Genomic DNA, 55291 nt, shown 5'->3' with positions numbered 1-55291 from the left:
CAGGCTTCGTCTCCGACCAGCTCAAGCTGACCCTCGACATCGAAGGGCTTGAGGGATTGCCCAGCCTGGGTGGGAGGATCGGCCTGCGGGTCGGTTACCTGGAGACCGGCCTGGAGGACAAGGGGCTCTTCAAGATTACCCAGCGCACCCCGTACCTGTTCCCCCTGCGCCTGGTGCTGGTGGCCACGGCGGCGCCGTTCGACCAGGACGAATTCAAACAGCGCCGCACAGCCAGCCATGGGCCGACCACCCTGGGCGCACTGTTCCGCCAACTGACCATACGTTATGGATTTTCACCCAGGGTCGCGCCTGATCTGGACGCTGAGAAGATCGCTCACATCGACCAGACCAACGAAAGCGACATGAGCTTCCTGACCCGGCTTGCCAAGCGTTTTGATGCGGTGGCCAAGCCTGTCGACGAGCTGTATGTGCTGGGCCGTAAAGGCCAGATCACCTCGCTGTCGGGCAAGCCGCTGCAAGAAGTGCGGCTGTCGGTCACCCGTGATAACCGTCCGGGCGACCGCGCGTTTATCAGCGCCAGTTTTACCGAGACCAGCCGGGCCAAATTCGAAGGGGCCAAGGCGTCCTGGTGGGATGCCGCTACCTGCAAGAAACGTGAGGTGGAGGTGGGCGGTGCGCCGTTCAAAGTCCTTGCCCAGCGCTACCAGAGCGAAGACGAAGCCAGGACGGCGGCCGAAGGCGAGATGCGCCGGGTTAGCCGTGAAGGCCTGCAGATCAATGTGATATGCCCCGGCAACCCGGCGTTCCAGGCCGAAGGGCTGCTGGTGCTGGATGAAACCTGGCCCGGCTTCATGCAGGGGCGCTGGTCCATCGACACGCTGACGGCCGTCGGCAAACGCAAGGAAAGCTACCGATGCACGATCAAGGCGAACGGATTGTCGTCACCGCAATGACGTGCTCGATCGGTTCCTTCTACCCACCCGCTTCGGCGGGTTTTTTATTGCCTGGTGAGATGCCATGAAGATAACCCCTCTGGTCAGTCATCTTCGGGATCACTGTCCATCGTTCAACCAACACATCCGCGCCGGCCTCGACCTCGACGCGCTGCAAAACCTGCCAGTGCTCGACTCACCCCAGGCGGTCGTGACGCCGATCAATGACAAGGCCAGCCCTAACGCTGCGCAAAACAGCAGTCGCCAACCCCTGCGCGAACATTTTGGCGTGGTGCTGGTGCTGGATTTGCCGGAGGGCCAGCAAGCCCAGGCGATGGACCAGCTGCATGCCTTGCGCGCCGAGGTCTGGCGGGCGCTGGTGGGCTACAGGCCCGAGGGGTTCTACGAGCCCATCCAGTACGACGCTGGCGAATGGCTGTTGCTCAGCAAGGTTCGCGGGTTGTACCGGCTGCGGTTTTTTCTCGAGAGCCAGTTGGGACGCAACCTCAGCACGCAGCCGGCGGAAACCTGGCTCGAGCTTGAACTGGACGCTTTGCCGTCCTTCAACGGGGTGACGGTGCGGGTCGATGCCATCGACCCAGCCGACCCCAACCTGCAACGCCCAGGCCCCGACGGGCGCCTGGAAATGACGTTTTCTGCCGAGGTAAAACCATGAGCAAACGCATCACCGTACTGCCGGTTTCCGGCCGTGCCGTACCTGACCCGGAGGCGGGCGATCTGTTGCCCGCCGAAGGCCGCGAAGTCCCGGACAACGCCTGGTGGCGTCGACGTCTGGCCGATGGCGACATCACAACCAAAGCCGTCAAGGCGGCAAAAACACAGGGAGCCAAGTAATGGCGATCGGATTCAGTCATATTCCGGCGGACATTCGTGTGCCGCTGTTCTACGCCGAGATGGATAATTCGGCAGCCAATAGTGCGTCGTCGGCCCTGCGCCGATTGATCGTGGCCCAGGTCAACGACAACGTCACCAGCCCGGAAATCGGCAGCCTGGTGCTAGTATCGAGCGAGGCCATGGCCAAGCGTATCGGTGGCCAGGGTTCGATGCTGGCGTCGATGTACGAGACGTTCCGCAAGAGTGACCCGGTGGGCGAAATCTGGTGCCTGCCGCTGCACAGCACCGAAGGCAGCGCGGCCAAGGCCGAGCTCAAGCTGACCGGCGCCGCGACCCAAGGTGGCATTCTCAGCCTGTACGTCGGCGGCACCCGGGTTCAAGCGACCGTGATCAATGGTGCGACGGCTGCCGTGGCTGCCACCGCCCTGGCGCTGAAAATCAACGCCAGTGCCGACCTGCCGGTCAGTGCGGTAGCCGCCGATGGCACCGTCACCCTGACCGCCAAGTGGACCGGTGAGAGTGGCAACGACATCAGCCTGCAGCTCAACCGCCTGGGCCAGAGCAACGGCGAACAAACCCCCGACGGCCTGACCGCCGTGCTCGGCAAAATGGCGGCGGGCGCCGGTGTGCCGGACCAGCTCGCGGCATTGGCTGCGCTGGGCGACGAGCCGTTCGAGTTCATCTGCATGCCCTGGGCCGACACCACCAGCCTCAACGCCTGGCAAGCGGTGATGGATGACAACAGCGGTCGTTGGTCGTGGGCCAAGCAACTGTTCGGCCACGTCTACACCGCCAAGCGCGGCACTATCGGCACCCTGGTGGCGGCCGGGCAAGGGCGAAATGACCAGCACGTGACCATCCAGGCCATGGAGCCGGGCGTGCCGCAACCGTTCTGGGTCCAGGCCGCAGCATTGGCTGCACGCACGGCGGTGTTCATCTCTGCCGATGCCAGTCGTCCGACCCAAAGCGGCAGCTTGCCGGGCCTCGATCCGGCCGACGCGAGCGAGCGCTTCACTCTGACCGAGCGCCAATCGCTGCTCAACTACGGCATCGCCACCGCTTACTACGAAGGCGGTTACGTGCGCATTCAGCGGGCCATCACCACTTACCAGAAGAACGCGTTCGGCCAGGCGGACAATTCCTATCTGGACAGCGAAACCCTGCACCAGTCGGCCTTTATCGTGCGCCGCCTGCAGAGCGTGATCACCAGCAAGTACGGGCGCCATAAACTCGCTGCTGACGGCACGCGCTTTGGCGCCGGCCAGCCGATCGTCACCCCGAGCACCATCCGCGGTGAGCTGATTGCCCAGTACGCCAAGCTCGAACTGGAAGGCCATGTGGAGAACGCCGAGCTGTTCGCCGAGCACCTGATCGTCGAGCGCGACAGCCAGGACCCGAGCCGGGTCAACGTGCTGTTCCCGCCGGATTACGTCAACGGGCTGCGGGTGTTCGCGCTGCTCAACCAGTTCCGTTTGCAGTACGACGCGGCGGTGTAGGCCCCGCGCTTTTCGCAACTGATTCCAGCCCGCCGAGTGCGGGCTTATTTTTGGGAGAAACATCATGGGTCAACTGATTGCGGGCACCTGCTACGTCAAAGTGGACGGCGCTCAACTGACCATCAACGGCGGCTGCGAAGCACCGTTGATGGCCGTCAAGCGGGAAACCGTGGTGCCGGGTTTCTATAAGGAAACCGACATCACCCCGTCTTTCAAAGTTACCGCGCTGCACACGCCGGACTTTCCATTGAAGCAACTGATCGCCGGCACCGACATGACCGTCACCTGCGAATTCAACAACGGCAAGGTCTACGTGCTGGCCGGTGCCTACCTGGTGGAAGAGCCGGTGGCCAAGGGCGACGATGCCGTGATCGAGCTGAAATTCGAAGGCATCAAGGGGACCTGGCAATGACCGATACGGTGAAGCTGCAAGCGGCCATCGAGGCCCACGGCGAGTCATTGACCGAACTCACCCTGCGCCGCCCGACGGTGCAGGAGGTGCGGGCAATCAAGGCGCTGCCGTACAAGATCGACAAGGGCGAAGACGTGAGTCTGGACCTTGACGTCGCCGCCAAGTACATCGCCGTGTGCGCGGGTATCCCGCCGTCGTCGGTCAACCAGCTCGACCTGATGGACTTCAACGCGCTGAGCTGGGCCGTCGCCGGTTTTTTCATGAGTGCGGCGCAGGCTCCGTCGCCGAGCTGATTGCGGTGGCCTATGACCTGGCCTGGTTCTGGAAGGTTGATCCCGAACAGATGCTGGCCAGGCCTTTGGATACGCTCCGGGAATCCCTGGAGCATGCGCAACGGATCAATGCGATGCAGCAGGTGCAGTGATGGCAGAAGCTCAGAAAGTAGAAAGTACCGCCGTGCGCCTGACCGGCATCGACCAGCTGTCGCCCAAGCTCGCTGCGCTGCAGGCCATGGTCGGGCGCTTCAGGCAGAACCTGGAACAGACCGGTCTCGGCAAGCTGGATATCGCCGGTTTGGTAAAGGGCGGTGGGCTGGCGGCACCGTTTATCAGCGGTATCAAATCGGCGCTGGCGTTCAAGGCTGAGGTCGGCGAGGTCAATGCCGCCGTGGGGCAGGGCGTTACCGAAACGGCGGCGCAAGGGCTGAAGGATTTCAACGCGTCGCTGGACAAGGTGTCGGTGGCGTTTGGTACTGCGCTGTTGCCGGCCGTCACGGCGGTGGTGGTCGGGTTGGAGCCGTTGCTGACGACGTTGGCCCAGGTGCTCACCGAAAATCCGCAACTGGTGCAGGGCCTGGCTGCCGGCGCAGTAGCGTTTACCGCTATGCAGGCGGCCGTCACCGGCGTGTCTCAGGCACTGGGCTTGATGCAGCTGGTGCTCAGCGCCAATCCGATAGTTTTGGTGGCTGTAGGCATTGCCGTGGCGGCAGGCTTGATCGTTGCCAACTGGAAGCCGATTTCGGCATTTTTTGTCGGGCTCGGCGAACGGGTGATGGCGGCGATTGGAACCTTGGGCGAGTTTTTCCAGACGGTCTTTGCGTTTCGTCCGCTGGAACAGGTGATGCGCTTGTGGGGGCCGATCACAGGCTTTTTTTCCGGGTTGTGGACGTCGCTGAAGGTAATGGCGCAGCCCTTGGTCGGCTTTTTCACCACACTGTTTTCCTGGTCGCCAATGGGTTTGATCGTCAACAACTGGACGCCGTTGAGCGGCTTTTTTGCGGCCCTCTGGGACTTGCTCAAGGCACTGAGTGTGCCGGTGGTCGAGTTCATGAAAAGCCTGTTCAGTTGGTCACCCCAAGGGCAAATCATTGCCAACTGGGGAGTGATCAGTGAGATGTTTGCGGCGATCTGGAGTGACTTCAAACTCTCCGCGCTGGCGGCTTTTACCATCGTCAGCAGTTACTTCGATTGGTCGCCCCTGGACAAGGTTGCTGCCGTCTGGGGTAGCGTCAGCGGTGCATTCGCCTCGATCTGGCGCGATATCAAGTTGCAGGCCCAGGACGCCTTTGTAGTGTTGAGTGGCCTGTTCGACGACTGGCATCCGATGGAGCAACTTGAAGCCATGTGGGCACCGGTGCTGAGTTGGTTCACGGCGCTATCGGAGAAGCTGGCGGTGATCACCGCACCGATTCGCAAGCTGTTCAACGGTGGGCTGGGTGAGGTGATCAACCAGGCGACCGGCAGTGTGCTGGAGTTGACCACCGAGCAACAGGAACGTAATGCCGAAAGCGCGCGTAACCCATCCTGGTTCCGCAAGGGTCCTGGCTTGGTATCACCGCTGGCGTCCAGCTCCAGTTCGCTGCTGCAACAAACCGCTGCCAACAACCGCACGCAGCTCAACGGCGATTTGCGGGTGAGCTTCGACAATGCACCGGCGGGCCTGCGGGTGGACCAGCCCAGAACCAACCAGCCCGGCCTGAGCGTCACCCCACGTGTCGGCTACCGTTCCCTGTCCCTTGGAGGCTCCAATGAGCTGGCGTGATCGTTTGTTGCCGGCGTCGTTTCGTGGCGTCGGGTTTTGGGTTGACCAGGCGAAAGTCCCGGTCGGCAAGAAGGGCCAGTTGCACGAATACCCTCAGCGCGACCTGCCTTTTTTTGAAGGGCTGGGCCAACAGTCCAGGGTGCATGAGCTGACGGCATTTGTAGTGGGCGAGGATTGCCTGGAGCAACGCGACAAGTTGCTCAAGGCCCTGGAGGAGGGCGCCGGCGAGCTGGTGCACCCGTGGCTCGGACGGTTGCAGGTCAAGGTCGGCGAATGCGAGATGACCCAAACCCGCCAGGACGGCGGGCTGGTGACCTTTGCCCTGAAGTTCTATCCCGACGAACCTTTGAAGTTTCCCACTACGGCGGTCAATACCCGCCAGCTGTTGCTGGTGTCGGCCGACAGTTTGCTGGGTTCGGCGGTGCTGCGCTTTGAGCAGGCCGTCGCACTGGTGAAGCAGGCGCGGGTGGGCATCCAGGCGTTGCGCAATGGCCTGGCAGAGGTTTACCAGGTAATTGAGCAGCAATTTGCCCCACTGATTCAGTTGTATGGCGACCTGAATGCCTTGGTCAAAGCCATCAAGGAAGTGCCCAAGGAATTGAGCGCCGAGTTCAAGGGCTTGCTCGGCGATTTGAAAGAGTTGAAGGCATTTGCCCGCAACGGCTATCGCGGCATGCTGGCCAACCTCTCGCAGCAGGTGGAAGCGGCTCGCACTATCGACGTGCCGAAGCTGACCACCGGCAAGGACAGCGTGGCGGCGGTGCAAGCCACTGCCAACCTGGTACAGGATGCGTTGTGGGTGAAGATCGCCCATTGGCTGGCGGACGTACCGGTGGCGACAAAAGCGGTGACCCTCAGTACCACGCCATCCGTGGCGCAACAGGCGGCACAGCCGGTGCAGCGCCGCGAAGTGCCGGTGGCCGACGATGTGCTGGTGCTGCGTGACCTTCTGAACGAAGCCATGTGGCAAGCCGCATTGAAGGCCGACGCCGGGCACTATGTTGCGCTGAACGACCTGCGCCAACAGATGTTCGCGCATCTGACGGCGGTGGCTTCGTCCGGTGTCCGGCTGGTCAATCTGACGCCGATGCGCAGCATGCCCGCCTTGCTGTTGGCCTATCAGCGCTTCGGTGACGCGACGCGAGTGGGCGAGGTGGTGCAGCGCAATCGGGTGGCCCATCCGGGCTTCCTGCCACCGGCGGACCTGCAAGTGGTCAGGGAGTAACCCATGAACGAGTTGGACAATGCCGTCACCCTAACCGTGGACGGCCTGGATTATGGCGGCTGGAAAAGCGTGGAAATCAGCGCCGACCTGGAGCGTCAATTTCGCACCTTCACCCTCAACATCACCTGGCAATGGCCCGGGCAAACCCTGGCGGCGCCGATCAAGCCCGGCGCCCGTTGCCAGGTACGCATCGGTTGCGACCTGGTGCTCACCGGCTTTGTGTTCAAGGCGCCCATCAGTTACGACGGCCGACAGATCAGCCTGAGTATTCAGGGCGGTTCAGTGACCCAGGACCTTGTGGACTGCGCAGCGATAAACCAGCCCGGCCAGTGGCGCGGGCAAAGTGTGCTGAGCATCGTCCGGGCGCTGACGGCCACCTATGGCGTGGAGGTGCACAGCGAGATTGCCGAAACTGCGCGCCTGCATACCCACAGCATCGTGCCCGGGGAGACGGTATTTCAATCCATCGACCGCTTGCTGACGTTGTATCGGGTGTTCTCCACCGACGATGCGGATGGGCGCCTGGTATTGGCATCGCCCGGTAGTGCAGGGCGTGCGAATGACAGCCTGGAGCTGGGACAGAACATCCTTTCGGCTAACGCACCGATGGACTTCAGCTCGGTATTTTCCGAGTACCGCGTCATCGGCCAGCACAAGGGCGATGATCAGAAAAGTGCAGCGGCGGTCAGTGAGGTTTCAGGGATTTCCCGGGATGAAAAAGCCACGCGAAAACGCGTCACGGTGATCAGCGAACCGACGCAGTTGACCCCCGAGCTGGCCCAGCAACGCGCCGACTGGGAACGCGCCACCCGTACCGGAAAAGCCCTGACCACCACCTACACCGTGCAAGGCTGGCGGCAGTCCAACGGCGATTTGTGGCGCCACAACCTGTTGGTGCGGGTGATCGATCCGGTGCTGGGCTTTGACCAGGACATGCTGATCTCCAAGGTCACCTGGTCGCTCTCCGACCAAGGTTCGATCACCACGCTACAGGTGGCGCCGCCGTCCACCTTTGATGCCAATCCGTTGCCATCCGCTTAACCACCAAGGAATTTCCATGAGCTTACTGACTCGCCTGCTGGCGCGCGGCACTGTCGTGCTCGCCCACTCGGCCACCAAGCTGCAATCGCTGCAAATGCGCCTGACGGCAGGCGAAGTGAACGACGACATGGAGCACTTCGAACCCTACGGTTTTACCAGCAACCCTCTGGCGGGTGCTGAAGGCATCGCCACCTTCCTGGGCGGTGACCGCTCCCATGCCATCGTGCTGGTGGTGGCCGACCGTCGCTATCGCTTGCAGTCCCTGGCGCCGGGTGAAGTGGCGATCTATACCGACGAAGGCGACAAAGTTCATTTCAAGCGCGGGCGGGTAATCGACATTGAAACCGGCACCTTGAATATCCGCGCCAGCCAGGCGGTGAACATTGATACGCCGACCCTGACCCAGAGCGGCAAGATCATCTCCCAGGGCGATCAGATTGCCGGCGGCATCAGCCAGATCCAGCACGTGCATGTGGGCGTCCAGCCCGGCAGCGGTCAGACCGGTGCGCCGGCGGGAGGCCAGTGATGTTTGTCTCCGACAACCTGAAAAAGGCCCTGACCCGCTCGGTGCTGATCAGCCTGTTCACCTGGCGCCGTGCCGCGCCGGATGACCCTGTTGACGATGACGAGCGCTTCGGCTGGTGGGGCGACAGTTTTCCCTGCGTGGCCGACGACCGTATCGGCTCAAGGTTGTGGTTGCTGCGCCGGGTCAAGCTGACCCGCCAGACGCAACTGGACGCCGAATTCTATGCCCGCGAAGCCTTGCAGTGGCTGATCGACGACGGGCATTGCAGCGCCATCGAAGTCCTCAGTGAGCGCCTCGACGCCCAGCGGCTCAACCTGCGCACGCAGCTGACCCTGGCCGATGGCGAGCGCCTGGACATCAACCCTGATAACAGTTGGCAGGTGATTTATGCCGTTTGAAACCCCTTCGCTGCCGGTGCTGATCAAACGCACCCAAAGCGACCTGGCCAGCGATTCGCTGCGCCAGTCCGATGCCCAGGTCCTGGCGCGCACACTGAGTGGCGCTGCGTTCGGCCTGTACGGTTATCTCGATTGGATCGCTGAGCAGATCCTGCCGGATACCGCCGATGAATCCACCCTGGAACGCATCGCTGCGCTGCGTTTGAACCAGGCACGCAAGGCGGCGGTAGCCGCCAGTGGCACCGTGAGTTTTAACGCAGCGGCGGGCGCGGTGCTGGATGTGGACACGGTGCTGCAAGCCAGTGATGGTCGCAGCTTCAAAGTCACCGCTGCCGGTACCACCCATGCAGGCCTCAACACCGCCACGGTGCAGGCGATTGATGCCGGCACGCTGGGCAACGCTGATGCCGGGCTGAGCCTGATCGCGGTCCAGCCGCTGCAAGGTATTGGTTCGACCTTTACCGTGCTGGCGCCGGGGCTGACCGGCGGTGTGGCACGAGAAACCCTGGAGTCGCTGCGGGCGCGGGTGATTCGTTCCTATCGCGTTATTCCCCAGGGCGGTTCGGCACAGGATTACGAGACCTGGTCCCTCGAAGTGCCCGGCATTACCCGCGCATGGTGTCGCGGCAATTACCTGGGGCCGGGGACGGTGGGGGTGTTCGTGATGCGTGACGACGACCCGCAGCCGATCCCCAATGCAGCGCAGTTGGCGCAGGTTCAAGCCCATATCGAACCGCTGCGGCCAGTGACCGCTGATGTGTATGTGTTGGCGCCGGTGATGAAGCCAGTGGTTTATCAACTGCGCCTGACCCCCGACACCAGCGCCGTGCGCGCGGCCGTCGAGGCCCAACTGCGAGACTTGCACAATCGCGAGGCGGGGCTGGGCGACAGCTTGTTGCTGACCCACATCGCCGAAGCCATCAGCACCGCCACCGGTGAGACCGATCACACACTGACAAGCCCGCTGGCGGACGTTACGGCGGCGACAAACCAGTTACTGGTGTTTGGAGGTATCACATGGCTGGGATAAGGACGGCTGGCCAGTACGAGGAACAACTGATCGCCCTGTTGCCCAGCGGTCCGGCCTGGGACCTGGAGACCATGCCGCAGTTGCAGACGGTGCTCAAAGGCATCGCCGAAGAACTTACGCGCATCGACGCCCGCGCCTGCGACCTGCAAAACGAAATGGACCCCGTGACCGTCAGCGAACTGGTGCCGGAGTGGGAAAGGGTGATGCAACTGCCCGACCCTTGCCTGGGCTTGAGCCCGCTGTACGACGACCGTCGCCTGGCGGTGCGTCGACGTCTGTTGGCGGTGGGCAGCCAGCGCGCCGCGTACTACATCGAAATCGCCCGCAGCCAGGGTTATCCCGACGCCAGTGTCACTGAACATCGCGCCCCGCGCATGGGCCGCTCACGGTTTGGCGCGGCGCATTTTGGCACCTGGCAGGCGCACTTCATGTGGACGCTCAACACCGGCGGCCGCCAGCACCTGGGGCGGCGGTTTGGGGCGAGTTATTGGGGAGAGCGGTTTGGCGTCAACCCGGGCAATGCCCTGGAGTGCCTGATTCATCGCAGCGCACCTGCACATACGCAGGTGCACATCAATTATGACTAGAGGATAGAAGCGTGGATTATCCAAAGAGTGTGCCCAGCGTTGGGCTGGTGAATGGCAAGTTTGTGGATGAAAACCCGGTGACCGGGACGCCGGGGAGTTTGATTCCGGCGGCTTGGGGGAATGGGGTTACGCAGGAGATTTTGAATGTGCTGGCGGCGGCGGGGATTGCGCCGGATGAGACGAAGACCGATCAGCTGGCGCAAGCGTTGAGTGTGTTGAGTGATTGGTTGAAGTTGAGGAATAAGCCGACGACGTTGGCGGGGTATGGGATTACGGATGCTCTGGTGGTAGGCCGTACGTCCCAGCAGCGCCCAAGTCTTTCTTCCAGCATATTGGGTGAGATCGGCAATGGACAGGGGGGCGCACTGGAAATTCGTGAAGCGCAAGAAGTTTCTGATTCCACACGAGATTTCAACTATGCACCACGAATCATGTTCCATTGGGGCAAGATAATTGCTCGAGCACTCGCGATGAACGCGGACGGTGAGTTGCTCTGGAGTTCGAAGAAAATTTGGTCTGAGATCAACTTCAACCCTTCAACCAAAGCGGATAAGGCCACGACCCTTGCGGGCTATGGTGTGACAGATGCGCTGAGCATTGGTCAATACGGACTGGGTGGCAATGTTGCACCTGCTGCCGCGATTGATACCGTTGGGCTACCCGGCGGGTTTTACTATTACAGTGCCGGGAATACCAGTTTCGCCAACTACGTCGGATTGGTGAATATCCCTTACGGCGACGGAAATTACGCGGGGCAGATTGGTTTTCAGCAGGGGAACACAGAACCGGATGTCTACATCCGAGGCTGCTCTCAGGCTAAGGTCTGGAGCCCAACACGAAGGCTCTGGCACTCTGGAAATCTCGACCCAGCGTCGATGGGGGTTCCGGTCGGGACGACGATTCAGTATTGCGGTGCCTCGGCACCGGCTGGGTTTTTGAAAGAGAACGGTGCTGCGGTTTCTCGTACAGCCTATTCAAAGCTGTTTGACGTGATAGGGACGACGTTTGGCGCTGGTGACGGAAGCACTACGTTTAACCTGCCGGACAGCCGTGGTGAGTTCATCCGTGGCTTTGACGATGGACGCGGCGTGGACCCGCAACGCGGGCTGGGGTCGTTGCAACTGGATGCGATGCAAGGCCATTGGCACGGCCCTCGTCCTGGCACCACCCTGAACGGGAGCCCAGGCAACTGGAACGGCGTGGGCGGTGGTTCCAACGCATCGTTCAACATTGGCAGCACCGGTGACCCCGTAACCAACGGCGTCAATGGTGTTCCACGCACCGCCAACGAAACGCGTCCGCGCAACACTTCCCGTCTTATGTGCATCAAGTACTGAGGTCAATCATGACTGCTTCTGCCCCTGTTATTTATCAGGCACACCCGGTGACGGGCGAATACATCGGAACGGCTTTTGCTGACCCCGATCCACTTGTCGAGGGGGCCTGGCTTATCCCCTCCATGGCTTTCAGTGAAGCCCCGCCTGTAACCGAGCCCGGCTTTGCTGCGGTTCACGTTAAAGATGCTCAAGCTATCTGGAACCTGGTTCCGGACCTGCGCGGTCTTGTGTATCGAACGGATACCGGCGAGGAGATCCAATGGCAGCAGTTAGGTGAGTTGCCGTTGGAACTTACCTCGCTGAAACGCCCCGGGTCAGATCACGTTTGGGATGGCTCGTCCTGGCATCTCGATGAAAAACTGAGGAACACGGACGAGTGTGAATCCGAACGACTCTGGCGGGATTCGGAAATCGACAGTATCAAGTGGCTTCGCGAGCGCCATCGGGATGAGTCCGACCTGAAGCGAGATACCACGCTGACAGAAGGACAATTTGCGCAACTGCTGGCTTATTTCCAACTGCTGCGTGATTGGCCGCAGAACTCGAAGTTTCCAGCCTCCGAATTTCGGCCGGTTAAACCGGACTGGATGGTTGGCCTTGTACAATAGTGTGGTGCTCGTGAGTTCGGAGGTTTTTTCATGCCGATAACCCAGAATGATCTTGTGCAAATCATGCCCAACGCCCGCGCCCAAGCGGGCGTTTTCGTATCTGCGCTGAACACAGCCATGTCCAACCGCCAAATCACCACACCCAAACGCATCGCCGCCTTCCTCGCCCAAATCGGCCACGAATCCGGCGAACTGCGCTACGTACGTGAGCTGGGCAGCGATCAATACCTGAGCAAATACGACACCGGTACCCTGGCCGCCCGCCTGGGCAACTCCCCGGAAGCTGATGGCGATGGCCAGAAGTATCGCGGCCGCGGCCTGATCCAGATCACCGGCCGGCGCAACTACCTGGCGTGCAGTCAGGCACTGTTCGGCGATGAGCGTTTGTTGCACCAACCGGAGTTGCTGGAGACGCCGCAATGGGCGTGCGAATCTGCCGCGTGGTTCTGGCAGCGCAATGGCTTGAACGAGCTGGCTGACCAGGACCAGTTCACCACGATCACCCGGCGCATCAATGGTGGCCTCAACGGTCTGGAGAACCGTATGCAACTGTGGGCGCGGGCGAAGGCGGTGTCATGGGCTTCCTGACGTCGTATCGCCTGCTTGGGTTTTGCCTGTTGTTCGCAGTTTCGGCGGGTGTTGCCTGGCAGGTACAGGCTTGGCGATATGGCGCACAACTCGAGCACCTGCAGGCTCTGCATGCCGCAGCACTCAGCCAGCAACAACAGGCCGAACAGGACAAACGGCTGGCACTGGAGCAACAACTCAGCGCCAGCGACCAACAACACACTCGGGAGCTTTCCGATGCACAGCGTGATCAGGCTCACCTGCGGGATCGTCTGGCCACTGCTGATGTGCGGTTGTCAGTCCTTCTCGACGCCAGCGACTCAGCCAGAGGCTGCCCAATGCCAGCCACCGCCACCCCCGGCAGCGTGGTTCATGGCGCCCCGCGAGCCCGACTTGACCCGGCGCATGCTCAACGAATTATCGGCATCACCGACGACGGCGATAACGCAATGATCGCCTTGCGCGCCTGCCAGGCGTATGTCCGGGCCGTCGCGCGTTAGTCTCTTGTAACTTGCATGGCCCATGGGCTCCTGTAGGGTAGGCGAACGCCCGTCCACTCCAGGAGATGACCGTGAAGGAAATTACTCAACTCGCCGCTGAACTTGGCCGACGCTTGCAGGTTCTCAATGCCCACGTCACAACGGCCGAGTCGTGCACCGGCGGCGGTATCGCCGAGGCAATCACGCGGATTCCCGGGAGTTCGGCCTGGTTCGAGGCGGGCTATGTCACGTATTCCAATCGCCAGAAGACCCGGCAACTGAATGTACCGGAAGCCCTGTTCCCCAAGGTCGGTGCCGTCAGCCGCGAAGTGGTGGAGGCGATGGTGCGGGGTGCCCAGGAGAAAAGCCTGGCGCGTTTTGCCGTGGCAGTCAGCGGCGTGGCCGGGCCCGATGGCGGTTCGCCGGACAAGCCGGTGGGCACCGTATGGCTGGCCTGGGGCGTGGGCGATGAGGTTACCGCCGAGCTCGAACACTTCCCCGGCAACCGCGACGAGGTCCGCCGACAAACGGTAAAGGCCGCGCTAGAGGGCTTGTTGCGACGAGCTGCAGCAGAAATAGAAAATCAGGGGTAGGCGATCACGGATCTTTGTGGAACAATACTGTCTACTTATACAGGTGTTGGCCGCCAGGCCTTATTGATTACGTGAGGACTTTAATGGACGACAACAAGAAGAAAGCCTTGGCTGCGGCCCTGGGTCAGATCGAACGTCAATTCGGCAAGGGTGCCGTAATGCGTATGGGCGATCACGACCGTCAGGCGATCCCGGCTATCTCCACTGGCTCTCTGGGTCTGGACATCGCGCTCGGCATTGGCGGCCTGCCAAAAGGCCGTATCGTTGAGATCTACGGTCCTGAATCTTCCGGTAAAACCACCCTGACCCTGTCGGTGATTGCCCAGGCACAAAAAATGGGCGCCACCTGTGCGTTCGTCGATGCCGAGCACGCCCTGGATCCTGAATACGCCGGCAAGCTGGGCGTCAACGTTGACGACCTGCTGGTTTCGCAACCGGACACCGGTGAGCAAGCGCTGGAAATCACCGACATGCTGGTGCGCTCCAACGCCATCGACGTGATCGTGGTCGACTCCGTGGCAGCCCTGGTACCCAAGGCTGAAATCGAAGGCGAAATGGGCGACATGCACGTGGGCCTTCAAGCCCGCTTGATGTCCCAGGCCCTGCGTAAAATCACCGGTAACATCAAGAACGCCAACTGCTTGGTGATCTTCATCAACCAGATCCGGATGAAGATCGGCGTGATGTTCGGCAGCCCGGAAACCACCACCGGTGGTAACGCGCTGAAGTTCTACGCTTCGGTCCGTCTGGACATCCGTCGTACTGGCGCGGTGAAGGAAGGTGACGAGGTTGTTGGTAGCGAAACCCGCGTTAAAGTCGTGAAGAACAAGGTGGCCCCGCCGTTCCGTCAGGCCGAGTTCCAGATTCTCTACGGCAAGGGTATCTACCTGAACGGCGAGATGATCGACCTGGGCGTGCTGCACGGTTTCGTCGAGAAATCCGGTGCCTGGTATGCCTACAACGGCAGCAAGATCGGCCAGGGCAAGGCCAACTCGGCCAAGTTCCTTGCGGATAACCCGGATGTTGCCGCTACGCTCGAGAAGCAGATCCGCGACAAGTTGCTGACCCCGGCACCTGACGTCAAGGCTGCCGCCAACCGCGAGCCGGTTGAAGAAGTAGAAGAAGTCGACACTGACATCTGAAGCAAACGATGAGCGTTGTCCTGGATACACCCGTCGCCGTAAGGCGCACTGCAATGGACCTGCTCGCACGGCGCGAGCATGGTCGAGTCGAGCTGACGCGTAAGCTGCGTCAGCGTGGCGCAGATCCCGAGATGATCGACGCAGCCCTTGACCGTTTGACGGAAGAAGGGCTGCTGTCGGAGTCCCGTTACCTCGAAAGTTTCGTCTCCTACCGAGCCCGATCCGGCTATGGCCCTGCACGAATTCGTGAAGAGCTGAGCCAGCGTGGCCTGCAGCGGGCTGATATCGAACTCGCGTTGCGTGAGTGCGGCATCAGTTGGCAGGCACAACTGGAAGAAACCTGGCGGCGCAAGTTTGCCGGTCATCTGCCTATTGATGCGCGTGAGCGGGCTAAGCAAGGTCGCTTCCTGAGTTATCGCGGGTTTTCGATGGAGATGATCAGTCGCCTGTTGAGCGGTCGGGATATGGATGACTGAAGGCTGCGCCTGGTAAATGGTTGCTCTGATCACTACGGGGCTTGGTGTGGCGAGGGAGCTTGCTCCCGCTGGGCTGCGCAGCAGCCCCAACCTGCGCATCGTTCTACTGGCACAATCCAAAAGGCCCACTATGAAAATAGCGGGCCTTTTTTCGTTTCAGTGTCAGGTCACGCCGTCTCCGTCACCCGCTGCTGCGTTTTTCCCTGAGCCTGGGCCCAGTTTTCCGGCAAGTTGATGTAATCCACCAATTCCCGCAACCGTCCCTGATCACGCCCGTTGAAGTTGAACACCAGCCGCGTCAGATGGCTGAAGCTTGGCTCGTCATGCTCTTCGCCGGTGTACGCGATTTGTTGGAAGTCGCCACTGAGGCGAAGGCTGGCGAACGCCTCCTGCAGGTGGGCCAGTGCGCGGTCACTCAACGGATGATTCATGCGAATCACAAACTGGCGCTTCAGCCAGCGGGTGGAGTGAAAGTTGGCGTAGAACTGGTTGATTTCGTCCACCGCCTCTTCGGCGCTGTACACCAGGCGGACCAGCTTGAGGTCGGTGGGCAGGATGTAGCGATTGGCCTCAAGTTGGCTGCGGATAAAGTCCAGTGCGCCTTGCCAGAAGCTACCGCCCGGTGCATCCAGCAGTACCACCGGTACCAGCGGGCTTTTGCCGGTCTGGATCAGGGTCAGCACCTCCAGCGCTTCATCCAGGGTACCGAAACCGCCCGGGCACAGGATCAAGGCGTCGGCTTCCTTGACGAAGAACAGCTTGCGGGTAAAGAAGAAGTGGAAGGACAGCAGGTTCTCGGTGCCATCGATGGTCGGGTTGGCGTGCTGTTCAAAGGGCAGGGTGATGTTGAACCCCAGGCTGTGCTCCAGGCCGGCACCCTCGTGGGCCGCCGCCATGATGCCGCCGCCGCCGCCGGTGATCACCATCAGATCCGAACGGGCCAGGACCGCGCCCACTTCCCGGGCCAGTGCGTACAACGGGCTTTCCACCGGCGTGCGCGCCGAGCCGAACACCGTGACTTTGCGCCGCCCCTTGAACTGTTCGAGCACGCGGAAGGCGTGGTCCAGTTCCCGGATCGCCTGCAAGGTTATCTTGGCATTCCAGCGGCTGCGGTCGTCCTGGGCCATGCGCAACACGGTGAAGATCATGTCGCGATAAAGGGGGATATTTGGACTGTTGGGCGCAATCAAGTGGAGTTGCGCGTCGACCTGCTGCGTGAGGTCGGTGCCGTTTTCTTCAAATTGACGGATCAGGAGTTCATTCGGTTCGTAAGGCATTCAACTTCTCCTTCTTCACAGAACCCTGGGTGCCGGCGAGAAATTCGTCGGGACCACGACACTGCATGTGTCGTTGCCTCTGATTAACGAGGTGGGCGAAACCGGTTCTGTATATTCCTTATGATTAAAAACCTTTGCATTGCACGCTCAGGAGGGCAACCCTCTTTTGCCCTGAAAATGTTACAGGACGGTGTGAAAACCCGATGTTCCAGGCGTTCAGGATGAATTGATCATGAGCCTATAAAGTCTTGGCTGGCAACCGCTTATTGATCACTTCTGAGGGAGTTTAGACGCTGCCGCGGGCGGGCAATGGCGGAGAGTGCAGAGGGGTATATTGCGCGCCGCTGGTCAGCGGCGCGCGACAGGAGTTATCGCTTACTTTTTCTTCTTCGCGGCAGCCGGTGCCGGGCAATCTGCTTCCTGGAACTTCACCGAGGCTACCGGGCGGTTGGTTTTGTTCTCGGTGATTTCATAGCGCATGATCGCGCCCTTGGCCATCAGCTCGCGGTAACCCTTGTTCAGGCACACACTTTGGCCGAGCTGGAAGTACACAGCCTTGGGGTTGGCGCGCATTTGCTCGGCGCGGTCGGGCAGTACGCTCAAATGGTCAATCAGCTGCAAGCCTTCAACGGTGTAGGCAACTTCCAGGGTCTTTTCGTCAATTTCCCGTGGCAGTTCTTTGTTGGTTTCCTCTGCGACGCTTTGCAGCTTCCTGTTCAGTTGAGCCTCCAGCAACGAGGCCGCTTGGGCACCCAGAGGCAACACCAGCGCGAGGGCGACGGACGGAACTACAAGGCGTGGCATAAGACGCAGCATGAAACTCTCCTGATTCGGTTACTGGTGCATAGACCAGCCACTGCGCTGTGCGTTCAGTGGCGCGGGATTATAGGTGACCGCTTGCCCCTAGGGCCAGCCTATTGCCGGGAAGTGCAGGTGGCCGGGGGCGGCTCTGGTAAACTGCGGTAACTTTTGCCTTCCGAGTTCTATCCGTGTCGATTTCCACTTCCCTGCGGCGCTCCCGATGAGCCATGCCGTCTCCCGTTTGCGCACGCAGCGCCTGGCCCGTGCCGTAAAACCGTTTGTAGCGCGAGGCTCGCGGGCCGAACGCTGCCCCGGCTGCCGGGTGATTCCCGAGTACTGCCTCTGCGCCTGGCGGCCCAAGGTCCAGGCCAGATCCGGCATGTGCCTGCTGATGCACGACGTAGAGCCGATGAAACCCAGCAACACCGGCTGGCTGATTGCCGATGTGATCAACGACACGACTGCGTTCCCCTGGTCGCGCACTGAGGTTGAGCCGGAGTTGCTGACCTTGCTGGCCGACCCGCAATGGCAGCCATACATCGTCTTTCCCGGCGAATTCGTGGCCCCGGAGCGGGTGGTCCATCAGGTCAGGCTGGAGGAGGGCAAGCGCCCGCTGTTCATTTTGCTGGACGGCACCTGGAGCGAGGCGCGCAAGATGTTCCGCAAGAGCCCGTACCTGGAGCACTTGCCGGTGCTGAGCCTGGCGCCCGAGCAACTGTCGCGCTACAAGCTGCGTCGCTCCAAGCGTGATGACCACTTCTGCACCGCCGAAGTCGCCGCGCTGTGCCTGGAGCTGGCTGAAGATGCCGCAGCCAGTGAAGTCCTGGATGCCTATCTGGACGTATTCAGCACTCACTACCTGGCCGCCAAGTTTCAACTGGCGCTGGACCCGGCCGATGTCGTCCATACTCGCCTTGCACCTTATCTATAGGTGTCATGGCCAGCCGACCTTTGCATGATGGCCGCGCAAACGCGCAGCCCGCTAAAATAGCCACGGGCGTAGCGCTTGACCACCCAGGCTACGCTGGGCATGCTTGGCGCCGATTGGGGCGCTGTCACAGATTGGATACGTCGCTTTTTGACGTTGAACGCGCCCTTTGGTGACTGCTGGCCTGGCAGCCACCTTGCGCGTTGGCGAGCACTGAACCCATCAGTGCCGCCCTAAAAAACAGGATCATTTAATAAATGGCCACATACGAAATCCTGATTGCCGATGACCACCCGCTGTTTCGCAGTGCGCTGCACCAGGCGGTCACGCTGGGCCTGGGGCCGGATGTACGCCTCGTCGAAGTCGCCAGCATTGCCGAGCTGGAAACCCGCCTTACCGAAAAGTCCGACTGGGACCTGGTCCTGCTGGACCTGAACATGCCGGGTGCCTACGGTTTTTCCGGGCTGGTGCTGCTGCGTGGGCAATACCCGCAGATACCGGTGGTGATGGTATCGGCCCAGGAAGAGGCGTCGGTGGTGGTGCGCTCCAAGGAGTTCGGTGCCAGTGGTTTCATTCCCAAGTCCAGCTCCATGGAAGACATCCAGAAAGCCGTGCGCACGGTGCTGGATGGCGATGTCTCCTGGCCGCCGCAGGCCTTTGAAGAGATCAACGTCTCCGACGAAGCCAAGGCCGCGCGTGATGGCCTGGCCAGCCTCACGCCCCAGCAGTTCCGCGTATTGACCATGGTCTGCGAAGGTCTATTGAACAAACAGATTGCCTACGAGCTGAGCGTGTCGGAAGCGACCATCAAGGCTCACGTCACGGCGATCTTCCGCAAGCTCGGCGTACGTACGCGAACCCAGGCGGCGCTGCTCTTGCAACAACTTGAGTCAATTTCGCAGCATTAAGACGCTGTTCATTCACGTTTTTTTGACTTTGCTTACTCTAGTTTCCCCACACCTTTTTGCTCAGTTGCCTACTCTATGTCGCCTTTCAAGGGTCAAACCGGTATCAAACGTATTTTCAACGCAGGCGGATATTCCCTGGATGGCCTGCGTGCTGCTTTCACCGGCGAGGCGGCGTTTCGTCAGCTGGTGTTGCTCAATGTCATCCTGATCCCGCTGAGTTTCTTCCTTAACGTCAGCCGGGTAGAGCGGGCGCTGCTGATCGCCGTGTGCCTGCTGGCGTTGATCGTCGAGTTGCTCAACTCCGCCGTCGAAGCGGCGATCGACCGGATTTCCCTGGACCTGCACCCCTTGTCGAAAAACGCCAAGGACATGGGCAGCGCCGCGCAGTTCGTAGCGCTGACCATGATTACCCTGGTGTGGGCCGTGATCCTGATCTAGGCAATGGTCGGCAGTACGATCTCGTCGCTGCGCTGCACCCCGGCGGTGAACGACCGGCACAGCTCGAGGAATTCGCGCATCGCCGAGGTCTGGTACTTCTGCTTGTGCCAGATGAAGTAGAACTGCCGGGCCAGGTCCAGGTCCGGGGTTTCCACCGGTACCAGGCTGCCACGCCGGAAGGCGTCGCGCAGCGCCAGCCGGGAAATGCAGCCAATCCCCAAGCCTGATTCCACCGCGCGTTTGATTGCCTCGGTGTGTTCCAGCTCCAGGCGGATATTCAGCGCGCTGCGGTGATGCCGCATGGCCTGGTCAAAGGTCAGGCGTGTTCCAGAGCCTTGTTCCCGCAGGATCCACGCTTCATGGGTCAGCTCTTCCATGGTCGCCTGGCCGCGCTTGGCCAAGTGATGCTGGGGTGCGCAGAACACCACCAGTTCATCTTCCACCCAGGTTTGCACCTCGATGTCCGGGTGGCTGCAGTCGCCTTCGATTAGACCCAGATCAATTTCGTAATGCGCCACCTGATGCACGATATGCGCAGTGTTCTGCACGTGCAGCTTCACCTGGCTCTCGGGATGCTGCTGCATGAAGCTGCCGATCAGCAGCGTGGCCAGGTAGTTGCCGATGGTCAGCGTGGCCCCGACCGCCAGGGAGCCGAAGCCCGACTTGCCGTTGAGCAGGTCCTCGATCTCCTTGGCCTGGTCCAGCAGTGCCACCGCCTGGGGCAATAGCTGGTGACCGAGGGCGTTGAGGCTCAGGCGTTTGCCCGCGCGGTCGAACAATTGGCAGCTGGATTGCCGCTCCAGCTCGGTAATCGACGTGCTGGCGGCGGATTGAGATAAGGCCAGAAGGCCAGCAGCGCGCGAGACGCTTTCCTGCTGGGCGACGGCGACGAAGACTTGCAGTTGACGTAGAGTAAATCGCATATCGATATAACCGATAACCCTTATCTTAATAATCCAGTTAACAGATATTGTCGCCGCCATTAGAATGCTGTGCAATTGCGCATCCATCATTTGGCGCAGACCCATTTCCAGGAGTCCCCCGTACATGAGCAACATGAACCACGAGCGTGTCCTCAGTGTTCATCACTGGAACGACACTCTGTTCAGCTTCAAGTGCACCCGCGATCCGGGCCTGCGCTTCGAGAACGGTCAGTTCGTGATGATCGGCCTGCAACAGCCCAACGGCCGCCCGCTCATGCGCGCTTACTCGATTGCCAGCCCGAACTGGGAAGAGCATCTGGAGTTCTTCAGCATCAAGGTGCCTGATGGCCCGCTGACTTCCCAATTGCAGCACTTGAAGGAAGGCGACGAGATCATCATCAGCAAAAAACCGACGGGCACCCTGGTGCTTGACGATTTGAAGCCGGGCAAGCACTTGTACCTGCTCAGCACCGGCACTGGCCTGGCGCCGTTCATGAGCGTGATCCAGGACCCGGAAACCTACGAGCGTTTCGAAAAAGTGATCCTGTGCCACGGCGTGCGTTACGTCAACGAAGTCGCCTACCGCGAATTCATCACCGAGCACCTGCCGCAGAACGAGTTCTTCGGCGAGGCCCTGCGTGACAAGTTGATCTACTACCCGACCGTGACCCGTGAGCCGTTCGAAAACGAGGGCCGCCTGACCGACCTGATGCGCAGCGGCAAGCTGTTCAGTGACATCGGCCTGCCGCCGATCAATCCTGAAGACGACCGCGCCATGCTGTGCGGCAGCCCAAGCATGCTGGATGAAACCAGCGAAGTGCTCAACAGCTTCGGTTTGAAGGTTTCCCCGCGTATGCGTGAGCCGGGCGACTACCTGATCGAGCGTGCGTTCGTCGAGAAATAAGCGCGACGAAAAAAAATGTGGGAGCGGGCTTGCTCGCGAAAGCGGTGTAACAGTCACCAGATGTATTGACTGATCCACCGCTTTCGCGAGCAAGCCCGCTCCCACATTTGTTTCCGGTTTACCCGGCCGACACGACTTCCAGCACACAAATCATCCCGGCTTCGGGATAGTGCCAGCGCACATCAACATCCCAGAACTGCGCCCCGTATTCCCGCTCCGGCCCCGGCGTCTGGTACGCCGGCCGTGGATCCTGCGCCAGGCACTGCTCGATCAACGCCACCAATGGCTCGCCAAGGCGCTGAGCGTGGCCTTCTGCCTGTTGCAGCGCAGTCTTCAGCCACTGCACGGGAATCAGCTGTGGCGCAGCGCTGGCGATGTTGTTGGTCGCAGTGTCAACTATGTCTGCGTACGGCACGTACGGCTTGATGTCGAGAATCGGTGTGCCATCCAGCAGGTCGATCCCGGATATCCACAGGCGTCCATCTTCCACCTTGTCCAGCTTGACCACTGACTGGCCGATGCCGTTGGGCCGGTGCGTCGCGCGGGTGGCGAACACGCCCATGGACGTGTTGCCACCCAGGCGAGGCGGGCGCACTTTCAGGCGGGGCTTGTCTTCCAGCGCCTGGTGGAACAGGAACAGCAGCCACACATGGCTGACCTGTTCCAAACCCTGCACCGCCTCACCCTGGTCGAATGGCGCCACCAACTCCAGCACGCCCCGGGCGGCAGGCGCCAGTTGTGGCTGGCGCGGGATGGCGAACTTCTCCTTGAAGCAGGAGCGGACAAAACCGATGGGCGAGACGCTGTAGTTCACGGGCTTAGGCGCGAACGCGCAGGGTCAGGCCCTTGAGGAAGTTGCGCAACAGCTGGTCACCACAGGTGCGGTAGTTGGTGTGGCCGAACTTGCGGAACAGTGCGCTCAGCTCAGGCTTGGACACCGGGAACTCGGAGGCCTTGAGGATTGCGTGCATGTCGTCTTCCTTCAGTTCGAAGGCCACGCGCAGTTTCTTCAGGACGATGTTGTTGGTCACCGGCAGTTCGATCGGCTGCGGTGGACGGCTCTCGTCCTTGCCGCGCTTGAAGATCACCAGGCCATCGAGGAAATGCGCCATGACTTCGTCCGGGCAGAACACGAAGCCTTCTTCCTCGTCTTTCTTGAGGTAGGTCAGCAGGTCGTCCTTGGTGACTTCCATGCCGCCGAGCTTGATGATCTCGACCATCTTGTTGTCGCTGATGTCGAGCATGTAGCGCACGCTGCGCAGTACGTCGTTGTGAATCATGGTGGGCAATCCTGGTCATTCAACTGTGGACACCGCCCAGGCAGGCGGTATCGAGAGATTCGGCGGCGAAAAAAGTCTTAGAACTTTTCTTTGCCGGACAGATAGCGCCATTGGCCTACCGGCACTTTGCCGATGGAGACTCCGCCAATGCGGATGCGTCGAATGGCGACGACTTTCAGGCCGACGGCTTCGCAGAACAAGGCAATCACACCCGGTTGCGGGTTTTTCAGCGCAAAGCGCAGGCGGTTCTCGTTCTGCCAGCTGGCTTTCACCGCCGGCAATTCCTTACCTTTGTAGGTCAGGCCATGGTTGAGGCGGTTCAGGCCGTGGGCGACCATGTCGCCGGACACCTCCACCACGTATTCCTGTTCGATCTTGTTCGCGTCAGCGGTCAGCTTGCGCAAAATCTTCCAGTCCTGGGTAAACACCAGCAGGCCGCTGGCCTTGGCTTGCAGGTCACTGCTGGCGGTCAGGCGCAGGAAGTGGCCCTTGAGCGGGCGCTTGCTGAAGCGGTGTTCTTCCGACAGGGTCTCGGCGTTGATCGACGCCATGGCTGTCTCGGCATCCACGCCGGCGGGGGCGTGGAACAGGATGGTCACCGGCTCCGGCGCTGTGGCCTTGGCCTCAGGGTCAAGCTCGACCTTCTGGGTGGTGACCTTGAACTGCGGCTCGTCGATCACTTCGCCGTCCACCGTGACCCAGCCGCCTTCGATGAACAGCTCAGCCTCCCGACGGGAGCAACCGACCAGTTCGATGAGGCGTTTGGAGAGGCGTAGGGGTTCAGTCATGACAAGGGCCGAAACAAAAGGGGGCGGCTATTGTACCTGTGTGGCGCCGGTTAATCCCGGCTCCATTTCATTTAGCCGCGACGTGCCTGTGGCTGGGCCTGGCGCAAACGCATGTGCAGCAACGGATAAGGCTGCCCCATGCCGTCATGGTCCGTGCGTCCGATCACCTCAAAGCCTTGCTTGAAGTAAAAGCCCAGGGCTTGCGGGTTCTGTTCGTTGACGTCCAGTTGATCGGCATTCATCGACTCGATGGCATAGCGCAGCAATTGCCGGCCCAGGCCCTGGCCACGGTGCTCGGGGTCGATAAACAGCATCTCGACCTTGCCCGCGGCCACCCCGGCAAACCCGGTGATGCGCTGGCGCGAGTCCTTGGTGCAGATCAGCATCACCGCGTCGAGGTAGCGGGTCAGCACCAGGTTTTTCAGCAGCTCGATGTAACTGTCCGGCAGGAAGTCATGGGTGGCCCGCACCGAAGCCTCCCAGATGCGGGTCAGTTCCTGATAGTCGCTGGATTTGGGTGTATGGATAACCGAATGCTGACGCATGCCCGCTGCCCCTTGCCAATGATTGGCGCCGATGGGCAAAACGATAGACCTAAAAAAGCCCCGCATCTTGTCCAGAGGCAGGGCTTTTTCAATTCTTTACACCTTATGCGCGTTTTTCAGCCCACAGGTCGTACTCGTCGGCGTCGGTCACGGTGCACCAGACCTTGTCGCCCGGCTTCAGGCCGCTGGCATCGTCGATGAACACGTTACCGTCGATTTCCGGTGCATCGAAGAAGCAGCGGCCTACAGCGCCTTGCTCGTCGACTTCGTCGATCAGTACTTCGATCTCACGGCCGATGCGCAGTTGCAGGCGCGCCGAGCTGATGGCCTGCTGGTGCGCCATGAAGCGCTCCCAACGGTCCTGCTTGACGTCGTCCGGCACGATGGCAGCGTCCAGCAGGTTGGCCGGAGCACCTTCCACCGGCGAGTACTGGAAGCAGCCGACGCGGTCCAGTTGGGCCTCGGTCAGCCAGTCCAGCAGGTACTGGAAGTCTTCTTCGGTTTCGCCGGGGAAGCCGACGATGAAGGTGGAGCGGATGATCAGGTCCGGGCAGATCTCGCGCCAGTTCTTGATGCGCGCCAGGGTCTTGTCTTCGAAGGCCGGGCGTTTCATGGCCTTGAGGATTTTCGGGCTGGCGTGCTGGAACGGGATGTCCAGGTACGGCAGGATCTTGCCGGCGGCCATCAGCGGGATCAGCTCGTCAACGTGCGGGTATGGGTAAACGTAGTGCAGGCGCACCCATACGCCGAGGCTGCTCAGGGCTTCGCAGAGTTCGGTCATGCGGGTTTTCACCGGCGCGCCGTTCCAGAAGCCAGTGCGGTATTTGACGTCGACGCCGTAGGCGCTGGTGTCCTGGGAGATCACCAGCAGCTCTTTCACGCCGGATTTGACCAGGCGCTGGGCCTCGTCCAGTACGTCGCCCACCGGGCGGCTCACCAGCTTGCCGCGCATCGACGGGATGATGCAGAAGCTGCAGCTGTGGTTGCAGCCTTCGGAAATCTTCAGGTAGGCGTAGTGGCGCGGCGTCAGCTTGATGCCTTGCGGCGGCACCAGGTCGATCAACGGGTTGTGGTCCTGGCGCGGCGGCACTACGTCGTGCACGGCGTTGACCACTTGCTCGTACTGCTGCGGGCCGGTCACGGCCAGCACGCTCGGGTGCACGTTGCGGATGGCGCCTTCTTCCACACCCATGCAGCCGGTGACGATCACCTTGCCGTTTTCCTTGATGGCTTCGCCGATCACTTCCAGGGACTCGGCCTTGGCTGAGTCGATGAAGCCGCAGGTGTTGACCACCACCACGTCCGCGTCCTGGTAGGTGGACACGACGTCATAGCCTTCCATGCGCAGTTGCGTAAGGATGCGTTCGGAGTCGACCAGAGCCTTTGGGCAACCCAGGGATACAAAGCCGACCTTGGGGTTGGCTTTTGCGATGGTGGTGGACATGTCTAACCTCGGTATTGAATGACGCCGCCCGTCGTGCACGAAAGGTGGCGGATGGGCACTTGGTGTGCCTCTGATCAAAAAGTGCGCAATTCTAGCGACGGGAATCGCTCTTGACCAGCTTTATGCAGGGAAATACGACGAGTGCTGCGCTATGCTTCGCGCCGTTGCACCTGAGTGAATTTCCTCGGTCAATAAATCGTCTGTAACGAGAAGTAAAACAGCGCATGCTGTGGACAGCATAGGCGCCCGCAGCAGGCGCGCTGTTTATAAAAGACCGCAGGTCAAAGGGCAGGAGTGGTTGATGGGTCAGGCAAGTAGTCAGGCAGCAGGTGCCGAGCAGTCCAACGCAAAGCCGATCGGCATGCTGGTGGCGGCAGTGGGGGTGGTTTACGGCGATATCGGCACCAGCCCGCTCTACACCCTTAAAGAGGTGTTTACCGGTGGTTATGGGGTTCAGGTCAACCATGACGGTGTGCTGGGGATCCTGGCGCTGATCTTCTGGTCGCTGATCTGGGTGGTATCGATCAAGTACATGCTGTTCGTGTTGCGCGCCGATAACCAGGGCGAAGGCGGCATCATGGCCTTGACCGCGTTGGCGCGACGAGCAGCGGGTGAGCGCAAGCGGCTACGCAGTTTCCTGGTGGTCTGTGGCTTGTGCGGCGCGGCGCTGTTCTACGGCGACAGCATGATTACCCCGGCGATTTCCGTGTTATCGGCGGTGGAAGGTCTGGAACTGGCCTTCGATGGCCTCGAAAAATGGGTGGTGCCGATCGCCCTGATTGTGCTGGTGGCCCTTTTCCTGATTCAGAAACACGGTACCGACCGCATCGGCAAGTTGTTCGGGCCGGTGATGGTGACCTGGTTCCTGGTGCTGGGCGGCCTCGGCGCCTACGGCATCACCCAGCATCCGGAAGTACTCAACGCCATGAACCCGATGTGGGGCGTGCGTTTCTTCGAGGCTCACCCGGGCATTGGCGTGGCCATCCTCGGTGCCGTAGTGCTGGCGTTGACCGGTGCCGAGGCGCTGTATGCCGACATGGGCCACTTCGGCCGCAAACCCATTGCCCGCGCCTGGTTCATGCTGGTGTTGCCGGCGCTGGTGCTGAATTATTTCGGCCAGGGTGCCTTGTTGCTCGGCGATCCTGAGGCCGCGCGAAACCCGTTCTACCTGCTGGCGCCGAGTTGGGCCCTGATCCCGCTGGTGGTGTTGTCCACGCTGGCCACAGTGATCGCGTCCCAGGCCGTCATCTCCGGTGCGTTCTCCCTGACGCGCCAGGCCATCCAGCTCGGTTATATCCCGCGCATGCATATCCAGCACACCTCCAGTGCCGAGCAGGGCCAGATCTACATCGGTGCGGTGAACTGGTCGCTGATGGTCGGTGTGATCCTGTTGGTGCTGGGCTTTGAGTCCTCCAACGCACTGGCATCGGCCTACGGCGTGGCGGTGACCGGCACGATGCTGATGACCACTATCCTGGTGTCGGCAGTGATGCTGCTGCTGTGGAAATGGCCACCGATATTGGCGGTGCCGGTATTGGTCTGCTGCCTGCTGGTGGACGGCCTGTACTTCGCGGCCAACGTGCCGAAGATCGTCCAGGGCGGTGCTTTCCCGGTACTCGCGGGGATTGTGCTGTTCGTACTCATGACCACGTGGAAGCGCGGCAAGCAATTGCTGGTGGACCGTCTCGACGAGGGCGGCCTGCCGTTGCCGATCTTTATCAGCAGTATCCGCGTACAACCGCCTCATCGCGTGCAGGGCACCGCGGTGTTCCTGACGGCGCGGCCAGACGCCGTGCCTCATGCGCTGTTGCACAACCTGCTGCATAACCAGGTACTGCACGAGCAGGTGGTGCTGTTGACGGTGGTCTATGAAGACATTCCACGGGTGCCGGTCGCACGCCGCTTCGAGGTGGATGCCTACGGCGAAGGCTTCTTCCGGGTGATCCTGCATTTCGGCTTTACCGATGAACCGGACGTGCCCGAAGCGCTGAAGCTGTGCCATCTGGATGACCTGGATTTCAGCCCGATGCGCACCACCTACTTCCTCAGCCGCGAAACCGTGATCGCGTCCCGCATCAAGGGCATGGCGCGTTGGCGCGAAGGGTTGTTCGCGTTCATGCTGAAGAACGCCAACGGCAACCTGCGCTTCTTCAAGTTGCCGGTTAACCGGGTGATCGAGCTCGGTACTCAAGTAGAAATGTAAGCCCAACAAAAAGCCCCCGGTGCCTTGCGGCAGCGGGGGCTTTTTTGTGGGCGCTTATTCGGCCGGGGTCTTGCCCTGGCGCTTCTCGATGATGTCTACCAGACGCTTGGCCAGCGCCGGATAGTTCTCGTCGAAGTGATGGCCGCCAGGCAGCTTCACGGCTTCGCCGACAGCGGTCTTGTCGGTGCAGCCACTCTCGTCGACTTCTTCGGCACCGTAGATGCACACCACCTTGTCGGCCGGCAGCTTGGCCATTTCCGGGCCGGTCGCAGCTTCCTTGCCGGCGTTGCCCAGCCAGCCTTCCACTTCGATCTCGAAGCTGCCGGTGCGGGCGAAGGCCAGCAGGATGATCGCGTCTACACGCTGCTGCTCGTTTTCCGGCAGGCGGTTGTAGATGGCCGGCAGCACATCGGCGCCGAACGAGTAGCCGGTCAGCACGAAGCGCTTGGTGCCCCATTTCTGCCGGTAGTGCTGCATCAGCTCGGCGAGGTCCTTGGCGCTTTGTTCCGGGGTCTTGTGCTGCCAGTAGTAGCGCAGGGTATCGATGCCCACCACCGGGTAGCCGATCTTGGCCATTTCACCGGCCACGTCGCGGTCCAGGTCACGCCAGCCGCCGTCACCGGAGAGGAACAGGGTGACGGTGTCCTTGGCCTGCCCAGCCGGCACTTCGACCACCGGGATCGCCAGGCCGCCGTTGTCCGAGCCTACCAGTTGCTTGCGCAGCTCGTTGTTCAGCACTTGCGGGTAGTGAACGTCGTAGTCGCTGATGCTGGTGGTAGCACGCGGTGTATCGCGTACAAAACTGGCAGCATCGTCGTCAGGGTTATCGTTCCAGGCCACCAGCCAGCTACCGTGGGCCGAAGTCTTCGGCAACGGGTCGTTGCAGCCTGGCTGCGCCAGCGCGAAGCCGACGGAGATGGCATTGGCCTTGTCGTCGTTCTGTGCGGCCAGCCAGCGCCAGGCGAGGGATGCGCCAGGGCCGATGCCGCTGACCAGTGTCGCCGGGCCGGCGAGCTGGCCGAGGGCGGTTTGCAGGGCTTGTTCCTGCAGCTTGCAGTCGTCCTTGGGCAGGATCACCTGGACGATCTGCGCTGCGCCGCCCTGGCTCAGGGCGATCAGTTGGCTGTCGGTCAGGGTTTCGTCGGCCAGCACGGCCACGGCCACGCGGGCCTTGGGCGCGGTACCCGGGGTGACGCGGGTCAGGACCGTGCCATCGGCCTGGGGCAGTTGTTCCAGAGTCGGTTGCGGTGCAGGGCGGTTCCAGTACCAGTAGCCGCCACCGAGGATCAGTGCCAGTACCACCAAAAATGCCAATACATACCGCCAGGAGCGTCGAATCATCAGCGTTTCACCAATCCAGTCAAGCCGCCCGCAATCAGGGCGGCGGTGTCGGCCAGTGCCACCAGCGGATCAAGTCCTGCGGGCACGGCCATATAACGGGGTTCCCAGTCAGGCTGGAACTTGTCTTTGAAGCGGCGCAAGCCTTGGAAGTTATACAGTTGCTCGCCACGGCGGAACACCATCGAGCCCAGGCGTTGGGTCAGCGGGGCGCCACGTCGTGGTTGCAGGCCCGACAACGGCACCATGCCGAGGCTGAAGCGGGCGTAGCCATGGTTCTTATAATGTTGAATCAGGCCGACCATCATGAATTCCATGGTCAGTTTCGGCGCGTCCGGGTGCGCACGCATCAGGTCGAGACTGGCCAGGTCGTGGCTGTAGGTCTCAAGCAGGTTCGCAAACGCTACCGGGCGCCCTTCGAAGCGAATGATCGCAATACGAAAGTGCTTGAGGTAGTCGTCGCTGAATCGTCCAAGGGAAAAGCCTTTTTCCCGCACGTTCTTACCGGTCAGCCATGCGTCGGAGATGACTTTCAACTCCTCCATCGGGGCCTGGCCGGGTTCGTGGATCTCCAGGGACAAGCCATCACGGGTCCCGCGGTTCCAGGTGTAGCGCAGGTCCTTCATCTCTTTGCCCTTGGCTTCCAGGTCAAAGCGTTTGAGGTCGACCCGGGCTTCTTCACCCAGTTTGATCGCGGTGAGGCCGATGTCCATGTAGTACGGCAGGTTCTCCGCGCGCACCTGGTAGAACACCGGGCGGGCGTGGTGAATGTCGCACAGGTCGCGGAACTGCCAGATCATCTCGGCCCGTTGCAGGGTCGGGCCAATCGGATCGTACAAGGCCACCAGGCTGCGACCGCGACGAGCGTACATCAGGAACGCTTCGTCGTTGGGATGAAACAGCAGGGCCTTGTCGCCGGTCAGCGCCAGGCCGCCGTCGGGTTGTGCAGAGTTCATCAGGATCTTGGTGGCGCGCTCCAGCTCATCCGGTGTCGGCAAGTGGATGATCGGGCGCGCGGTACGCAGCAGCCAGGTCAGCGACACCACCACCAGCACCACGGCCGCGCCCAGCAGCGAACGCAGGCCCCGCGGGGCGTTGGCGTCGAGGGTGAACTGCCACCACAACTGATGGCTGTAGGGCACGTCCTGGTAGGCGAACAACAGCAGCCAGATCGACGCACCGAGTACGCACACGCTGGCCACCAGGTACAGCGGCGAGAACGGCAGTTCGGTCAGGCGGCTGGCGCGGTAGAACGAGCGCCGGAAGATCGCCAGCAGCACTGCCGTCATGGTCATCAGGCTGGCTTCTTCCCAGTCGAAACCCTTGAGCAGGGAGAGCAGGGCGCCGGTCAGCAGCAGCACCATGGTCAGCATCCACGCCGCGGACAACCGTCGACGCAGGCCCTGGGCCAACAGAAGGCAGAGCACGCCGATCAGGCTGGCACCAAAGTGCGACGCGTCAATCAGGCGATGAGGAATCAGGAAGCCGATGTTTTCCAGGCGTGAGTCGATTTCCGGGGTTGCGCCGGAAAACAGCAGGACCACGCCTGACAAAAAAACCAGTACGGCCAGGATCGGCGCAGCGAGGCCCGAGGCCGCGCGCAGGCTTTGTTGCGTATGGAACAGGCGCTGGGCTTCATTGACCAGCAGGAACACACAAGCGATCAACAGCGGCAGCACCACGTAGATCATCCGGTACAGCAGCAGTGCGGCCGCCAGTGGCGCGGCACCGAGCTTGTCGGCGAAGGCAGCCAGCAGGATTGCTTCGAACACCCCGACGCCACCGGGTACATGGCTGAGCACACCGGCGGCCAGGGCCAGCAGGTACACCAGCAGGAACGGGCCAAAGGGCGGCGCTTCCGGCAGCAGCATATACAGCACGGTAGCGGCCGCAGCCACGTCGAGGGCAGTGATGATCAGTTGCAGGAAGGTCAGGCGACGGCCCGGCAGGCGCAAGGTGCGACGCCCGGCCCTGACCAGCAGGTTGTCCGGATACGGTTGTTCCGGCAGGCGGCGGCGGTAGATGCCGATGCACAGTGCGGCTGTTAACAGCAACACAGCACCGGCGATGCCGCCGAGCAGGCTGGCAGGTAGATGCAGGGCATTGGACGCGGCAGGCAGGTTGCTCAGGGTGGCCAGCGCAGCGAGCGGCGGCAGGGCGCAACCCAGGGCCAGGCTGGCAAACACGGTCATGCGCGCCACTTCCGAAGCGCCGATGCCATACCGTGCATATAAACGGTAGCGTACCGAGCCGCCCGAGAGCATCGACAGACCAATCGCGTTACCGATGGCGAATGCGGTAAAGCCGCCGTAGGCCAGAGTCTTGGCAGGCAGCTTCACGCCGGCATAACGGGCACCGGAAAATTCATAGCCCAACAAAATGATAAAGCCGGCGACAGCAGCACCGAACGCACCCAGCAGTGCAGGCTTGGGTACTTCAAGGATTGAATCGTGGAGCGCGTACAGATCCAGTTCAAGCAACAGGTGGCGACAGGCGATAAGGGCGATTGCGAACAGCAACAAGGTGACGGCCAGCCCGATGGGTTGGCGGTATTTGCTCAACAGATCCAGCCAGCGCAAACGGGTGGGAGTGATCGGTTGTGTCGCTGTGACAGAGTCTTGTGGTTCAGACGAGTTGGCGCGCATCAATCACCTCGTGGATTGTGCGCGACAGGATGGAGGTATCCAGCCAAGTTACCAATCCCTATGGACAAAATAATTACAAATATTAACGCGTATCGCGAAGTGCGGCGACAGCGCCCATTGGTCGTAGAAGGACAGTGCTTGAAGACTTAGCATAGCTTGCAATGAGATGGACTCTACAAACCGTGTACGGTTTCATGAAAGATGCCATGCCATTGTTTCAAAAGGACTTTTTCGTCAGATACAAAAAAGGCCACTCTTTCGAGCAGCCTTTTTTGATGTTTGGTTGCGGGAGCCGGATTTGAACCGACGACCTTCGGGTTATGAGCCCGACGAGCTACCAGACTGCTCCATCCCGCGTCTGTGTGGCGGCATTCTACAGAGCAACGGCGGGGTGTCAACCGTTAATCGAACGATGGGTCAAATAAGTGCAATTTAGCGTCGGATTGTCACGCGGGTGCGGTAAGTGCGCGATTGGGAAAGGTTTTTTGTCAGACAATCGACGCGAGGGCTAAAACAGACAGGCACAAAAAAGGCCACTCTTTCGAGTAGCCTTTTTTGATGTTTGGTTGCGGGAGCCGGATTTGAACCGACGACCTTCGGGTTATGAGCCCGACGAGCTACCAGACTGCTCCATCCCGCGTCTGTGTGTCGGCATTCTACAGAGGAACGCGAGTGTGTCAACCGCTGATTCAAAGAAAAGCGCTTGTGGTTCAATCGGTTAGCTCTCCAAGGTGGCCCCTTGATAGGCCGCGGGGCCAGTCTGGCCGAGGCTTTCAGCTCTATTGGGGGGTGTGTTTCGATTGAGAAAATGAATTCACCTGTGAATTTTCCTACCGCTTAAGCGGAAGATTCAAACTACTGGTGCTATATACAGGTGTGAGTGAGATACTGCCGGCCTGTCCGTTTTCTGCCCAGAACCACTGCCTTATCTATGACGCAGCGCAAAATCATCCACGTCGACTGTGATTGCTTCTACGCCGCCATCGAGATGCGCGACGACCCGACCCTGGCGCAAAAGCCCCTGGCTGTCGGTGGCTCGGCAGACCGTCGCGGGGTGATCGCCACCTGCAACTATGAAGCACGGGCCTATGGTGTGCGTTCGGCCATGTCGTCCCGCCATGCCCTGAAGCTGTGCCCGGACCTGACCATCGTCAAGCCGCGCATGGATGCTTATAAAGAAGCATCAAAGGAAATCCAGACGATCTTTCGCGACTACACCGACCTGATCGAACCGTTGTCCCTGGACGAAGCCTACCTGGACGTCTCCGACAGCCCGCATTTCGGCGGCAGTGCCACGCGCATTGCCCAGGACATTCGCCGGCGGGTCTCCAACCAGTTGCACATCACCGTTTCCGCGGGCGTGGCGCCGAACAAGTTTCTCGCCAAGATCGCCAGCGACTGGAAAAAGCCCAACGGACTGTTTGTGATCACCCCCGACCAGGTGGAAGACTTTGTCTCGGCGCTGCCGGTGAAAAAGCTCCATGGCGTGGGCAAGGTGACGGCCGACAAGCTGGCGCGGCTGGGGATCGAGGACTGCCTGCAACTGCGGGAGTGGAACAAGTTGGCGCTGGTGCGAGAGTTCGGCAGTTTTGGCGAGCGGCTTTGGAGCCTGGCGCGTGGGATTGATGACCGTGTGGTGCAGAACGACAGCCGCCGGCAATCCATCAGCGTGGAAAATACCTACGATGTCGACCTGCCGGACTTGCCCAGTTGCCTGGAAAAACTGCCGGAGCTGATGGACACCCTGGCCGGGCGCATGGCGCGCATCGACAGCAGTTATCGGGCGGGCAAGCCGTTCGTCAAAGTGAAGTTTCACGACTTTACCCAGACGACCCTGGAGCAGGCGGGGGCGGGGCGGGACCTGGAGAGCTACCGGCAGTTGCTGACCCAGGCGTTCAATCGCGGCGACAAGCCGGTGCGATTGCTGGGAATAGGCGTGCGTTTGCTGGATTTGAGCAACGGCAACGAGCAGCTCCAATTCCCCTGGTAGAAACCGAAAACCAAATGTGGGAGCGGGCTTGCTCGCGAATGCGGTGTGTCAGTTGACGCATGTGCTGGCTGACACGCCGCATTCGCGAGCAAGCCCGCTCCCACATTTAAAGGCTTCAGCGTGCTCCGGGATCCGCCACCAGGCGTCCGGCATCCTTGGTCAAGGCCTGCAGGAATTCCTGCTGCAACTCCGGATCATTGCGGGTCAGTTCGATCAGGCTCTGTTCCAGCTCGCTGGCTTCTTCTTCCAGGCCCAGCTCCGACAGGCGCTTGACCCGGTGCACCCACTCGTTGACCTCGTCGTCTTCCAGGTCGTCATAGATCAAACCGTGAGCTTCGAGCAATTTGCCCCGCAGGGTGCCGCTGATGGCCAGGGATGAGTCCGAGTGCACGTCATCCTGGGCATCTTCAACACTGATCTTCAGGGTGCTGATGCGGTTCAGGTCCTGCTCGGCAAACGGGCTGTCCAACAGGTTCAGGCGCAGCACGCCATCGCGGTCGGTGGTCAGCTCATGGGTTTGCTTGCCGGCAGTCACCTGTACCGGGCGCTCGCTCCAGGGCAGGCTCGAATACTCCACGCGCTTGTCGCGCTGGACTTCATCGATACCCGCCAGGTTCTGTTGCGCACGGCCGTTGGATTGCACGTTCATGAACGGGTTGAGCCCGTCCACGCCATAGCTGAGCCAATCCCGGGTCATGCTGGCAGGCAGGTTGCCCAGGGCAAACACGTTCGCCACGTTGGCGCCGACGCCCGCCACCAGCGCGACCGCGCCCAGGGGCATCTCATAGAGTTTGCGCCAGGGCTGGTAGGGCGTGTAGCGGTCGTAGCGACGGGTAACTTCGAACTCGGTGACCTCAAAGGTCTTTTGCTCGTGAATGCGCACCCGGCGTTGCGGCAGCTCCAGCACCTTCGGCTCGCCCACGTCGATCTGCAGGCTGTGATCGAGCAATTTGCGCTCGATGCGTTCCTCGTGCTCGCTGCGTTGCGACATTTGGTTGGCGCAGCCGCTGACCAGCAGGGCGCCACATAACGTGGCGCCCCCCAGGGCTATGGTGTTTCGCTTGAACATGACGACTCTTGATCTGGTTTTCAGCGACGAATACGCGCCTGAAGGAAAGACAGCACGTCAGCCACCGGCAACGGTTGGGCCTCGGCTTCGGTCCGGCTCTTGTATTCCAGATTGCCATCGGCCAGGCCGCGGTCACTGACCACGATCCGGTGCGGGATGCCAATCAATTCCATGTCGGCGAACTTGATGCCCGGGCTGGTTTTCTTGTCCCGATCATCCAGCAGCACTTCAAAACCGGCAGCCGTGAGTTCGGCATACAGTTTGTCGGTGGCTTCGCGTACTTGCTCGGTTTCGTAGCGCAGCGGTACCAGGGCAACCTGGAATGGCGCCAGGGCGTCGCTCCAGATGATGCCTTTCTCGTCGTTGTTCTGCTCGATGGCAGCCGCAACCACGCGGGATACGCCAATGCCGTAGCAGCCCATTTCCAGGGTGATCGGCTTGCCGTTCTCGCCCAGCACTTCGCACTTCATCGCCTTGCTGTACTTGTTGCCCAGCTGGAAGATGTGCCCGACTTCGATGCCGCGCTTGATTTCCAGGGTGCCCTTGCCGTCCGGGCTTGGGTCGCCGGCCACCACGTTGCGCAGGTCGGCCACGGTCGGAACCGGCAGGTCACGTTCCCAGTTCACGCCAAAGTAGTGCTTGTCATCGATGTTGGCACCGATGCCGAAGTCGCTCATCAGCTCGACCGAACGGTCGATGATGATCGGCAGTGGCAGGTTCAGCGGGCCCAGGGAGCCGGCACCGGCACCAATGGCGTCGCGCAGTTCGGCGTCGGTGGCCATGACCAGCGGGCTGGCAACGCCTGGCTGCTGGGCGGCCTTGATTTCGTTGAGCTCGTGGTCGCCACGGATTACCAGGGCGATCAGCTTGCCTTCTTCCTCGGCGCGCACGATCAGCGTCTTGATGGTCTTTTCAATCGGCAGATTGAATTTCTCCACCAGGGCCGCGATGGTCTTGGTCTCGGGTGTGTCCACCAGGCGCAGCTCTTCGCTTGGCGCAGGGCGGGAAGTTTCCCGTGGCACGGCTTCGGCTTTCTCGATGTTTGCCGCGTAGTCGGAACCGTTGCTGAACACGATGTCGTCTTCACCGGACTCGGCCAGCACGTGGAACTCGTGGGAGCCGGCACCGCCGATGGAGCCGTTGTCCGCTTCAACCGGGCGGAATTTCAGGCCCAGGCGCGTGAACACATTGCAGTAGGCGGTGTGCATGCGGTCGTAGGTGACCTGCAGGGACGCCTGGTCAGCGTGGAACGAATAGGCGTCCTTCATGATGAATTCGCGGCCGCGCATCAAACCGAAGCGTGGGCGGATTTCGTCACGGAACTTGGTCTGGATCTGATACAGGTTGAGGGGCAGCTGCTTGTAGCTGCTCAACTCGTTGCGCATCAGGTCGGTGATCACTTCTTCGTGGGTCGGGCCGGCGCAGAAGTCCCGACCATGACGATCCTTGAAGCGCAGCAATTCAGGGCCGTACTCTTCCCAGCGCCCGGATTCCTGCCACAGCTCAGCCGGTTGGGTGCTCGGCATCAACACTTCCAGAGAGCCGGCAGCGTTCATTTCTTCACGAACGATGGCTTCGACCTTGCGCATCACCTTCAAGCCCATGGGCAGCCAGGTGTACAGGCCCGAGGCCAGTTTGCGGATCATGCCGGCGCGCAGCATCAGCTGATGGCTGATCACGACCGCGTCGGAAGGCGTTTCTTTCTGTGTGGCGAGCAAATATTGACTGGTGCGCATGGTAGGCCGTTGTCGGTTGCTTGGACTTGAAATGACTTGGGATTGTACGGGCGCTTGCTGCCGACGTACAGGCATCTGGTTGCTGGAGCAGGGCTTCTGTGGGAGCTGGCATGCCTGCGATGCAGGCAACACGGTGTGTCAGTTACACCGCGGTGATGCAATCGCAGGCAAGCCAGCTCCTACAGTGATTTGTTTTCCTCGGGAGGATTCAAGCGAATCCGCCGGCTTTCCTGAAACCAGTGCAAGGCGATCAGGACCAGCGTCGGCACACCCAGCAGGCAGGTGATCATGAAGAAGTTGTGGTAACCGAACTTCTCGACCATCACCCCCGAATACCCGCCGATCAAGCGCGGCAGCAGCAGCATGATCGAGCTGAGCAGGGCGTATTGGGTGGCGGAGAACTTCAGGTTGGTCAGGCTCGACAGGTACGCGACAAACGCCGAGGTCGCCATGCCTGAACTGAAGTTGTCCAGGGAAATGGTGAAAATCAGCATCTGCAGGTCCGGGCCCATGTCGGCGAGCATCACGAACAGCAGGTTGGTGCCGGCCGATGCAATGCCGCCGATGAACAGGATCGGCAGAATCCCGAAGCGCACGATCAACAGGCCACCCATGCCGGCACCCAGCAGGGTCATGATCAGGCCGAAGACTTTGCTGACACCGGCGATCTGGTCCTTGGTAAAGCCCTGGTCGATATAGAACACGTTGGCCATTACGCCCATTACCGTGTCCGACATGCGGTAGGTGGCAATCAGCCCCAACAGCAGGAAGGCCTGCCAGCGGTAGCGCAGGATAAAATCGTTGACCGGCGTGAGCACCGGCGCCAGGCCCCGGCGGCCCATGGTCGACAGGCACAGCGTGGTCAGGATGATGTAGAGGATGGCCCGCAGGAACGCGCGATCTTCCAGCAGCAGGTCCAGCAGGCTGACCCCATGGAACAGCACGCTGGCGAAATCAGTGTTGTACAACTGGGTGAACATCGCCGGCACCGAGACCAGCAGCACGATCAACACGAACACCGAGACCAGCTGGTGAGCAAAGCTGTAGCGCCCGGCCTGCAATTGGGTACGCAGCGGCACATTGGGTTCGCGCATGAACAGCGTGGTCAGCAGCGCAGGCACCATCAGTGCACCAAACAGCACGTACGTACCGGCCCATGCCGAGTGCTTGTAGTTGAACCCGGTGGAACCGAAGCCTTCGGCAAAAAACAGCGCACCTGCGGTGGCAAGCAGCGCGGCCACGCGATAACCGGACATATAGCTGGCGGCAAGCGCGGCCTGCTGGCTGTCGCTGGCGATTTCCAGGCGGTAGGCGTCTACGGCGATGTCTTGCGTGGCGGAAGCGAAGGCCACGATCACGGCAATGGCGATCAGCCAGGACAGATGCTTTTGCGGATCACAGAAACCCATGCCGATCAATCCGAGGATCACCAGCGTCTGGGACAGTACCAGCCAGGAGCGACGACGTCCGAGCTTGCCGAGCAGTGGCAGGCGCCATTGGTCGAGCAGGGGCGACCAGACCCACTTGAAGGCATAGGCCAGGCCGATCAGGCTCGCATAACCGATGGTTTCGCGGGCCACGCCGGCCTCGCGCAACCATACCGAGAGCGTCGAGAACACCAACATGTAAGGCAAGCCGGCAGCAAAGCCGAGCAGCAACAGCACTAACGTCGAGGGGCTGGCATAGGCGGCGAGCGCGGCGCGCCAGGTTTTACGGGGCATGGGCTGGAGTCTGCCTCAGAATTACGCAAATAAAGCGCGCACTCTAACCGCTGTGCTCTACCGGGCGCCAGCCATGACGCTGAATATCAACACGATTGTTCAGGATGCTGACGCCTTCGCCGCGCAAACGCGCACGTTGCTCGTCACCCGAGGCACTGCCCACCGGCAGACTTATCCGACCACCGGCACCCAGCACGCGATGCCAAGGCAGTTTGGTGTCCTCGGGCAGTTGGCTCAGGGTGCGACCCACCCAACGTGCGGCGCGACCCAAACCGGCGAGGTGTGCCAGCTCCCCGTAGCTGATCACGCAGCCTTCGGGCACTTGGGCGAGGGTCAGGTACAGCACGGTGCGGCGCATTTCAGCGGGGCTTTGCGGAGCGTCGGTCAGTTCGTTCACGGTGGCATATCCGATGAAAATATCCGTCTATTTGTAAGAAATTTCTGAAAAATGGGGGGCTGAGAGCGGAACTCGATACGAATACCCGAGTCAGTCCTTGCTAAGAAGTTATCCACCCCGATAATGCCCGTTTTTTCGTCAAACTCGAGCCCCATATCCGCTTATGTTGTCCAGAACCCTGCTGTGCCTCGCTGTCTTCAGCGCCTCCACCCCGTTGCTCGCCGACACCGTCTGGTTGAAGAACGGTGACCGCCTGACCGGCAAGATCAAGGTTTTCGACGGTGGCAAACTGCTGATCCAGACCGACTATGCCGGCGCGATCCCGGTGGACTGGAAGCAGGTCAAGACCCTGGAGAGCGATCAGGAATTGCTGGTCAAGCAGGATGCCTACAGCGGTGAGAAGGCCAAGTCCCTGCAGCCGGCCGACGATGGCAAGGTCATCCTGGCCAACGGCGAGGCGCCCAAGACCGTCGAGCTGGCGAGCATCCAGCAGATCATCAAGCCCAAGCCGGTGATCGAGGACCTGGTGTGGAAGGGCAATGTCGATATGGCGCTGGACTACAAGCGCGCGGAAAAAGACACCAACGACTACGACATCGACTTCAAGACCACTGCCCGCCATGGCCAGTGGCGCCATACCGCCGAGGGCGAGTACAACCGCGAATTCCAGGACGACGTGACCACCACCGACAACTGGGCGCTGGAGTACGACCTGGACCGGTTTATTACCGAACACTGGTTCTGGCAGGGCCGCTTGACCTACAAGCGCGACAAGGTCGAGGACCTGTCCCGCCAGCGCACCGTGGGTACCGGCCCGGGCTACCAATTCTGGGATGACGAACTGGGCGCGTTCTCCCTCGGTTCGCTGGTCAACCGCACCGACTATGAATACCAGGACGGCGGCAAGGACAACTTCTATTCGCTGGCCATGAAGTGGAACTACAACCGCTACCTGGTGGGCAAGACCGTTGAATTCTTCACCAATGGCGAAGTGGGCAAGCCGCTGGCCGGGCCGTCCGAGTACTCCCTGGATGCGGAAATGGGCTTGCGCTACAAAGTCACCGAGTGGGCCTCCCTCAACCTCAAGGCCGAGCGCGACATTATTAGTGGCGACTCGGAAAGTGCGTTGAGCAAGACCCGCTACACCGCAGGGTTTGGCGTCGCCTGGTAACGAGCCGCTTGGTAATTAAAGGCGTAACCCGCCGTCCATTTCCAGAATCCGCCCGGTGTAGTAGTCGTTCTCGAAGATATACGCCGCTGAATGGGCAATCTCCTCGGGCCGCCCCATGCGCTTGAGGGGAATGCCGGCGGTCATCTTCTCCAAGGCCTCGGGCTTCATGCCCAGCGTCATCTCGGTCTCGATAAACCCCGGTGCGATGCCCGCCACGCGGATGCCGTAGCGCGCCAGCTCCTTGGCCCAGGTCACAGTGGCGGCCGCTACACCGGCCTTGGCGGCGGAGTAGTTGGTCTGCCCGACATTGCCGGCCCGCGAGATCGACGAGATATTGATAATGGTGCCTTGGTTCTTCAGCTCCACCATTTTCGCCGCCACCTCACGGGTGCACAGGAACACCCCGGTGAGGTTGACATCGATCACCGCCTGCCACTGGGCCAGGCTCATCTTGGTCATCTCGCCGTCCTTGACCTTGAGCAGCAAGCCATCACGCAAGATCCCGGCGTTGTTGATCAAGCCGTTGATCGCACCAAAGTCTTCGGCGATCTGTGCCACGGTGTGGGTCACCTGCTCTTCATTCGCCACGTTGCACAGATAGGCGCGTGCCTTCACCCCATGGGCCTGGCAGGCGGCCACCGCCTGGTCGAGTTTTTCCTGATTGAGGTCCACCAGCGCCAGGTTGGCACCTTTGGCGGCAAAATACTCGGCCATGGAGCGGCCCAAACCCTGGCAACCGCCGGTGATAATGATTACTTTGTCGTTGAGATGCATTCGCAAGTCCTGTGGGCAGAATTAAGCGGCTATCCAGGTTTTTTTTTGACGAAATTTATCGAAGGAGTCATAAGTTGAGCGCGCACGTTGCCAAGAATGCCCGAGAACTACTGCTCAAGGAATACCGTGGGGCACTCGCCACCTTGTCCAAGGCCATGCCCGGTTTCCCTTTTGGCTCGGTGGTGCCGTATTGCCTGGACGCCGAGGGCCGGCCGCTGATCCTGATCAGCCGTATCGCCCAGCACACCCATAACCTGCAGAAAGACCCCAAGTGCTCGTTGCTGGTCGGTGAGCGTGAGGCTGACGACGTGCAAGCGGTAGGGCGCCTGACCTACCTCGCCGAGGCCGAAAAGCTCGAAGACGGCGCTGCGATTGAAGCCGCCGCCGAGCGTTATTACCGCTATTTCCCGGACTCGGCGAACTACCACAAGGCCCATGATTTTGACTTCTGGGTGCTCAAGCCGGTGCGCCATCGCTATATCGGCGGGTTCGGCGCGATCCACTGGGTCGACCAACTGACCCTGGCCAATCCGTTTGCCGGCAAGGCCGAACTGAGCATGGTCGAGCACATGAACAGCGACCACACCAAGGCGATTGCCCACTATGTCGAACTGGCCGGCCTGCCGACCTCCGAGCCTGCGCAACTGGCCGGTATCGACAGCGAAGGCATGCACTTGCGCATTGGCCAGGCCCTCTACTGGCTGCCCTTTGCCGAGCCTTGCAACACGCCGACACAAGTACGCGAAGCCTTGGTTTTCCTGGCTCACGCCGAGGTCTGGCCGAAAAAAGCAGCCGCTGAAGCTTGAATTCACGAAACGGCGACGTCATCTAAGGTGAAGTAGCAAGGCATTCTTGCGTTGAGGAACCATTTGATGCGCCCTTTTTTGTTGCTCTTTTTGTTGTTTCCGGTGCTTGAGCTGTTCGTATTCGTACAAGTCAGCGGGGCAATCGGGTTTTTCCCGGCGCTGCTGCTGATCATTCTCGGCTCGATGCTCGGCGTACTGGTGCTGCGCGTCGCCGGCCTGGCCACGGCGCTGCGTGCCCGTGAAAGCCTGAATCGCGGCGAGCTGCCGGCCCAGACCATGCTCGAAGGCCTGATGATGGCATTGGCCGGTGGCCTGCTGATCCTGCCAGGCTTTATCAGCGATGTGGTTGGCCTGGTGATGTTGCTGCCGTTCACCCGCAAAGTGCTGGCGGGCAAGATGCGCCAGCGTGCCGAAGAGGCTGCCATTCGCCAGCGCGCCTTTGCCGACGACCTGCAACCCCGTGGCGGCCCGGCCCCGCGCCAGCCCCTGGGGCGTGAAGGTGACGTGATCGAAGGTGAGTTCGAACACCGCGACCCCAAGTAATCCCCTCACTGGCACGGCACCTGCGGGTGCCGTGCGGCTTTTGAAGACGCCCCCCGACACAAAAATTTTCATCTCGGTACCCTTGTAATAAGCTTATGCGCCCTTATGTAACGGTCACCGCAAGGTTTCTGGTGGCGACACCAGACAGACTTCCGCGTTTCGCGCCGCGAACCGCGACCGGCACCGCCGGAATTTAACTAGCCGGAATTGACACCGGCCGATGAAAAACACAATTAGGAGAGATCGACAATGAGCAAGCTTCGTCCTCTGCATGACCGCGTCGTCATCCGTCGCAGTGAAGAAGAAAAGAAAACCGCTGGCGGTATCGTGCTGCCAGGTTCGGCTGCTGAAAAAGCCAACCACGGTGTGATTGTCGCTGCTGGCCCAGGCAAGACCCTGGAAAACGGAGAAGTACGTGCGCTGGCTGTGAAAGTGGGTGACAAGGTTGTGTTCGGCCCTTACTCCGGCAGCAACACTGTGAAAGTCGACGGCGAAGACCTGCTGGTAATGGCTGAGAACGAGATTCTCGCTGTTCTGGAAGGCTGATTTCCCCGTTCATCTTCCCGTTACTACAAAGTATTTAAGGAATATCGATCATGGCTGCTAAAGAAGTTAAATTCGGCGATTCCGCCCGTAAGAAAATGCTCGCCGGTGTGAACGTCCTGGCTGACGCAGTAAAAGCGACCCTGGGCCCTAAAGGCCGTAACGTGATCATCGAGAAGAGCTTCGGCGCTCCGACCATCACCAAGGACGGCGTTTCCGTCGCCAAAGAAATCGAGCTGAAAGATCGCTTCGAAAACATGGGCGCGCAGCTGGTCAAAGACGTTGCCTCCCGTGCCAACGATGACGCAGGCGACGGCACCACCACCGCTACCGTTCTGGCTCAGTCGATCGTCAACGAAGGCCTGAAAGCCGTCGCTGCCGGCATGAACCCGATGGACCTGAAACGCGGCATCGACAAGGCGACCATCGCCATTGTCAAAGAGCTGAAGTCCCTGTCCAAGCCATGCGCTGACACCAAGGCAATCGCTCAGGTCGGCACCATCTCGGCCAACTCCGACAGCTCCATCGGCGACATCATTGCCGAAGCCATGGAAAAAGTCGGTAAAGAAGGCGTGATCACCGTTGAAGAAGGCTCGGGCCTGGAAAACGAACTGTCGGTTGTTGAAGGCATGCAGTTCGACCGTGGCTACCTGTCCCCGTACTTCGTCAACAAGCCAGACACCATGACCGCCGAGCTCGACGGCCCGCTGATCCTGCTGGTTGACAAAAAGATCTCCAACATCCGTGAACTGCTGCCAGTTCTGGAAGCTGTTGCCAAGGCCGGTCGCCCACTGCTGATCGTTTCCGAAGACGTTGAAGGCGAAGCCCTGGCGACTCTGGTTGTGAACAACATGCGCGGTATCGTGAAAGTGGTTGCTGTCAAGGCACCTGGTTTCGGCGATCGTCGCAAGGCCATGCTGCAGGACATCGCTGTCCTGACTGGCGGTACCGTTATCTCCGAAGAGATCGGCCTGAGCCTGGAAAGCGCTACCCTGGAACACCTGGGTAATGCCAAGCGCGTCACCGTGACCAAGGAAAACACCACCGTGATCGACGGTGCCGGTGTTGAAGCTGACATCCAGGCACGTGTTACCCAGATCCGCGCTCAAGTGGCTGATACCACTTCCGACTACGACCGTGAAAAACTGCAAGAGCGTCTGGCCAAGCTGTCCGGCGGCGTTGCAGTGATCAAGGTTGGCGCGGGTTCCGAAGTTGAAATGAAAGAGAAGAAAGCCCGCGTTGAAGACGCCCTGCACGCTACCCGTGCAGCCGTTGAAGAAGGCGTGGTACCTGGCGGTGGCGTGGCGCTGGTTCGCGCTCTGCAGGCTATCTCCGAGCTCAAAGGCGACAACGCTGACCAGGACGTCGGTATCGCTCTGCTGCGTCGTGCTGTTGAAGCACCTCTGCGCCAGATCGTTGCCAACTCCGGCGACGAGCCAAGCGTAGTGGTCGACAAGGTCAAGCAGGGTTCGGGTAACTTCGGTTACAACGCTGCTACCGGCGAATACGGCGACATGATCGAAATGGGCATCCTGGACCCGGCTAAAGTGACTCGTTCGGCTCTGCAAGCGGCTTCGTCGATTGCCAGCTTGATGATCACCACTGAAGCAATGATCGCCGAGATCAAAGAAGATGCTCCAGCTGGCGGCGGTATGCCAGACATGGGCGGTATGGGCGGCATGGGCGGCATGATGTAAGCCAGCCTTACCCCGATACTGAAAAACCCCGCCTGCAGCGATGCAGGCGGGGTTTTTTTATGCTGATCGTTCCCACGCTCTGCGTGGGAATGCCGCCAGGGACGCTCCGCGTCTCTCTTTACGCGCACGCCTCAGCTGACGCCGCGACGCCCCAGCAGTTTCTTGAACATGAAGCCGCGAGCCAGCATCAGCTGCGAGGCGGGCGGCAAAGATGCCACGGGTCCCGGTGCCGCAGAGCCGGATGACGGATGGACAGGCACGTGTGCGGTTTTTTTGAGGGGCGCCGGTTGGGGCCGCTCCCAATGGCCGGACATGACCACCATGCCCAGCAGTTTAAGGGTATTGCCGTAATAGTCATGGTCACGGATGGACCGGCGTTGCAGGTTGTCCCAAAGGTTATTGAGCCACAGCTGATTGTCGGGGTTGATCATTGCGCTGACCCCGAGTGCCGCCACAAAGGCCGGCTCATTCTGCGCTTCCTCGATGGCAGTGCCGTCGATTCGGTAGCCACTGTTGAAGTTGCCCGGTTCATCGTGGGTAACCGCGCGTGCCCAGCGGTTGAAGGTGGTCAGGGTGTACAGCGCACGCGGGTCACCGTACATCAGGTAATCCAGGCCGATGCGCCACGGGTAGCGGGCCGCGTTCCACGAATAGCTGCCGTCGTATGGGCCTTCCACCAGATCGGGCCGCGCCGGGGTGATCGAGGTGTCCAGGTGGCTGATGAAGTCCGGCACCAGCCCGCTGTTGGCGCTGTACCGTTGGGTAAAGTCACTGATGATCGAATAGGTCTTGTCGCGCACCGCCTGCCAGCGCTTGTCCCCGGTCATGGCGAAAAAGCTGTAGAGGTGCGACTGCATGAAGTCCGAGCTGCGGGTGGTGTACTCAAGCTCTGCGTCACCGTCGGTACCGGCCCAGTCGCCGAGCATCAGGTGCTGAGTCCTGGGGTGCACCTCGTGTTTCATGATCGCCGCCATCACCGTGTTGGCCTCGCTGCGATAGTCAATGGAGCCCTCGCTGCCCCATTTCTGATCGGCCAGCAGCAGGGCGTAGGCGATGTCCAGGTCGCCATCGGTGGCACTGACGTCGCCACGGAAAGGGTCGGTGGAGTCGCCGCATCCCTCGGTCTGGTTCCAGGCCATCAGGCCGGGATCGGACGCTGCCGGGTGATCCTGGAAGTAGCGCACCATGCCGTCGAAAGTCCGTTGGGCCTGGTCATCGTAGTCGGCCATCATCACAGTGAGCAGCATGCCGTAGCCATGGGCCTCGGACACGGTGATGGTGTTGGGCGCGGCGCCACCACCCACGGGTTTGTGGTCGGCGTTGACCTTGATGAAATACCGGCCGCTGCCGCATTCCCCCGACAGGTAAACCGCCTTCCAGTCCTTGTAGAACGTGACCAGTTGTTGATCCATGATCGCCTGGGGCTGGCGATTGGGCAGGATGGTGCCGGGGTAGTAGGGCGCTTGGACATTCTGGGCCGCAACGCCGCCTGACCATGAACCGGCGGCCATGCACAGTGATAACAGCAGCGTGGGCAGATGCCGTCTAGGGTGACGCATGAGCTGACTCTCCAACCTGATCCAAAGGGCAAGGTCGCGAGGTTAGCGGCAGCGCGGATGTTCCACTGTCACAGGCTGTAACAGCCTAGGCCGGGCGCAGTGCCAGGGTCAGGGTCAGGCGTGCGCCGCCCAACGGGCTACGGGTGATCGACAGCTCACCCCCGTGCCAATGGGTGGCGCGCTTGGCCAGTGCCAGGCCGAGGCCAAACCCGCTGGGCTCGTCGCCGCCCATGGCCAGGCGCACGAAGGGTTCGAAGATCTTTTCGCGGTTTTCCGGCAGCACGCCCGGGCCGTCATCATCCACATGCAGCACCAGGTGCTGGCCCTGGCACGCAGCGCTGACGTTCACCCGTTCGCGGGCGTAGTTAATGGCGTTGCTTAACAGGTTGCGCACGATCAGATGCAGCAAGGCGCGGTCGCCGATCAGTTCCAGGTCGGCCGGGTCGGTGTCCAGGGTCAGCAAGCGATGGTGCCCGTCCAGCAGGGCAAACTCCTGCTGCAGCCAGGCATGGAGATTGATTGGCTCATGCTGCAGGTCGCTGGGTGCATCGGCCAGCCGGGCAAAGGCGAGGCTGGCGCGAACCAGCGACTCCAGCTCTTCGATATCGGTGTGCAGGCGCTCTTGCAGGCGGGTGCGGGTGTCGGGGTCGGCGCTTTTACTCAGCAGTGCCAGGGCAAAACGCATCCGCGCCAGGGGGGTGCGCAGTTCGTGGGACACCGCCTGGGAAACCTCCCGGTGGCGTTCGCCCATCGAGCTGATATCCAGCGCATGCCGTTGCAAGGTCAGCAGCAGCGGCGCCCACTCCTGGCTCATCGCGGGCAGCAGCGTGTTGGGCGAGCGGGCGAGGGTAGCAATGCAGGCATTAAGGGCATCGAGGTCATGGGTGTATTTGCGCCGGGCACGCAGGGCAATCCAGAGAAACAGCAGTACCGGCATGCCGGCGACACAGGCGGTCACCCAGTACACCGGATATTGCAGCAGGTCCTTCACTTCGGCGGTTCCCCACAAGGGGCCGAATTGAATCACCGTGTCATCGTCCAGCGGGAAGTAGGTGACGTCCTCATCACTGTTCTGCGCCGGCTGATGGTGGTCGAGCATCACAATAGCTTCAGGCGGCAGCTCGATATCATCCTTTTTCACCAGGCTCACCGGGTACTGAAAGCGTGCTTGCAGTGACTCGATGCGCGCTTCCCGTTGTTCGGCGGGCAAGGCCTTGAGTTGCTCGGCAACGAGATAACCCGGCCCGGCCATCAGGCGCAGGAAACTGTAGTCGCCGATAAACACCGCAGCGTTCGTGCACAACCACAACAGGTAAAAAGTGAGGGCGGCCCAGCTGGTGCCGGCCGCGATGGCCATCCACGGGCGAACTTTAGACAGCATGCTGGCTCCCCGTCGGGATTTCGACGAACAGGTATCCCTGCGCCGTGATGGTCTGGATGGTCACGGGGCACTCAAGGCTCATCAGCTTTTTGCGCAAGCGCGACACCCGCATATCAATCGACCGGTTCAGCCCGTCGTACTCCAGGCCGCGCAGGCGCTGGAGCAGTTTTTCCCGGGTGAGCAATACGCCGCAATGGCGGGCAAAGATGGCGAGCAACTCGAATTCGGCCACCGAAAACTGCAAGGGCGCCTCGCCAAGCCAGGCGAAGTGGTTGTTCAGGTCCAGCCGAAAAGCGCCCCACTGGTAGTAACTGCGGGGGGCCTGGGGATGGCGGCGCAGCAGCGAGCGGATCCTTGCCAGTAACAGTTGCGGGTCGATTGGCTTGACCACGTAGTCGTCGGCCCCGGCGGCAAACCCCACCAATTGTTCGGCGTTCTCGTCCAGGGCCGTCATCATCAGGATCAGCCCAGGGTAGTGGTCGCGAATCTGTCGGCACAGGGTAAAACCGTCGATGCCCGGCAGCATCACATCGAGGATCAACAGTGCCGGTTGTTCATCCTGGATACGCTGGGCGGCGTGGTCGCCACGGTGTTCCACTGCGACGGTAAAGCCTTCGGCGCGCAGGAACTCGGCCGTCAGTGCCGCCAGGGGCAGGTCGTCTTCGATCAGCAACAGGGTATCGGACATGGCTCAGCAGGATCGTTGCCAAAAAGTGCGCAGAGTGTTGCGCCCTTGCCCCCGGCTAGGCAAGGGCTGTTCATCACGGCGTCACGGGCTGCTTGCGGAAGGCGGGCTGCGGTGTTTTCACCGGCCGGTACAGCAGGAAGTAATAGGCGCCCAAACAAATCAGCCAGCTGAAAATTGCCGTCCACACGTTGTGGGAAAGAAAGTGCGCCCCTTGCATCGTGCGGCTCACCGAAAGCACCGTGCCCAGGCCCAGCGCAAACAGGAACGCCGAGCGCGCCATCCGCGGTCGGCGATCCCTCAGGGCAAAAAACAACGCAAACAGCGCAAACCCGGTCGCCGCATGCCCGCCCGGCCAGCAACGGCCAGGCTTGTCGGTCGGCGGCCTGGGGCTCAGCAGCTCGCTGTACGTCTCCTGGCCGCCAAACTCCTTGACGCTCCACGGGCATTGCACCCCGGTCACCGTCTTCAACGGTGAAACGAACGAGGTGGCCAGTGCCAGCGACAGCACCAGGCAGCCCAGTTCCCGGCGATAGGGTTTGAGCCGCTCAAAGACAAAGGCCCCGGCAAGCCCGGCGATTGCCAGCACCGAAAACACGATCACCATCTGCTTGGCGCGATCGTGAAGAATGTCCTCCAGAAAAAAACTGTGCCGGCCCACGAAGCCGCCTTCGGACGCGTCGTAAAACAGCCTGGCGATGTCCATGTCCAGCGACGTCAGCTCCAGCAGCAACATGGCCACCGCCAGAACGGCAGGCACACCGAGGCACAACCAGAAGTTGAGGGGTTGGGATAGCGGACGAACAGCGATTGCTTGCATGGCGAACTCAGACTCTAAAAAAAGCCCCGGTCAGACCTGGCCGGGGCATTCTGGTTAGCGTGTACTCACTTGGGGAACCTCGTCCTTGGGCACCCTCCAGCTCAGCAACTGTTGCTTGTAGTCATAACTGGCGCCCTGGTAGTAGGTGATGGCCCGTTGGATCAACGGGTCATCGCTGCCAACGCGGATTTCGTGGCTGTCGCCCAGGGCTTGGTCATGCCGACGCAAGCCTTGGCGCGGGCTGAGAATCGCCAGGTCCTTGCCGTCGAACAACCCCAGGTACTGGTAATTGCCGACCACTACCCGTGGCGGCAGCGGGTTGTCCTGCAGCAGGTTGCGGCCAAAAAACGTCGACTCGTAGCTCAGGTTCAGCAAGCCCAGCAGGGTCGGGGCGAGGTCGATCTGGCTGGCCAGCTTCGCGTTCTCGCCGGCGTCTACCAGCTTGGGTGCGTAGATGAACAGCGGGATCTGGTAATTGACCATCGGCAGGTCTTCCTTGCCGGCGCTGCCCGCCGTGTGGTCGGCGACGAAAATAAAGATCGTGTTGTCGAACCAGGGTTTCTGGCGCGCCGCCTCCAGGAACTGGCCAATGGCATGGTCGGTGTACTTCACCGCGCCGTCGCGACCGTCACCGGATTTGATATCGATGCGGCCAGCCGGGTAGGTATACGGACGGTGGTTGGAGGTGGTCATCAGTTGCAGCAGGAATGGTTGCTGCTTGGCGTAGTCGGCGTCCGCCAGTTTCAGCGTCTGTTTATAGAGGTCTTCGTCGGCCATGCCCCAGGCGTTTTTAAAGCTGATTTCGGATTCGGGCACGCTGCTCTGGTCGACCACGCGGTAACCGTTGCCGCTGAAAAACGCGTTCATGTTGTCGAAGTAGCCCCGGCCGCCGTAGACAAACACGCTGTCGTAGCCGATGGCGTTGAGCTGCTGGCCGAGGCTGCCGAAACCGCTTTCCCGGCCGATACGCTTGACGATGGAGCGCCCGGGCGTTGGCGGGATGGCCAGGGTGATGGCTTCCAGGCCGCGGTCGGTGCGGGTGCCGGTGGCGTAGAAGTTATTGAAGTACAGGCTCTGTTTGCGCAGCGCATCGAGGTTGGGCGTGAGGTTATTCGGGTCGCCGTTGCTGCCCATGTACTTGGCACTGAAGCTTTCGATGGTCACCAGCACGATGTTGGGTTTGCGCAGCGTGCCCGGGTTGGTAATGGCGCGACGGATATCCAGCGGATCCGTGCCGATAAACCGTGCGTTGGGCTCGCTGAGTTCGGCGCGCAACTGCTTGGCGACTACATCCGCCGGCAGGCTCTTGTAGAACTGGGTGTAGTCCAGTTCGTTGTTACGGAAAGCGGCGAAGAACTGATAGGGGCCGTTGCTGGCCAATTCGTTGTTGTAGGCGTTACCGCCCTGGCTGCGCGGGCTGTCCTGGTTGATCAGTTGCAGGCTCAGGCCGGCCACCAGCAGCAGGCCAAGGGCACTGAGCAGACGCTTGCGCATCGCAGGCAACGGCGCGTCCATGGCCGCGTTGAACGGTTTACGCAAGACCACGCTCAAGACGATCGCCATCACGGCCAGCAGGCTCAGCAGCTTGCCGATCGGATACGACTCCAGCAGGTTGTTCAGCACTTCCTTGGAGTAGACCAGGTAATCCACGGCAATGAAGTTGAAGCGCACGCCGAACTCGTCCCAGAACAGCCATTCGGCCACGCTGGTGAAAAGCATGGCGAACAGGCTGACGGTGAGTACCGCCTGCAGGAACCAGCGATGGCCGCGACGGCGCCACAAGCCTGGCGGGCACAGCAGCAAATACAGGCCCAGGGGCAGGGCGGCATAGGCGAGGAAGCCGAGGTCATAGAGCAGGCCCACGCCGAATACCGGCAGCAGGTTACCGCTCACTTCATCCAGATGGGTTACTAGCAGCACGCTGCGGGTCAGTAGAAAAACCACCAGCCAGGCACCGGTTACCAACAGCAAATAGCGCATTGGCGCTGTTTTGGGAAAACCCATGTCAATGTTCCTTATTTTCGATGGGCGCGATCTTCGCGCTGACACTGTAGTCAGGTTGTGAACCTATAGTGAAAAACTCGTTAAGTTCCCCAATCGGTTGAAAACAGTAATCGGCGCGGCCTTCAGGCCTAGCCGTGAGCCATACTTGGCCTTAAGCTGCGCGAGCCAACACGGCCGTTACCGCGTACGGAGACACTGCCCATGCGAATTTTATTGGTTGAAGACAACCGCGATATTCTGGCCAACCTGGCCGATTACCTGGGGCTGAAGGGCTACACCGTAGACTGTGCGCAGGACGGTTTGTCGGGCCTGCACCTGGCTGCCACCGAACATTACGACCTGATCGTGCTCGACATCATGCTGCCTGGCATTGATGGCTACACCCTGTGCAAACGCCTGCGTGAAGACGCGCGCCGCGACACGCCGGTGATCATGCTCACTGCGCGCGACCAACTGGATGACCGGCTGCAGGGCTTCAAGTCCGGCGCCGATGACTACCTGCTCAAGCCGTTTGCGCTGTCGGAGCTGGCCGCGCGTATCGAAGCAGTGCTGCGTCGTGCCCAGGGCGGCGGGCGCCGTGCCTTGCAGGTGGGTGACCTGAACTACGACCTCGATACACTGGAAGTCACCCGCGAAGGGCGCCTGCTCAAGCTCAACCCGGTCGGCCTGAAGCTGCTGGCGGTGCTGATGCAGAAAAGCCCGCATGTATTGCGCCGTGAGATTCTTGAAGAAGCCCTGTGGGGTGATGACTGCCCGGACAGCGACAGCCTGCGCAGCCATGTCCATCAACTGCGTCAGGTGATTGATAAACCCTTCGCCAAGCCGTTGCTGCAAACGGTGCACGGTGTGGGTTATCGCCTGGCCGAGGGTCGTGATGGAGTTTAAGCAAAGCCTTGCCCAACGGATCATCATCGCCTTCGCCTTGATGAGCGCGTTGGTGGCGGGGGCCTTCGCCATGGGTATCGTCGCTACGGTGCACCTGGTGGAAGAAAAACTCATATCGGCAGGCCTGGGCGGTGACTTGCAACGGCTGCTGCTGATGGACAGCGTCGAGGACTGGAGCCATCGCCCCGAGCCCGACCAGTTGTTCTACTTCAGCGGCGGCCCTGGCGATTTTGAACTGCCCAAGGACTTGCGCCACCTGGAGCCTGGTTTTCACGAGGTGTTTCGGGAGGCACTGTCCTACCATGCCATGGTCGAGGTGGTCGACGGCCGCCGTTATGTCCTGCTGCAAGACCAGAGCGATTTTGAAGAACGCGAGCGCGTGCTGTTTGCTGTCGTGCTGGTGGGGTTTGTACTCAGCCTGGCGCTGGCGGTATTTCTCGGTTGGGTACTGGCGCGCAAGGTAATGGCGCCGGTCGTACGCCTGGCCCGCCAGGTGCGGCACCGCGACCAGTTACTTGGCCTGGCACCACCGCTGGCGCCGGATTACGCCGCGGATGAAGTCGGCGAATTGGCTGTGGCCTTCGATGCCACCCTGGGCCGTTTGCGCCAGGCATTGTCCCGGGAGCAACTGTTTACCAGTGACGTGAGCCACGAATTGCGCACCCCGCTGATGGTGCTCGCCAGTTCCTGCGAGCTGTTGCTGGAGAACCCCGCGATTGACCAGCGCGGCCGCAAGCAGGTCGAGCGCATTGCGCGGGCCTGTGAAGAAATGCGCGAACTGGTGCAGACCTTCCTGATGCTGGCCCGTGCCCAGCGCGAGGAGGCCGGCATGTCGCCCCAGGCCAACCTGGCCCAGGTGGCCGAGGACTTGCTGGGGATCTGGCGTGAGCCGATCGAGCGCAAAGGCCTTGAGCTGATCTATCAACCGGGCAATCCACTGGATACCCGCTACAACGCGACCTTCCTGCACGCGGTCATGGGCAACCTGTTGCGTAATGCCCTGCACTACACCGAGCATGGCTTGATCCGCCTTACCCTGGAACCGAGCGGTTTTGTGGTGGAAGACACTGGCGTGGGCATTCCCGAGGACAAGCGCGAAGCGATGTTCGAACCGTTTGTGCGTGGCAGTGAAAAGCGCGGTGAAGGCCTTGGCCTGGGTTTGTCCTTGGTTCAGCGCATCTGCGAGAACCAGGGTTGGAGCGTCAGCCTCAGCACCATGGAGCCCAACGGCTGCCGCTTTCACGTCGAATTGAGTCAGGTCAAAGCCTGATGCCTGCCCTGCCGCTAAGCTGCGGCAGACTTCCTGATTTTCGCCGAAGATGGCATCATGCCACGACTTGTGTCTGCAAAGTTTTGTAATGTATACGATTCGACAGGACAAGTTTTTCACAACGTGTTGACCTGTTGATCACAGGATTCTTTTTAAGGTTGTAGGCATCAGTAACTGGAGACCCGGTGATGCCTACCCCGATCAAGCTCGAATTTTCCGAAAAGTACGACGATCAGCACGCGCAGAATTATTTACTCAAACACCAGGACAATCTGGCTCGCCGGTTGTCCCACAAACGCGACGAGCAATTGGCCCGTGGTGCGCTGGCCATGGCCGGTGAGCCTGGCCTGGTGCTGGATTTGCCATGTGGTGCCGGGCGTTTCTGGCCGTTGCTGGCAGAAAAGCCCAACCGCGTGATCATCGGCGCCGACAACTCCGCGTCGATGTTGAAGATTGCCACCGTCGCCCAGCCGGCGGATGTGGTGAAACGGGTACGCCCCTTGCAAACGTCTGCCTTTGATATCGATTTGCCAGATAATGCGGTCGACAGTATTTTCTGCATGCGCTTGATGCACCACATTGGTGACCCCGAGCACAGGCTGGCAATACTGCGCGAATTTCAGCGTGTTACCCGTGACAGCGTGATTATCTCGCTGTGGGTGGACGGCAACTTCAAGGCGTGGAAACGCAAGCGTGCCGAAGTGCGACGTCGCAACAAGGGTGAGCAGGAAGGTTACCAAAATCGGTTTGTGTTACCGGCTGCTACTGTTGAGGCAGAGTTTGAGCAGGCCGGTTTCCGTGTTCAGGAATCTCTGGACTTCATACCGCTCTACGCCATGTGGCGAGTGTATGTATTGCGCAAGAGGTAACAGGATGGCTGTCGAGTGTTTACCAGGTAGTGAAGTAGCTCCCGAAGAGCGATTTGATTATTTCTGGCGCCAGCAGGGCGAGTGGGTCGAAGAGCCCAATCGTCGTCGCGGCGGTGAAAGTGGTGTGCAACGGGTGACGGGCACCAATGGGCGTTTGCTCTACAGCAAGCGCCAGACCGGTCATATCTACCGTAGTTGGCTCCATCCGTTTGGGCGCCCCACTGTGTTGCGTGAGCGTGACGCCCTGAAGGGCCTGCGCTTGCTGGATGTACGCGTGCCGGAGTTGGTGTTCTGCGAGGCCCGTCGCGATCCTGAGCACCAATGGAAGGCGTTGTTGGTCACGGCGTCGCTGGACGGTTTCGACGAGATCGAAAACTGGTACGCCGCCGGTGGTCGTGAGCAGTATGGCGAGTTGGTGCATGAGCGTTTGCTCAAGGAACTCGCGGGTACGTTAGCGCGGATGCACAAGGGGCGTTGGCAGCATGGTTGCCTGTATATCAAGCATATCTTTGTGCGAGTGACGGGTGAGGGTGACGCGGCGAAGGTTGAGGTGGCGTTGCTGGATTTCGAGAAGTGCCGGCAGCGCTTGACCGCTTTGCGGGCGGCTCGGCATGACATGTTGCAGTTGCGCCGCCATTCGTCGTGGAATGCTACGGACTGGCAAAAACTGAGCTACTTTTACGAGACGGCGTTTGGCAGCGCTATCAAGGGTTTAACGTAATGAAGCTAGAAATTGCACGAGGTTTGTTTCTGTTGGGGGCGTTGGGCATAGCTGCCCTGGCCCTGGCTGCCTGGGAGCAGCCCCGGACACAAGTTCTCAGTGCGGTGCAGGGTGTCGGGCAGCAATGCCCGATGCCGCGGATCGCCAAGGTCGGTGTCGCGGCCAAGCCTGATCATGAGTTGTTGTTGTTCATGTTCGGGATGTCTCAAGGGATGAGGCCACAGAGTTGAAGAGATTGAAGCCCAAATAAAAGGCCTCGCTAGTTCGAGGCCTTTTATTTGGGCTTGGGTTTTGGGTTGATCGAGTACATATCCGTTGCTGCGGTAACGGCGGCTTATGGTTCCGCTCTTACAGCGGGTCACTTTTTTACAAACGCCTAAAAAAGTAACCAAAAAACGCTTTGCCCCACCACTCGGTGCCTCGCTTAGGCTCGGCATGCCCGCACTCCGGCACGGCTCCGCGGGCCGCCGCGACGGGCCATCCATGGCCCGGCGCGGCTAAATCGGCATCCTTGCCGATTTAC

Annotated in this window: 57 protein-coding genes and 2 tRNA genes (1 of these 59 cut by a window edge); 37 read left to right on the top strand and 22 right to left on the bottom strand. The window is 60.7% G+C overall.

The window, feature by feature from the left end:
- The 21 genes from HX817_RS27440 to recX form a co-directional block, all read left to right on the top strand.
- Positions 1 to 914: the 3' portion of a phage late control D family protein gene (locus HX817_RS27440; RefSeq protein ID WP_177041838.1), read on the top strand. Its footprint begins 94 nt before the window's first position; the window shows 914 of its 1008 coding nt (coding positions 95-1008); its start codon lies beyond the left edge, outside the window; the stop codon is at positions 912 to 914.
- Between the two features lie 64 nt (positions 915 to 978).
- Positions 979 to 1569, top strand: a complete 591-nt coding sequence (locus tag HX817_RS27435; RefSeq protein WP_177041837.1) for a hypothetical protein — start codon at positions 979 to 981, stop codon at positions 1567 to 1569.
- Positions 1566 to 1748 carry a DUF2635 domain-containing protein gene (locus HX817_RS27430; protein ID WP_087695298.1) on the top strand — a complete coding sequence of 61 codons (183 nt, stop codon included), beginning with the start codon at positions 1566 to 1568 and terminating at the stop codon, positions 1746 to 1748. Before HX817_RS27435 ends, HX817_RS27430 begins: the two co-directional genes overlap by 4 nt.
- Complete coding sequence (locus HX817_RS27425) at positions 1748 to 3244, top strand: phage tail sheath subtilisin-like domain-containing protein (RefSeq protein WP_177022719.1); 1497 nt, start codon at positions 1748 to 1750, stop codon at positions 3242 to 3244. Before HX817_RS27430 ends, HX817_RS27425 begins: the two co-directional genes overlap by 1 nt.
- Before the next feature lie 64 nt (positions 3245 to 3308).
- Positions 3309 to 3656, top strand: coding sequence for a phage tail tube protein (locus HX817_RS27420; RefSeq protein ID WP_010170089.1), 348 nt, complete (start codon positions 3309 to 3311; stop codon positions 3654 to 3656).
- On the top strand, positions 3653 to 3949 hold the full coding sequence (locus HX817_RS27415; protein WP_102369827.1) for a phage tail assembly protein: 297 nt from the start codon (positions 3653 to 3655) through the stop codon (positions 3947 to 3949). The genes HX817_RS27420 and HX817_RS27415 overlap by 4 nt, the downstream gene beginning before the upstream one ends.
- 5 nt (positions 3950 to 3954) lie before the next feature.
- Entirely contained in the window at positions 3955 to 4080 is a 126-nt protein-coding gene (locus HX817_RS31450; protein ID WP_010170085.1) for a hypothetical protein, read from the top strand.
- Positions 4080 to 5696 carry a hypothetical protein gene (locus HX817_RS27410; RefSeq protein ID WP_177041835.1) on the top strand — a complete coding sequence of 539 codons (1617 nt, stop codon included), beginning with the start codon at positions 4080 to 4082 and terminating at the stop codon, positions 5694 to 5696. The genes HX817_RS31450 and HX817_RS27410 overlap by 1 nt, the downstream gene beginning before the upstream one ends.
- A complete protein-coding gene (locus HX817_RS27405) occupies positions 5683 to 6921 on the top strand; it encodes a DNA circularization protein (protein ID WP_177041833.1) in 1239 nt (412 codons plus the stop codon). Before HX817_RS27410 ends, HX817_RS27405 begins: the two co-directional genes overlap by 14 nt.
- A 3-nt stretch (positions 6922 to 6924) precedes the next feature.
- Entirely contained in the window at positions 6925 to 7962 is a 1038-nt protein-coding gene (locus HX817_RS27400; protein ID WP_177028949.1) for a phage baseplate assembly protein, read from the top strand.
- A gap of 16 nt (positions 7963 to 7978) precedes the next feature.
- Positions 7979 to 8488 (top strand): phage baseplate assembly protein V, encoded by a 510-nt coding sequence (locus tag HX817_RS27395; protein ID WP_177019268.1) that lies wholly within the window; start codon positions 7979 to 7981, stop codon positions 8486 to 8488.
- Entirely contained in the window at positions 8488 to 8886 is a 399-nt protein-coding gene (locus HX817_RS27390) for a phage GP46 family protein (RefSeq protein ID WP_177041831.1), read from the top strand. The genes HX817_RS27395 and HX817_RS27390 overlap by 1 nt, the downstream gene beginning before the upstream one ends.
- Complete coding sequence (locus HX817_RS27385) at positions 8876 to 9916, top strand: baseplate J/gp47 family protein (protein ID WP_177041829.1); 1041 nt, start codon at positions 8876 to 8878, stop codon at positions 9914 to 9916. Before HX817_RS27390 ends, HX817_RS27385 begins: the two co-directional genes overlap by 11 nt.
- Positions 9904 to 10503, top strand: coding sequence for a YmfQ family protein (locus tag HX817_RS27380; RefSeq protein WP_087695306.1), 600 nt, complete (start codon positions 9904 to 9906; stop codon positions 10501 to 10503). The genes HX817_RS27385 and HX817_RS27380 overlap by 13 nt, the downstream gene beginning before the upstream one ends.
- Positions 10504 to 10514: 11 nt before the next feature.
- The gene (locus HX817_RS27375; RefSeq protein WP_087695307.1) at positions 10515 to 11840 is read left to right on the top strand and encodes a tail fiber protein; all 1326 of its coding nucleotides are present in this window, start codon (positions 10515 to 10517) and stop codon (positions 11838 to 11840) included.
- A gap of 8 nt (positions 11841 to 11848) precedes the next feature.
- Positions 11849 to 12448: a phage tail assembly chaperone gene (locus HX817_RS27370; protein WP_177041827.1), complete on the top strand. Its 600-nt coding sequence runs from the start codon at positions 11849 to 11851 to the stop codon at positions 12446 to 12448.
- Between the two features lie 30 nt (positions 12449 to 12478).
- Positions 12479 to 13036 carry a glycoside hydrolase family 19 protein gene (locus tag HX817_RS27365; RefSeq protein ID WP_087695309.1) on the top strand — a complete coding sequence of 186 codons (558 nt, stop codon included), beginning with the start codon at positions 12479 to 12481 and terminating at the stop codon, positions 13034 to 13036.
- Positions 13024 to 13515 (top strand): lysis system i-spanin subunit Rz, encoded by a 492-nt coding sequence (locus HX817_RS27360; protein WP_177041825.1) that lies wholly within the window; start codon positions 13024 to 13026, stop codon positions 13513 to 13515. The genes HX817_RS27365 and HX817_RS27360 overlap by 13 nt, the downstream gene beginning before the upstream one ends.
- 71 nt (positions 13516 to 13586) lie before the next feature.
- Positions 13587 to 14087 carry a CinA family protein gene (locus HX817_RS27355; protein WP_003208648.1) on the top strand — a complete coding sequence of 167 codons (501 nt, stop codon included), beginning with the start codon at positions 13587 to 13589 and terminating at the stop codon, positions 14085 to 14087.
- An 83-nt stretch (positions 14088 to 14170) separates the two neighbouring features.
- Entirely contained in the window at positions 14171 to 15229 is a 1059-nt protein-coding gene (recA, locus tag HX817_RS27350) for a recombinase RecA (RefSeq protein ID WP_003208645.1), read from the top strand.
- An 8-nt stretch (positions 15230 to 15237) separates the two neighbouring features.
- Positions 15238 to 15705, top strand: coding sequence for a recombination regulator RecX (recX, locus tag HX817_RS27345; protein WP_003208644.1), 468 nt, complete (start codon positions 15238 to 15240; stop codon positions 15703 to 15705).
- A gap of 167 nt (positions 15706 to 15872) precedes the next feature.
- Here the strand turns inward: recX and HX817_RS27340 are convergent, their stop codons facing one another.
- Both HX817_RS27340 and HX817_RS27335 read right to left on the bottom strand, forming a co-directional pair.
- Entirely contained in the window at positions 15873 to 16982 is a 1110-nt protein-coding gene (locus HX817_RS27340; RefSeq protein ID WP_003208643.1) for a TIGR00730 family Rossman fold protein, read from the bottom strand.
- Positions 16983 to 17357: 375 nt separating this feature from the next.
- Positions 17358 to 17798, bottom strand: a complete 441-nt coding sequence (locus HX817_RS27335; protein WP_003208640.1) for a PA3611 family quorum-sensing-regulated virulence factor — start codon at positions 17796 to 17798, stop codon at positions 17358 to 17360.
- A 205-nt stretch (positions 17799 to 18003) separates the two neighbouring features.
- Here HX817_RS27335 and HX817_RS27330 point away from each other — a divergent pair, with 205 nt between their 5' ends.
- The 3 genes from HX817_RS27330 to HX817_RS27320 all read left to right on the top strand — a co-directional run bounded on the left by HX817_RS27330 (position 18004) and on the right by HX817_RS27320 (position 20057).
- Entirely contained in the window at positions 18004 to 18714 is a 711-nt protein-coding gene (locus HX817_RS27330; RefSeq protein ID WP_003208638.1) for a tRNA-uridine aminocarboxypropyltransferase, read from the top strand.
- Between the two features lie 254 nt (positions 18715 to 18968).
- On the top strand, positions 18969 to 19619 hold the full coding sequence (erdR, locus tag HX817_RS27325) for a response regulator transcription factor ErdR (RefSeq protein ID WP_003208636.1): 651 nt from the start codon (positions 18969 to 18971) through the stop codon (positions 19617 to 19619).
- Positions 19620 to 19694: 75 nt separating this feature from the next.
- Positions 19695 to 20057, top strand: coding sequence for a diacylglycerol kinase (locus HX817_RS27320; RefSeq protein ID WP_003208635.1), 363 nt, complete (start codon positions 19695 to 19697; stop codon positions 20055 to 20057).
- On the opposite strand, the gene HX817_RS27315 is transcribed toward HX817_RS27320, so the two are convergent.
- Positions 20054 to 20980 (bottom strand): LysR family transcriptional regulator, encoded by a 927-nt coding sequence (locus HX817_RS27315; protein WP_003208633.1) that lies wholly within the window; start codon positions 20978 to 20980, stop codon positions 20054 to 20056. The genes HX817_RS27320 and HX817_RS27315 overlap by 4 nt on opposite strands.
- Before the next feature lie 124 nt (positions 20981 to 21104).
- Between HX817_RS27315 and fpr the strand changes: the two genes are divergently transcribed.
- Positions 21105 to 21884 (top strand): ferredoxin-NADP reductase, encoded by a 780-nt coding sequence (fpr, locus tag HX817_RS27310; protein ID WP_003189055.1) that lies wholly within the window; start codon positions 21105 to 21107, stop codon positions 21882 to 21884.
- Positions 21885 to 22002: 118 nt separating this feature from the next.
- Here the strand turns inward: fpr and tsaA are convergent, their stop codons facing one another.
- The 5 genes from tsaA to rimO all read right to left on the bottom strand — a co-directional run bounded on the left by tsaA (position 22003) and on the right by rimO (position 25941).
- A complete protein-coding gene (gene tsaA / locus HX817_RS27305) occupies positions 22003 to 22698 on the bottom strand; it encodes a tRNA (N6-threonylcarbamoyladenosine(37)-N6)-methyltransferase TrmO (RefSeq protein ID WP_102604876.1) in 696 nt (231 codons plus the stop codon).
- 4 nt (positions 22699 to 22702) lie between these two features.
- On the bottom strand, positions 22703 to 23164 hold the full coding sequence (locus HX817_RS27300) for a DUF1456 family protein (RefSeq protein WP_003208629.1): 462 nt from the start codon (positions 23162 to 23164) through the stop codon (positions 22703 to 22705).
- Between the two features lie 77 nt (positions 23165 to 23241).
- Positions 23242 to 23952 carry an rRNA pseudouridine synthase gene (locus HX817_RS27295; RefSeq protein WP_003208627.1) on the bottom strand — a complete coding sequence of 237 codons (711 nt, stop codon included), beginning with the start codon at positions 23950 to 23952 and terminating at the stop codon, positions 23242 to 23244.
- Positions 23953 to 24023: 71 nt separating this feature from the next.
- Positions 24024 to 24497 carry a GNAT family N-acetyltransferase gene (locus HX817_RS27290; protein WP_003208626.1) on the bottom strand — a complete coding sequence of 158 codons (474 nt, stop codon included), beginning with the start codon at positions 24495 to 24497 and terminating at the stop codon, positions 24024 to 24026.
- A gap of 103 nt (positions 24498 to 24600) precedes the next feature.
- Positions 24601 to 25941, bottom strand: coding sequence for a 30S ribosomal protein S12 methylthiotransferase RimO (gene rimO, locus HX817_RS27285; RefSeq protein WP_003208624.1), 1341 nt, complete (start codon positions 25939 to 25941; stop codon positions 24601 to 24603).
- 301 nt (positions 25942 to 26242) lie between these two features.
- Here rimO and HX817_RS27280 point away from each other — a divergent pair, with 301 nt between their 5' ends.
- Entirely contained in the window at positions 26243 to 28144 is a 1902-nt protein-coding gene (locus HX817_RS27280; RefSeq protein ID WP_010170040.1) for a potassium transporter Kup, read from the top strand.
- Between the two features lie 54 nt (positions 28145 to 28198).
- Here HX817_RS27280 and HX817_RS27275 read toward each other — a convergent pair whose 3' ends face one another.
- The 4 genes from HX817_RS27275 to HX817_RS27260 form a co-directional block, all read right to left on the bottom strand.
- Positions 28199 to 29485, bottom strand: coding sequence for a virulence factor family protein (locus HX817_RS27275; protein WP_177019279.1), 1287 nt, complete (start codon positions 29483 to 29485; stop codon positions 28199 to 28201).
- Positions 29485 to 32127 (bottom strand): bifunctional lysylphosphatidylglycerol flippase/synthetase MprF, encoded by a 2643-nt coding sequence (gene mprF, locus HX817_RS27270; RefSeq protein WP_008433574.1) that lies wholly within the window; start codon positions 32125 to 32127, stop codon positions 29485 to 29487. Before mprF ends, HX817_RS27275 begins: the two co-directional genes overlap by 1 nt.
- Positions 32128 to 32407: 280 nt before the next feature.
- A tRNA-Met gene (locus HX817_RS27265) sits at positions 32408 to 32484 on the bottom strand.
- 206 nt (positions 32485 to 32690) lie between these two features.
- Positions 32691 to 32767, bottom strand: a tRNA-Met gene (locus HX817_RS27260).
- Positions 32768 to 33058: 291 nt separating this feature from the next.
- Between HX817_RS27260 and dinB the strand changes: the two genes are divergently transcribed.
- Complete coding sequence (dinB, locus tag HX817_RS27255) at positions 33059 to 34117, top strand: DNA polymerase IV (RefSeq protein ID WP_003208617.1); 1059 nt, start codon at positions 33059 to 33061, stop codon at positions 34115 to 34117.
- Between the two features lie 115 nt (positions 34118 to 34232).
- Here dinB and HX817_RS27250 read toward each other — a convergent pair whose 3' ends face one another.
- The 4 genes from HX817_RS27250 to HX817_RS27235 all read right to left on the bottom strand — a co-directional run bounded on the left by HX817_RS27250 (position 34233) and on the right by HX817_RS27235 (position 39001).
- Positions 34233 to 35186, bottom strand: coding sequence for a hypothetical protein (locus HX817_RS27250; protein WP_003208616.1), 954 nt, complete (start codon positions 35184 to 35186; stop codon positions 34233 to 34235).
- Positions 35187 to 35206: 20 nt separating this feature from the next.
- Complete coding sequence (locus HX817_RS27245) at positions 35207 to 36922, bottom strand: proline--tRNA ligase (protein ID WP_008433579.1); 1716 nt, start codon at positions 36920 to 36922, stop codon at positions 35207 to 35209.
- A gap of 179 nt (positions 36923 to 37101) precedes the next feature.
- A complete protein-coding gene (locus HX817_RS27240; RefSeq protein WP_003208613.1) occupies positions 37102 to 38643 on the bottom strand; it encodes an AmpG family muropeptide MFS transporter in 1542 nt (513 codons plus the stop codon).
- 43 nt (positions 38644 to 38686) lie between these two features.
- Positions 38687 to 39001 (bottom strand): MGMT family protein, encoded by a 315-nt coding sequence (locus HX817_RS27235; protein ID WP_218166212.1) that lies wholly within the window; start codon positions 38999 to 39001, stop codon positions 38687 to 38689.
- 202 nt (positions 39002 to 39203) lie between these two features.
- On the opposite strand from HX817_RS27235, the gene HX817_RS27230 reads away from it, so the two are divergent.
- Complete coding sequence (locus HX817_RS27230; RefSeq protein ID WP_003208606.1) at positions 39204 to 40211, top strand: DUF481 domain-containing protein; 1008 nt, start codon at positions 39204 to 39206, stop codon at positions 40209 to 40211.
- A gap of 15 nt (positions 40212 to 40226) precedes the next feature.
- Here HX817_RS27230 and HX817_RS27225 read toward each other — a convergent pair whose 3' ends face one another.
- A complete protein-coding gene (locus HX817_RS27225) occupies positions 40227 to 40985 on the bottom strand; it encodes an SDR family oxidoreductase (protein WP_003208604.1) in 759 nt (252 codons plus the stop codon).
- A gap of 74 nt (positions 40986 to 41059) precedes the next feature.
- Here HX817_RS27225 and HX817_RS27220 point away from each other — a divergent pair, with 74 nt between their 5' ends.
- The 4 genes from HX817_RS27220 to groL all read left to right on the top strand — a co-directional run bounded on the left by HX817_RS27220 (position 41060) and on the right by groL (position 44574).
- Positions 41060 to 41791: a HugZ family protein gene (locus tag HX817_RS27220; RefSeq protein ID WP_003208603.1), complete on the top strand. Its 732-nt coding sequence runs from the start codon at positions 41060 to 41062 to the stop codon at positions 41789 to 41791.
- Between the two features lie 66 nt (positions 41792 to 41857).
- Complete coding sequence (locus HX817_RS27215) at positions 41858 to 42334, top strand: FxsA family protein (RefSeq protein ID WP_003208601.1); 477 nt, start codon at positions 41858 to 41860, stop codon at positions 42332 to 42334.
- 249 nt (positions 42335 to 42583) lie between these two features.
- Entirely contained in the window at positions 42584 to 42880 is a 297-nt protein-coding gene (gene groES, locus HX817_RS27210; protein ID WP_017846112.1) for a co-chaperone GroES, read from the top strand.
- Positions 42881 to 42930: 50 nt separating this feature from the next.
- Positions 42931 to 44574, top strand: coding sequence for a chaperonin GroEL (gene groL / locus HX817_RS27205; protein WP_003208597.1), 1644 nt, complete (start codon positions 42931 to 42933; stop codon positions 44572 to 44574).
- Positions 44575 to 44705: 131 nt separating this feature from the next.
- Here the strand turns inward: groL and HX817_RS27200 are convergent, their stop codons facing one another.
- From HX817_RS27200 to HX817_RS27180, 5 genes are all read right to left on the bottom strand, one after another.
- The gene (locus tag HX817_RS27200; RefSeq protein ID WP_177041823.1) at positions 44706 to 46133 is read right to left on the bottom strand and encodes a glycosyl hydrolase family 8; all 1428 of its coding nucleotides are present in this window, start codon (positions 46131 to 46133) and stop codon (positions 44706 to 44708) included.
- 85 nt (positions 46134 to 46218) lie between these two features.
- Positions 46219 to 47514 carry a HAMP domain-containing sensor histidine kinase gene (locus tag HX817_RS27195; RefSeq protein ID WP_177041820.1) on the bottom strand — a complete coding sequence of 432 codons (1296 nt, stop codon included), beginning with the start codon at positions 47512 to 47514 and terminating at the stop codon, positions 46219 to 46221.
- Positions 47504 to 48202 (bottom strand): response regulator transcription factor, encoded by a 699-nt coding sequence (locus HX817_RS27190; RefSeq protein ID WP_102369812.1) that lies wholly within the window; start codon positions 48200 to 48202, stop codon positions 47504 to 47506. Before HX817_RS27190 ends, HX817_RS27195 begins: the two co-directional genes overlap by 11 nt.
- Before the next feature lie 73 nt (positions 48203 to 48275).
- A complete protein-coding gene (locus HX817_RS27185) occupies positions 48276 to 49019 on the bottom strand; it encodes a phosphatase PAP2 family protein (protein ID WP_087695318.1) in 744 nt (247 codons plus the stop codon).
- A gap of 54 nt (positions 49020 to 49073) precedes the next feature.
- A complete protein-coding gene (locus HX817_RS27180) occupies positions 49074 to 51023 on the bottom strand; it encodes an LTA synthase family protein (RefSeq protein ID WP_177041818.1) in 1950 nt (649 codons plus the stop codon).
- Positions 51024 to 51224: 201 nt separating this feature from the next.
- Between HX817_RS27180 and colR the strand changes: the two genes are divergently transcribed.
- From colR to HX817_RS27155, 5 genes are all read left to right on the top strand, one after another.
- Positions 51225 to 51908 (top strand): two-component system response regulator ColR, encoded by a 684-nt coding sequence (gene colR / locus HX817_RS27175; protein ID WP_003208587.1) that lies wholly within the window; start codon positions 51225 to 51227, stop codon positions 51906 to 51908.
- Positions 51898 to 53178: a HAMP domain-containing sensor histidine kinase gene (locus HX817_RS27170; RefSeq protein WP_102369809.1), complete on the top strand. Its 1281-nt coding sequence runs from the start codon at positions 51898 to 51900 to the stop codon at positions 53176 to 53178. The genes colR and HX817_RS27170 overlap by 11 nt, the downstream gene beginning before the upstream one ends.
- Before the next feature lie 188 nt (positions 53179 to 53366).
- The gene (locus HX817_RS27165) at positions 53367 to 54047 is read left to right on the top strand and encodes a class I SAM-dependent methyltransferase (RefSeq protein WP_008433602.1); all 681 of its coding nucleotides are present in this window, start codon (positions 53367 to 53369) and stop codon (positions 54045 to 54047) included.
- A 4-nt stretch (positions 54048 to 54051) separates the two neighbouring features.
- On the top strand, positions 54052 to 54768 hold the full coding sequence (locus tag HX817_RS27160; protein ID WP_023659223.1) for a lipopolysaccharide kinase InaA family protein: 717 nt from the start codon (positions 54052 to 54054) through the stop codon (positions 54766 to 54768).
- Positions 54768 to 54998: a hypothetical protein gene (locus HX817_RS27155; RefSeq protein WP_008433604.1), complete on the top strand. Its 231-nt coding sequence runs from the start codon at positions 54768 to 54770 to the stop codon at positions 54996 to 54998. Before HX817_RS27160 ends, HX817_RS27155 begins: the two co-directional genes overlap by 1 nt.
- Positions 54999 to 55291 lie beyond the last annotated feature (293 nt).

Source organism: Pseudomonas sp. C6002, from assembly GCF_013385805.1.
In the GTDB taxonomy this organism is placed as follows: domain Bacteria; phylum Pseudomonadota; class Gammaproteobacteria; order Pseudomonadales; family Pseudomonadaceae; genus Aquipseudomonas.
This window is presented reverse-complemented; position numbering and strand designations above follow the sequence as displayed.

Excerpts from the sequence above, each read along its gene's own strand:
- HX817_RS27390 (WP_177041831.1), top strand. The coding sequence starts at position 8,488 with ATGTTTGTCTCCGACAACCTGAAAAAGGCCCTGACCCGCTCGGTGCTG.
- HX817_RS27340 (WP_003208643.1), bottom strand. The coding sequence starts at position 16,982 with ATGCCTTACGAACCGAATGAACTCCTGATCCGTCAATTTGAAGAAAAC.
- recX (WP_003208644.1), top strand. The coding sequence starts at position 15,238 with ATGAGCGTTGTCCTGGATACACCCGTCGCCGTAAGGCGCACTGCAATG.
- dinB (WP_003208617.1), top strand. The coding sequence starts at position 33,059 with ATGACGCAGCGCAAAATCATCCACGTCGACTGTGATTGCTTCTACGCC.
- HX817_RS27230 (WP_003208606.1), top strand. The coding sequence starts at position 39,204 with ATGTTGTCCAGAACCCTGCTGTGCCTCGCTGTCTTCAGCGCCTCCACC.
- HX817_RS27275 (WP_177019279.1), bottom strand. The coding sequence starts at position 29,485 with ATGATTCGACGCTCCTGGCGGTATGTATTGGCATTTTTGGTGGTACTG.
- HX817_RS27165 (WP_008433602.1), top strand. The coding sequence starts at position 53,367 with ATGCCTACCCCGATCAAGCTCGAATTTTCCGAAAAGTACGACGATCAG.
- HX817_RS27330 (WP_003208638.1), top strand. The coding sequence starts at position 18,004 with ATGAGCCATGCCGTCTCCCGTTTGCGCACGCAGCGCCTGGCCCGTGCC.
- HX817_RS27385 (WP_177041829.1), top strand. The coding sequence starts at position 8,876 with ATGCCGTTTGAAACCCCTTCGCTGCCGGTGCTGATCAAACGCACCCAA.
- groL (WP_003208597.1), top strand. The coding sequence starts at position 42,931 with ATGGCTGCTAAAGAAGTTAAATTCGGCGATTCCGCCCGTAAGAAAATG.
- HX817_RS27215 (WP_003208601.1), top strand. The coding sequence starts at position 41,858 with ATGCGCCCTTTTTTGTTGCTCTTTTTGTTGTTTCCGGTGCTTGAGCTG.
- erdR (WP_003208636.1), top strand. The coding sequence starts at position 18,969 with ATGGCCACATACGAAATCCTGATTGCCGATGACCACCCGCTGTTTCGC.
- recA (WP_003208645.1), top strand. The coding sequence starts at position 14,171 with ATGGACGACAACAAGAAGAAAGCCTTGGCTGCGGCCCTGGGTCAGATC.
- colR (WP_003208587.1), top strand. The coding sequence starts at position 51,225 with ATGCGAATTTTATTGGTTGAAGACAACCGCGATATTCTGGCCAACCTG.
- HX817_RS27420 (WP_010170089.1), top strand. The coding sequence starts at position 3,309 with ATGGGTCAACTGATTGCGGGCACCTGCTACGTCAAAGTGGACGGCGCT.
- HX817_RS27360 (WP_177041825.1), top strand. The coding sequence starts at position 13,024 with ATGGGCTTCCTGACGTCGTATCGCCTGCTTGGGTTTTGCCTGTTGTTC.
- HX817_RS27155 (WP_008433604.1), top strand. The coding sequence starts at position 54,768 with ATGAAGCTAGAAATTGCACGAGGTTTGTTTCTGTTGGGGGCGTTGGGC.
- HX817_RS27300 (WP_003208629.1), bottom strand. The coding sequence starts at position 23,164 with ATGATTCACAACGACGTACTGCGCAGCGTGCGCTACATGCTCGACATC.
- HX817_RS27435 (WP_177041837.1), top strand. The coding sequence starts at position 979 with ATGAAGATAACCCCTCTGGTCAGTCATCTTCGGGATCACTGTCCATCG.
- mprF (WP_008433574.1), bottom strand. The coding sequence starts at position 32,127 with ATGCGCGCCAACTCGTCTGAACCACAAGACTCTGTCACAGCGACACAA.
- HX817_RS27405 (WP_177041833.1), top strand. The coding sequence starts at position 5,683 with ATGAGCTGGCGTGATCGTTTGTTGCCGGCGTCGTTTCGTGGCGTCGGG.
- HX817_RS27430 (WP_087695298.1), top strand. The coding sequence starts at position 1,566 with ATGAGCAAACGCATCACCGTACTGCCGGTTTCCGGCCGTGCCGTACCT.
- HX817_RS27415 (WP_102369827.1), top strand. The coding sequence starts at position 3,653 with ATGACCGATACGGTGAAGCTGCAAGCGGCCATCGAGGCCCACGGCGAG.
- HX817_RS27370 (WP_177041827.1), top strand. The coding sequence starts at position 11,849 with ATGACTGCTTCTGCCCCTGTTATTTATCAGGCACACCCGGTGACGGGC.
- HX817_RS27180 (WP_177041818.1), bottom strand. The coding sequence starts at position 51,023 with ATGGGTTTTCCCAAAACAGCGCCAATGCGCTATTTGCTGTTGGTAACC.
- groES (WP_017846112.1), top strand. The coding sequence starts at position 42,584 with ATGAGCAAGCTTCGTCCTCTGCATGACCGCGTCGTCATCCGTCGCAGT.
- HX817_RS27250 (WP_003208616.1), bottom strand. The coding sequence starts at position 35,186 with ATGTTCAAGCGAAACACCATAGCCCTGGGGGGCGCCACGTTATGTGGC.
- HX817_RS27185 (WP_087695318.1), bottom strand. The coding sequence starts at position 49,019 with ATGCAAGCAATCGCTGTTCGTCCGCTATCCCAACCCCTCAACTTCTGG.
- HX817_RS27245 (WP_008433579.1), bottom strand. The coding sequence starts at position 36,922 with ATGCGCACCAGTCAATATTTGCTCGCCACACAGAAAGAAACGCCTTCC.
- HX817_RS27410 (WP_177041835.1), top strand. The coding sequence starts at position 4,080 with ATGGCAGAAGCTCAGAAAGTAGAAAGTACCGCCGTGCGCCTGACCGGC.
- HX817_RS27190 (WP_102369812.1), bottom strand. The coding sequence starts at position 48,202 with ATGTCCGATACCCTGTTGCTGATCGAAGACGACCTGCCCCTGGCGGCA.
- HX817_RS27335 (WP_003208640.1), bottom strand. The coding sequence starts at position 17,798 with ATGCTGCGTCTTATGCCACGCCTTGTAGTTCCGTCCGTCGCCCTCGCG.
- HX817_RS27225 (WP_003208604.1), bottom strand. The coding sequence starts at position 40,985 with ATGCATCTCAACGACAAAGTAATCATTATCACCGGCGGTTGCCAGGGT.
- HX817_RS27395 (WP_177019268.1), top strand. The coding sequence starts at position 7,979 with ATGAGCTTACTGACTCGCCTGCTGGCGCGCGGCACTGTCGTGCTCGCC.
- HX817_RS27195 (WP_177041820.1), bottom strand. The coding sequence starts at position 47,514 with ATGCTGTCTAAAGTTCGCCCGTGGATGGCCATCGCGGCCGGCACCAGC.
- HX817_RS27400 (WP_177028949.1), top strand. The coding sequence starts at position 6,925 with ATGAACGAGTTGGACAATGCCGTCACCCTAACCGTGGACGGCCTGGAT.
- HX817_RS27280 (WP_010170040.1), top strand. The coding sequence starts at position 26,243 with ATGGGTCAGGCAAGTAGTCAGGCAGCAGGTGCCGAGCAGTCCAACGCA.
- HX817_RS27170 (WP_102369809.1), top strand. The coding sequence starts at position 51,898 with ATGGAGTTTAAGCAAAGCCTTGCCCAACGGATCATCATCGCCTTCGCC.
- HX817_RS27200 (WP_177041823.1), bottom strand. The coding sequence starts at position 46,133 with ATGCGTCACCCTAGACGGCATCTGCCCACGCTGCTGTTATCACTGTGC.
- HX817_RS27295 (WP_003208627.1), bottom strand. The coding sequence starts at position 23,952 with ATGACTGAACCCCTACGCCTCTCCAAACGCCTCATCGAACTGGTCGGT.
- HX817_RS27365 (WP_087695309.1), top strand. The coding sequence starts at position 12,479 with ATGCCGATAACCCAGAATGATCTTGTGCAAATCATGCCCAACGCCCGC.
- HX817_RS27425 (WP_177022719.1), top strand. The coding sequence starts at position 1,748 with ATGGCGATCGGATTCAGTCATATTCCGGCGGACATTCGTGTGCCGCTG.
- HX817_RS27315 (WP_003208633.1), bottom strand. The coding sequence starts at position 20,980 with ATGCGATTTACTCTACGTCAACTGCAAGTCTTCGTCGCCGTCGCCCAG.
- HX817_RS27240 (WP_003208613.1), bottom strand. The coding sequence starts at position 38,643 with ATGCCCCGTAAAACCTGGCGCGCCGCGCTCGCCGCCTATGCCAGCCCC.
- HX817_RS27290 (WP_003208626.1), bottom strand. The coding sequence starts at position 24,497 with ATGCGTCAGCATTCGGTTATCCATACACCCAAATCCAGCGACTATCAG.
- HX817_RS27235 (WP_218166212.1), bottom strand. The coding sequence starts at position 39,001 with ATGCGCCGCACCGTGCTGTACCTGACCCTCGCCCAAGTGCCCGAAGGC.
- rimO (WP_003208624.1), bottom strand. The coding sequence starts at position 25,941 with ATGTCCACCACCATCGCAAAAGCCAACCCCAAGGTCGGCTTTGTATCC.
- HX817_RS27380 (WP_087695306.1), top strand. The coding sequence starts at position 9,904 with ATGGCTGGGATAAGGACGGCTGGCCAGTACGAGGAACAACTGATCGCC.
- HX817_RS27320 (WP_003208635.1), top strand. The coding sequence starts at position 19,695 with ATGTCGCCTTTCAAGGGTCAAACCGGTATCAAACGTATTTTCAACGCA.
- HX817_RS27160 (WP_023659223.1), top strand. The coding sequence starts at position 54,052 with ATGGCTGTCGAGTGTTTACCAGGTAGTGAAGTAGCTCCCGAAGAGCGA.
- fpr (WP_003189055.1), top strand. The coding sequence starts at position 21,105 with ATGAGCAACATGAACCACGAGCGTGTCCTCAGTGTTCATCACTGGAAC.